Here is a 57671-nt window from a genome sequence, read left to right as displayed (position 1 = left end):
CACTGCCGTCCTTGATCTTGAGCGTCGAGTCGCCGATCAATTGCTTGATTTCCTTTGCCGCCGACGCCGAGCGCTGCGCCAGATTGCGAACCTCGGCCGCAACCACGGCGAACCCCCGGCCCTGTTCGCCCGCGCGTGCCGCCTCGACTGCGGCATTCAGCGCCAGAATGTTGGTTTGAAACGCAATGCCTTCGATCACGCATCACGATGCCGACGATCTCGCCGGAGCTATTGGAGATCGCGTCCATGGTTGCGATGACCTGGCTCACGACCTGTCCTCCACGCGACGCAATCCTGGACGCGCCAATGGCGAGTTCGCTGGCGTTGTGCGCGTTGTCGGCGTTTTGCCTCACTGTGGCGGTCAATTGCTCCATGCTGGCTGCAGCCTGCTGAAGAGATGCGGCCTGTTGTTCGGTACGCGCCGACAGGTCCAGATTGCCGCTCGCGATCGCTTGCGCGTCGAGCACGATCGCCTGAGTGCTGAGGCGCACTTTCTGGACAGTTTGGACAAGGCTGTGTTGCATGCCCTTCAGCGCGTTGAGCAAATATCCCATTTCATTGTCGCGCTGCACGGTGACCGTGCTGGTGAGGTCGCCCGCGGCAATTCGGCCGAAATAGTCGACTGCCGTGTTGATCGGCCGCACAATCGCCCCGGCAAGCACTCGCTGGGCAAACACGCCAAGACAGAGCGCTACCAAACCTGTTGCGCCGAGCGCCCACAGCATGGTGTGGAAGTGCGCGTCGGCAGCGTCGAATCGCGCCCGCTGACGCTGGACCTGGTACTCCTCGAGTGCCGTGAGCGCGCCTTGATAGTCGGCGAACAACGAGGCCGATGCTTCACGCTGGGTGCCGAGAAAGTCGACGAGGTTCTCTTCATCGAGCTGTTTCAGGGCGAGTTGAAATACCTGCTTCAGTAGCTGGTCGCGCTTTACCTGCAGCGCGTCGAGTAGTGGCTTCTCTGCATCGTCCAGCTTGTGTAGACCGCGGTACGCGTCCAGTTCGCGATTGCTCTCAGCCAGAAGCGCATGCAGCCGTCTGACCTCCTGGGCGGCGGGCTTGCCCGCGCTGACCAGTTTCTCCACTTCACCGAAGCCGCCGCGTAGCAACAATAAGCGCTCCGAACTGGTTTTCAGATGCAATAGCGATGCGGTGTCGTCGCGATACATCTCGCGCAGCGCAGTGTTGCTGCTGTACAAGCCGGCAATGCCCGCGACGATGACCAGGATCAGCAGCAGCGTGTAGCTGGCGATCGTTGCGGCGAGACCGCCGCGAATGGTGATTTTTTTGAGCATGAGTATGCGCATGCGCCCAGCGACACAGGTGTACCGCACTGTGCAACTGGCCTGCTTCCTCCGGATGATAGAAATCGACAGATGAAGGGTGTGGCACGGGAACAGGCCGACTCACATGATTACGGCAAACGAGCCGCCCCGGCTTTTCGATCATGCCACATGAATCTAGTGAATTCCGACACGTGAAAATCTGACGCCATGCAGATCGACGCGTCCGGCCAGTTGCCGCGGTGCCTCGACGTACTAGCGTGCTCTGGTCGCGAGCTTGGGCGCGTGGAAGGCCCGCCGGTACAGGGGGCAGCGGGCTACGTACACTCGAGTGGGAGTAGAATTCCCGCCGGGAAGCACTATTTGCCAGTTGATTGACTATCAAAGCCCTGTTTTTACAGAGCGTTATATTCTGGATTGTCGCCTGGTCGTTCTCGTATTCGGGAGAATGCTGGATGAACTCGTGGCGCTTCGGTTTGGCGCAACTAAAGCTGGCGACGGATATAGCGGCTACATCGTTTTGAGCACCGTTTTTAGGATTCACCCATGGAAATTAAAGTCAACTTTCTCGATAAGCTACGTCTTGAAGCCAAGTTCGATGACTTCACGGTAGTGGCCGACCAGCCTATCCGTTATAAGGGCGACGGTTCGGCGCCAGGTCCCTTCGATTATTTTCTGGCCTCATCGGCCTTGTGCGCAGCTTACTTTGTGAAGTTGTACTGCGTAAATCGCAATATTCCTACTGAAAATATCCGTCTGTCGCAGAACAATATTGTCGATCCGGAAAATCGCTACCAACAGATCTTCAAGATTCAGGTTGAGTTGCCGGCAGATATCTCGGAAGCAGACCGCCGGGGTATTTTGCGCTTTATCGATCGGTGTACGGTGAAAAAGGTGGTGCAAGCCGGACCCGAGTTTGTCATTGAAGAGGTCGAAAACCTGGATGCCGATGCTCAGTCGTTGCTGATGGTGAAGCCGGCTTCCGACGCCAGCACCTATATTGCGGGCAAGGATCTGCCGTTGGAGCAAACCATCGCCAATATGTCGGCCATTCTGGCGGGCTTGGGCATGAAGATTGAAATCGCTTCGTGGCGCAACATTGTTCCCAATGTGTGGTCGCTGCATATCCGCGATGCGCATTCGCCGATGTGTTTTACCAATGGCAAGGGCGCGACCAAAGAAAGCGCGTTGGCGTCGGCGTTGGGAGAGTTTATCGAACGCCTGAATTGCAACCATTTCTATGGCGGCGCGTTTTGGGGCGAAGACATCGCCAATGCGGCGTTTGTCCATTACCCGAACGAACGCTGGTTCAAGCCTGGCCGTAAGGACGCGCTGCCCGCTGAAATTCTGGATGCGTACTGCCTGGAAATTTATAATCCCGATGGCGAGTTGCGTGGCTCGCATCTGTACGACACCAACTCCGGCAATGTGCAGCGCGGTATCTGTTCGTTGCCGTTTGTGCGGCAGTCGGACGGCGAAGTGGTGTATTTTCCGTCCAACCTGATCGAAAACCTGTACGTCAGCAATGGCATGAGTGCTGGTAATACGCTGGCCGAAGCGCAGGTGCAATGTCTGTCCGAAATTTTCGAACGGGCGGTAAAGCGGGAAATCCTGGAAGGTGAAATCGCATTGCCTGATGTGCCGCACGAAGTGCTGGCGAAATACCCCGGCATTCTGGCCGGGATTCAGGGCTTGGAAGAGCAGGGCTTTCCGGTGCTGGTAAAGGATGCGTCGCTGGGTGGGACCTACCCGGTGATGTGCGTCACGTTGATGAACCCGCGGACAGGCGGTGTCTTTGCCTCGTTCGGCGCGCACCCAAGCTTTGAGGTGGCGCTGGAACGGAGTCTGACGGAATTGCTGCAGGGGCGCAGTTTTGAAGGCCTGAACGATTTACCTCAGCCCACCTTCGTCAGTAACGCGGTGACTGAGCCCAATAACTTTGTTGAGCACTTCATTGATTCCAGCGGTGTAGTGTCGTGGCGCTTTTTCAGCGCCAAAGCGAATTTCGAGTTTGCCGAGTGGGATTTTTCTGGCCAGGGTGAAAACTCCAATGCCGAGGAAGCCGCAACGTTGTTCGGAATTCTCGAAGAGATGGGCAAAGAGGCTTACATGGCGGTGTATGACCAGCTCGGCGCCGTAGCCTGCCGGATTTTAGTGCCCGGTTATTCGGAAGTTTACCCGGTAGAGGATTTGATCTGGGATAACACAAACAAGGCGCTGTTGTTCCGTTCCGATATTTTGAACTTGCATCGCCTGGACGATGCCGCCCTGGCCGCAATGCTTGAGCGCCTGGATAACAGTGAACTGGATGAGCACTCCGATATTGCCACCTTGATCGGCATCGAGTTCGACGAGAATACGGACTGGGGGCAGCTAACCGTTCTCGAGTTGAAGCTGCTGACTCATCTCGCCTTGCAGCAATTTGAGGCGGCGCAAGAACTGGTGGGAGCCTTCCTGCAGTACAACGACAACACGGTCGAGCGCGGCTTGTTTTACCAGGCCTTGAATGTGGTGCTGGAGGTGCTGCTCGATGACGATCTGGAGCTGGACGACTACGCGGTCAACTTCCGCCGGATGTTTGGCAATGCCCGGATGGACGCGGTAATGGGCTCAGTGGACGGCAGCGTGCGCTTCTATGGGCTCACGCCGACGAGTATGAAGCTGGAGGGGCTCGATAGGCACCACCGCCTGATCGACAGTTACAAGAAACTGCATAAGGCGCGGGCCGATGTGGCGGCTACGGCGAGGTAGGGCTGCCTCGCAGTTAGGAAAGACATCAATGGGGTGCAACAAAAATTGCACCTCGACTGCGCGCAGGTGACTGGAGGGGTTAGGAAGGCTTGGGGGCATTTCGGTGGCGACGCGTCTCGCGGTGTCGTGCATCTGGCGAGCTAGAAGCCGCAGCTTGCTGGACACGCGAGATCGACCTCGCGATGTCCATCAGGCTGGGAACACGCCTGTCGACAGGTACCGATCGCCCCGATCACAAACAACAAACACGATCGTTGCATTCTCGACTTCCCGAGCGATACGCATCGCGACGGCACATGCTCCACCCGCCGAAATCCCGCAAAAAATCCCCTCGATCGCGGCAAGGCGGCGGGCTGCCGCCTCGGCTGTCGCCTGACTCACCGATTCGGTCCGATCGATCCGCGCAGGTTCGAAGAATGCCGGCAGGTATCCGTCGGACCATTTGCGTATGCCCGGAATCCTCGAACCCTCTTCCGGTTGCACGCCAACGATCTGAACCGTGGAATTCTGTTCCTTCAGAAACCGGCTGACGCCCATGATGGTTCCGGTCGTCCCCATGGCCGAAACGAAATGGGTGACGCGCCCCTGCGTTTCACGCCAGATCTCAGGACCGGTGCCTTCGTAATGTGCGAGCGGGTTGTCGGGATTGGAGAACTGATCGAGAACGACACCCCGACCCTCCCGTTCCATCTGCGCAGCAATGTCCCGCGCGCACTCCATGCCCCCGTTGGCCGGCGTCAGGATTATTTCGGCGCCATACGCAGCCATGCTGCGGCACCGCTCCAGGGAAACATCCTCCGGCATGAGCAGCACCATCCGGTAGCCGCGCAACGCGGCCACCATGGCAAGTGCGATACCGGTGTTGCCACTGGTCGCTTCGATCAGCACGTCGCCGGGTCGTATGCGTCCGCGATGCTCCGCATTCCTGATCATTGACAGCGCCGCGCGATCCTTGACCGAGCCTGCGGGATTGTTACCCTCCAGCTTGCCGAGAATGACGTTATTGCGTGCCCGGATCGTTTCATCTGGAAGACGAACGAGTTCGATGAGCGAGGTGTCGCCAATGGCGGCTTCAATGGTTTTGTAGGTCATTTTCCATGAGTACTGGTGCGATGTGAAAACAAGGGCTGTCGGTTCGACTGGCGACGCGCTTTCCCCGATGTCTTATGCGCGTGCGGTGAATGTCTCTGGCGGCTCGGGAGCATCCGCGTCTTCCGGGCTCATGGCGGCCGGTACCGCGCACGAAACCCGCTCCAGGGTCGCTGCTCATGAGCGACAGACTCTCGAGAGAGGTCAGCTCGCATCTAAACTACAATGTATCACGATATGATGTATGTGTGCTTTAGGCCGGCAAACCGGAATGGCGGCCCATCTCCAATCGAAGAGGTATCCGATGGCTATCGATACGACGTCGTTTGCTACGCCACTGACCCGGCTGCTGGGCTGCCGATATCCGGTCATCTCGGCGGGAATGGGCGGTCCGGCACGTGCCGGCCTTGCAGCGGCCGTTTCCCAGGCCGGCGGATTTGGCTTGCTGGGGATGGTGCGCGAGTCGCCCGAGTTGATCTCCCGAGAGATTGCTGCGGTGCGGGCCGTTACGGATCAGCCGTTCGGCGTCAATCTGATTCCGTCGGCCACGGAACCCGAACTCCTGGTAGCAGAACTCAATGCCCGTCTCGACGCTCGTGTTCCCGCGATGTGCTTTTTCTGGGAAGTCGTACCCGAGGTAGTCGCACGAGCGAAAGATGCAGGCGTGTTGGTGCTCTATCAGGTTGGCTCACTCGAGGACGCGCTCGCCGCCGAACAGGCGGGGGCCGATATCGTGATTGCCCAGGGCATTGAAGCCGGCGGCCACGTGCGGGCGCACACGGGGATTCTGACGTTACTCCCCGAAATCGTCAGGCATGTGCGCATCCCGGTAGTCGCGTCGGGCGGGTTCGCGACAGGCGCAGGTCTCGTGGCGGCGCTTGCGTTCGGCGCAGCAGGAATTCACTGCGGCACGCTTTTTCTCGCCACCCATGAGTCGTTCGCGCATGACTATCACAAGCAACGCATTCTTGCCGCGCGGGCGGGTGATACGGTCTATACTGATCTGTTCGCGATCAACTGGCCACCTCACTCTCCCGTGCGCGTCCTGGCAAACAGTGTGACCGGGAAAGCCGGCGATCAACTGTTCGGGCACGACGCCGACAGGCTGCCGCGCGATGTGATCGCCTACGACGAAGGGCGGCCGATCTACCGGTTCAGCACCGATTCACCACTGCGCAGCACGGTCGGCGATCTTGAGCAGATGGCGCTCTTTGCCGGCGAATCGGCCGCGCTCATCGATCAGATCGCGAGCGCCGCGGAAGTCATTGAGCGGCTATTGAATGAGGCAGCGGATGCCTCATCGCGGATCGCGCCATTATGCGTGCGCACCTGATTTGCAACCTTGGGATGGCGCGCCCGTGAGCGCCTTGTGCAGGGTGTAGGAGCAGATCTGCCGTCCGTCGCACTGACGCGCCACGTTGCGGGTCACGGCGGTTCGCGGCGTTTCGCAGTTCGTGCCATAGGTACCCGAAATGATCCTGATTGCCCGCGCTTGCGCGCTCGAGTTTACCGCTACGGCGAGAATACCCGCCATCGCCCAGCCATAGCGAAAGGCGCCGACCAGAAGGAGCGATTTATATCGCCGGTGCGCCATGACCGTGCTCATCTTCGCCGGCTACCCGCGCCAGGACGTTGGCGACTACCCGGTCACAGCGGGCACCGCCGAACTCGAATACGTCGCGTTCGGCGAGATCGATCTCGTGCGCCAATGATTCGCGCAGCAGACTCCTTGCGCGGAAATGCCGGCTGCGCACTGTGGCCTCCGGGATGCCGAGACATTGTGCGGTCTCCTCGACGCTCATTTCCTCGACCGAACGCAGCACGAACACAACGCGAAAGATCTCCGGAAGGTCATCGAGCTTGCGCTCGAGCAGGGCTCGCAGTTCGGCGCGCGCTAACACCTTGTCTGGGGAATCGGAGTCTTGCGCGATCATGGCATCGATATCGACATGGGTGTTCGCGTCCACCATCGGAATCACGTTCTGACGGCGTGCTTCCCGGCGCAGGCGTCCATAGCATTCGTTGAGTACCAGCCGGGTCAGCCAGGTGAGCAGCGTGGCGTCGCCACGAAACCGGCCGATCGATCGATAGGCTGACAGATACGCCGCCTGCAGTGCGTCTTCTGCTTCCGTTCCGTCACGCAACGTGGCACGCGCCAGACGATACAAGCGCCGATTGTACTGGCGCATCAGCAATTCGAACGCCAATCGATCTCCCGCGACGATGCGGCGGACTGCCTCGCGTTCGTTTTCCGCGGGAAACGTCGAATGTGCTGCAACGATGTCCGTCATGACTGCCTCGCCAGGTCGCCCTCACTCATTGCTCGTTCCTCACTGCACGATCAGTGTGCCACGCATCGTGGTGTGGAGCGTGCACAGGTACGGATAGCTGCCGGCCTGGCGCGCCACGTAACTCCACGATGCGTTCGGCTCAATTTCGTGTGAATCGAACGCTGCAGGCGTAGCGGTCGCCGTATGGGGAAACAGATCCTTGTTTACCCACATCACACGATCTCCGCGGTGCACCGTTAGTATCGGCGGATAGAAGCGCATCTGCTCGATGACAATCACGTACGTTTTGGCCGCGGCCTCGGAAACGCCGGCCAGCCACATCGGCATGACCGCAATGAAAGTGAAGGCAAGGACAAAACCGCCGGCATGCAGCACACCCCGGCGCTGTCCGGCCGCGCAAAGTGTCCGGTTATCCACCGCTCTTGCCCAGTTCCGTCTGCAGATGCTTCGCGTGATCAAGATGCGCGACAAACGCCGGACGCACGCTGACGAGAAGCGCCTTCAGTTCGGCATTCTGCGCACCCGGAATCAATGTCTTGTCCAGCGCGTCGAGAACGCTTTCGTGATAGGTCACCTCGTGGCCGATATACGCCCGGTCGAACTCCGCGCCCTTGAGTGTTTTCAGATTGGCGAGGTTCGCATCGCCGCCCTGTTTGAGACTCTGGCTCGTCGCATTGGCTTCCGGCGTGACGCCCAGCTTGTGCACAAGGTCGGTGGCGGCTTTGTTGACGCCGCTGTGATCAGTGACCATACGTTGCGCGAACGCTTTGACATCCTTCGATTTCGTTTTCGATTCCGCGAGCCTGCCTGCGTCGATATCCACCTGATTGGCGGTCACGACGATGGCCGCGATCTGAGGATCGGTGGGGCCGGCGCTCTGTGCCCAGCACGCGAGGCTGGTCAACGCGAGTGCGCTGGTGAGTACGCCGAACCGTGCTGCGCTGACTATCTTCATGTCGTGTCTCCTAAGCAACGATGGCAGGTCCGGGTCGATCCGCACGCGATCCGCGGTCGATCCGATCCTGAATACGGTATTGGATGTCACGTATGCAGACCGCGTTCCCGTTTCAGTTTGCGTTCCCGGATGCGGCCCGCGATGCGAGTTTCTTTGACACGGTTGCTGAACAGCCTTGAGGAATGCGACATGGCTTCGCAACGTGGGGACGATATTGTCCAGGGAATGGGTGCTGAATCAGCGGAAAAGGCGGGGGAGGAAGCGAAAGAACGCTTCATCATGGTTATATTTCATTGCGATATAAAAATCCGCCAGGAGTTGCCGCAACCCGGAAAAACCGGGCTGGCCACGGATTTGGCCTCGTCCTTCGCATGGGCCAGGTTGGCCCTGCTGATGGTATTCGCAGCTTGATTGGATCATGTCGTGATATAAAATAAAGGCAGAATGCCGACATCATTTGGGGGCTGTAGACACCGTATTGCGGCGCGAGTTGATGCCGGTTGCTTGCAAAACAACATGCTGAAGGACGCCGGGATGAAACAATGGATTGCACGGCACTTGTTCGCAGCGGCTCTCGTCGCGTGCAGCATCTGCGAGCCGACGTGGGCAGGCGCGCATTCGGGCGCCCAACCACAAGATATTGGCTCAAGGTGGTGCGCAGAGCCGAACGGCTGCGAGCCGGTCGGGACGAGAAGGGGCACGCCGGCCAGTGGAACGGGTACGCCTTATTTCGCTGATATTCCGATGACGGTTGTCGGTGCGTACGGCCGTACGACGCTCGATATGCTATCGAGCGGACCCTTCATGCTGGTGAAGTGGCCAAATGGCTGCTGCCCGGAAAGCAGACGATGGCACAGGGGTGACACGCGTCGTAACCCGACCGGCGACGACCGGCATGTGATCTTTCTCTGGCCTGCACTGTAGACGATCCATTGGCAAACGAACCATCCGAATGACCGGATGAAGTATCGCCCGGTTGCCGACGCTTGCCGCACCGCTGGCGAGGGGAGCCGTCGGTAACCAGCCAAACGACTACGCTCGCGGCCGCGCGCTGACGCGGAGCGTTTGCATACGTCCCGGCGACGCAAGGAAAGACCGATTCGTAATTCGTGGTCATTCGTCAATTTACATCATGTTATGATATGTATGGATTTCGGGCGCGATAGATCTTCAGCTGTCAGGCAAGGGGAATCATGAGCGAGCACAAAGGCGATTTCGCAACAGATGTCCGGCTTCTGCGTATCAGTGCCATCGCGGCGGTCGGTGGCGCGTTAAGCACGGTGGCCGCCGATTTTCTGCTGCACCTTATCCGCCTCTTCACGAACATCTTCTTCTTCCAGACGATATCCACCGCGAATCATTCGCCGTCGCAAAACGCGCTCGGACTATTCGTTATTGCGGCTCCCGTGATCGGTGGTCTGGCGGTGGGATTGATTGCCCGGTTCGGTTCTGAGCAGATTCGCGGCCATGGCATACCCGAGGCCATTGAAGCGATTCTGTTCGGCAAGAGCAAGATGTCGCCGAAAGTGGCGATCCTCAAGCCGCTCGCCTCGGCGATCGCCATCGGCAGCGGCGGACCGTTCGGCGCGGAAGGCCCGATCATCATGACGGGCGGAGCGATCGGCTCGCTCGTTGCTCAATATTTCCATCTGTCGAGTGCTGAAAGAAAGGCGCTTCTGGTGGCGGGTGCGGTAGCCGGCATGACCGCGGTGTTCGGCACGCCGGTTGCCGCTGTGCTGCTCGCCATCGAACTTTTGTTATTCGAACTGCGGCCTCGCAGCCTATTGCCGGTTGCGATCGCGTGTGCCGTGGCTGGTTTCACGCGGCCACTGCTGTTGGGGAGCGGGCCTCTGTTTCCGTTGCATACCTTGCCGCTCGGTCCGGTCGGTATCGTGTCGTCGGCCATCGCGGGATTGGTTACCGGTATGTTGTCCTGGGGGTTGTCCACGGGCCTTTACAAGGTGGAGGATCTGTTCGGCAGGTTGCCGATCCATTGGATGTGGTGGCCCGCATTGGGCGCAGTCGCGGTCGGTATCGGCGGATATTTTCAGCCGCGTACGCTGGGTGTCGGATACGACGTCATCGGAGACTTACTGCAAAACCACCTTGCTGTGCGCGTTGTGATTGCGATCGTCCTCGTCAAAGCCATCATATGGGTTATTGCGTTGGCCTCGGGCACATCCGGTGGCGTACTGGCTCCTTTGCTGATGATGGGGGCGGGCGTGGGCGCCGTTGCCGCTCCGTACATGCCTGGCGGCGAGCCTGCCGTCTGGCCGCTCATCTTCATGGCCGCGGCGCTTGGCGGCATGATGCGCGCGCCCGTGATGGCCGCGGTGTTTGCATTCGAACTGACGGGCGACGCCAACGCTTTGCTTCCCTTGCTGGCGGCCGCCGCAGTGGCCTATGGTTTTACGGTCCTTTTCATGCGTCGCTCGATTTTGACCGAGAAGGTTGCCCGTCGTGGCTATCACATCTACCGCGAATACAGCATCGATCCACTCGAAAGACATTATGTCGACGAGGTTATGACCCGCGCCATCGAAACGATCGAAGCGAAAACGACGGTTGCCGAAGTACTCCGGGATTATTTCGGGGCAGGGCAGAAGTATCGTGCGTATCCAGTTGTCGACTCCGGAATCCTGGTGGGCATGGCAGACCGGACGCTGCTAGATCAGGTTCCCCTCGAAAAGGCCGATGTACCGCTTGGCACGCTTTTCGTGCAAGGGCGACCCGAAATTGCGCTGCCGCGTGAGACTTGTAGAAGCGTGGCCGCACGCCTCGCCATAACTGGGCTCGACCGTGTTCCCGTGGTCGAAGATGAGAAGACGTATCGCCTCCTCGGCATCGTATCGCGGCACGACCTGGTCAAGCCATCGATGTCGGTGTTCGCCGAAGAGCACGAACTCGAGCAATTCCGCCGCGTGTGGATTCCGCTAAGCACGCGCCTCGCACCGACCAGCAAGCGGGAAGATACGTTGGAGAAGCATGTTGATGTGGAGCGGTGAAAAACAACAGCACAATGGAGAGACAGATGCCTCAGGACGGAAAAGTAACCCGGTGGCTAAGTGAGGTTCGCGCGCGCATGAGCAGGTCCGCGCATAGCAGGCCATGGGAGAGACAGCCATACGATACGGAATGGTCTGAATACCGAAAACTGTCTGCCGTTTTGAAATCGGTTGCGGCGAAAGTGCTGGTGGAGCGCGACAGGCACCTGCGCGACGTGCCGTACGAATACTACGCAATGGGACTGGATCCGCGAATGGTCTATTCATGCGCCTACTTCGAGAACGGCGATGAAGATCTTGCAACTGCGCAACTGAAAAAAATCGATCGCGTCCTGACGAAAATCGGACTCGAGCCGGGGCACAGTCTGCTGGATGTCGATTGCGGATGGGGGGCCTTGGTGATTCGGGCTGCTGAGAAGTTCGGCGCGCGTTGCGTCGGCATTACCCAGTCGAAGCATCAGTTTGATTGGGCTAACGAATGCATCAAGGCAGCGGGCCTTGCCGAGCGCGTCGAGATTCGTTTGCAAGCCTATCCCGATGTCAAAGGCCGGTTCGACCGGATCACGAGCCTGGGCATGTTCGAGTTCGACAGTCGCGGCGATCTTCTGGATTACTTTGCAATCTTGCAGGAGCATCTTGCAACAGACGGCGTGCTCGTCAGCCACGGAATCATGTCGGCGGGATCCGGCAGCGGCGAGTTCGGCTCCGACGGAGGCGAGTTTGCCGGCCGATATGTGTTTCCGGACGACGAACTGCCCGATCTTGGCTATGCGTTGAATGCAATGCGGGAAGGCGGACTGGAGGTATCGGACATTCAGAATCTGCGTCGGCATTGTGTCAGGACGCTGCGTTTATGGGAGGAGAACCTCAAGGCAAAATCGATGGCGTTGCGGCAACACGCCGATGATCGGAGCTTTCAGACGTGGCGTGACTATCTGAGTGGCTGGGCCACGGCACTCGAGCATGATGACGTGGCGATTTACGAAATAGTCGGACGTAAGGTGGGCACGCACGCCAGTGCGCTACCGTGGCCTGGCGCCGTGGGTTGATCGTCCGGTGACTTGCTTGCGCGCTCAACCGCCGTGCTGCGAGTTATTAGACTTGCCGTTACACACAATATTTATAGCTTCCCTTTGCTAATAAGGGATCAGTTTTTCTAGTGTCGCGACGGGCCGATTCGAAGACGAGCGAAGATGCCGACAAAAGGACATGAGACACGCGGATCGCGGGTAGCAATTGCGCCCCATTCATGGACTGACCGGGCCGCCAGCTGTGCCGGCTGCCATGCGGTGCGAGGCAGCTTGCAGCAGGCATGTCGACGAATACGCCTGAGCACCTGCTCGACTGGTCGTGACGGGGTTCATCTTTCTGATTGTGAGCGGCATAGAGGTACTCGTGATGCGCGTACAGGTTGCACGACCGAACTCACATCTAGGGCACGCGCGAGTTGTCCGGCGCAGGCCCACGGGCGGTTTGTTTCGGGGAGGGCTCATCGGCCGTGTCTTCCGCGCCGACCACGCCGGTGTTAGCACCTTGCTGAACGACGGCAGTTGCGATATTGCGTTTGGCGTGACCAAACCACTCGAACAGAGGGTTGAGCGGCCACCTGCTGACAAAATTTCACTCAGCCTACAAGACCTTCTTCACATCCAGGTTCACCACCTCGAGCTGATAGTCGTTCAGCGTGGGAATCTCGATGTACGGAGTAAAAAATGGTCTTCCCAAGGCGATCGTATCGCCCGCCTTGATGAGGTGATTCTCGCCTTTGTTCTCCCGCACGAATAACTCGAACCGCCTGGTGAGACCCTCACGTTTCGGAAAGCAGCCACCCCTCACCGACAGCGATTTTCCGACGACCTCGGTAATGGCACTCTCAATACAACCTCTGCCATTGTCAGCGGGATTGCGACCTACATCCGATACTGGCCAGGGTGACGTCGGTATCTCGATCATAGCGGGTGACCCAGCGGTTCCAGGTCAGCCGGCCGGGCTCGTGTTCCGTGGTGCAATATGCACCTGAAACCGAAATCAGTCCGGAAAAGTGATGTTCTCCCGACCCCCTTGAAACATTGTTGTCGTAGCCGTTCCAGGCATAGTAGACGTTCGCGCCAATGCCGAGGGGCAGGGTGTTGTTGAAGAAAACACGTGTCGCCGAAAGCTGAACTGTGAGGTCGCCTCGGGTCTGTCGCAGACTGGTCGGGAGACAGCCACCTTCACTCAGTTCCTGACTGCAACGGCAACGCCATTGGTTGTGAAGATAACGGCGGCGGCCTCGGCCAATTCGGCGTCGGTGCTTTGCACTGGTGTCGCCCCCAGGTTCGCTTGCTTGCGCTTTGTCCGCAGCAGTGGCCAGAAAAGTTGCATCACCCCTGTTTCTACCGGCATTCCCACGGGTACACCATAGGCGTCCTGACGGCAGTGTCGTTGTCCCTGGGCCGTACCATGCAGGAAGTCCCAGATGCAGAGAATGTTCCCATAGTTGGACGATGCGTTGCCATAGCGGCCGATGCCATGATGAGCGTGATGAAAGTCCTGTAGGACCACCACCTTTTCGACGACGTCGAGCAGCAGGCGTCCCGCCGCGTAGCGCCGCAACCAGAGATCCCAGCGATAGCCCGTATGTTGCAATAGCGTCACGACGCCCTTGAAGCCGAACGCCACTGCCGAGGCCGTGCCGGCGCCTGCATAGATCAGCCAAGGCGCCATCCAGACCGCCGGAATGAGGAAGTAGTAGAACGTGTTCTCGCGCGATGCCATCAGGACGTTCAGATAGATCGGCGTGTGGTGCGGTTTATGCGGACGCCACTGGACCGGCCAATGGATATGCGCTTGCCGTCCGCGCTGAAGGTGGTGTTCCAGAGCGACGGTACCGACTGCGCATGCTTTGGCGGAACAACGGTTTCGCCCGCGTGGTCGAGCGTGGTGTTGTCGGTGAACTCCACGACGTCCGCGCGCGTGCCGTGCGAGCCGCGCGAAAAATAGGTCGTCGCGACGACACTCGTCTTGTGGTCGGGCGAGACGGCGAAGCCCGGCAAGAAGCATGATGCCGTTCGGCGCTTCGCGTGCGGGCTCTCGCATCGTCGCAGTCGGCGAGCACGGCCTCGTTCTGCTCTCCGACGACAACGGCCACGCGTGGCGGCAGGCAAAGCATGTGCCGATCGACGCGACGCTCTCTTCGGTCACGTTTTCCGGAGCGTTGCGCGGATGGGCGGTCGGCCAGTGGGGAACCATACTCGCGACCGACGACGGCGGAGAAACCTGGCGCGAGCAGCGGCTGGACACCTCGACCGACCAGCCGCTGTTCTCGGTCGCCTTCACCGACGAGCGGAACGGCTTTGCCGTGGGTTTGTGGTCATTGCTGCTCGTGACGCACGACGGCGGCCTGACATGGACGAGGACAAAGCTGCCGAAACCGCCAAGCGGTGCGAAGCCGGACCTGAACCTTTACTGCGTGTTCGGCGATCGCGGCGGTGCCGTCTATATCGCGGCCGAGCAGGGCTCCGTGATCAGGTCGACTGACGGCGGCGCGAACTGGACTTATCTGGAGACAGGCGGCAAAGGTTCGCTCTGGGCGGGAACGGCGACGTCCAGCGGCCGCATCGTGGTCGGCGGCCTGCTCGGCAGCCTGTTCGAGAGTACCGATGGCGGCGCGACATGGTCCCCATTGCATTCGGGGACGAGCAGCTCGATCACCGGGATCGTCGGGGCCGGGGATGGATTGCTGGCCGTTGGCCTCGACGGCGTGATGCTGCGCGCGCGCCCGGGTTCGACGCAGTTTGAGGCCGTTCAGCGCGCCGATCGCGCGGCGCTGACTGCGGCCGTGATCGATAACGAAGGGAGGCCTGTCCTGTTTTCGAAGGAAGGGATACTCGAGCAGCAGTAAGCGCTGCATGTCCGGCTCTCGTGCGGACCGGCTGAGCCACCCCGCACGAAAAGGAAGGGGCGGCCAACCATGGACGTTCCCTACACTCCCTGACGAACCGTCTCGATTCGACATCAACGGGATTCGAGCGAGAGCCTGCGGAACGCCTGAAAACGAGGAACCTTCAATGGAATATCAGTATTTGCTGCTTGATGTCACCGACAAGGTAGCGACGGTCACCATCAACCGCCCCGACAAAGTCAATGCGCTTGCGCCCGGCGTCCTCGAGGAAATCACTTCCGTCTTCACGCGCCTCGGCGAACGGGAGGACGTCAGCGTGGTCGTCCTGACGGGCGGTGAACGATATTTCTCGGCAGGATTCGATCTCAACGAAATCCGCAAGCTGGAGAAAGTTTCGAACGAAGCGTACACGGCGCTTTTTCATCGCGCCTACCGGGCGATCCTTTTCTGTTCGCAGCCGGTCATCGCTGCAGTGGGCGGTCCGGCCATCGCGGGCGGCTTCGATCTGACCATGATGTGCGACATCCGTTACGCGTCCACCCGCGCGAAGTTCGGTCAGCGCGAAGTGATGCTGGCGTTGACGCCGGCGCTCGATCCGCTGTGGCGAATCATCGGGCTCGGCCGCGCGAAGGAAGTCGCACTGACCGGCCGTATCTACGACGCGGCAGAAGCAGAACGGATTGGCTATGTCAGTCGTGTGTATCCGGAAGGCGAGTTGCTCTTGTCGGTGAGTGCGATTGCGGCAGAGATGGCCGGCTGCGACCGCATGTGCCTGCTCGAAACGAAGCGTCTTTCCAATCAGTTGCTCAATCTCGACCTCGACGGTGCAATGCGGACTCAGGAGTGGCTTTTTCGCAGCTATATCGGCTCGGACGAGAATCATCGGCGCATCGACGCGCTGCAGGCTCGCCTTGCAGCCGACCGGCGCAAATAATCGGCGTCGCCCACCCTAAACCGAAAACACAGGAGAACGACGCGATGAACGTGCTGATCGTATTCGCCCACAACGAGTCTCAATCGTTTAACGCATCCATGAAGACCCTCGCCGTCGAGGAATTTCAGGCGCAAGGGCATGAGGTGACGGTATCGGATCTCTACGCCATGCAATGGAACCCCGTTGCGGACCGCGATGACTTCGGCAGCCGCGCCAACGCGGATTACCTCGTCTATGCGCTGGAGCAACGGCACGGCTACGCGAAGAAAACCCTGGCGCCCGACATCCAGGCCGAACTGGAGAAACTGGACTGGGCCGATCTGGTGATCTTCAACTTCCCGGTCTACTGGTTCTCCATGCCGGCCATTCTCAAAGGCTGGGTCGACCGGGTCCTCATCTCCGGCCATTGCTATGGGGGCATGCGGTTCTACGACCGTGGCGGACTGAAAGGCAAAAAGACGATGCTGGCCATGACCATCGGCGGCCAGCAGCACATGCTGTCCGAGGGCGGTATTCACGGAGAGCTGGAAGACATGCTCCGGCCGATCCTGCGCGGTACGTTGGCCTATACGGGCATGACCGTGCTGCCGCCGTTCGTTGCCTGGCATGTTCCCTATATCAAGCCCGAGCAGCGCACTGAAATGCTGGAGCAGTATCGCCAGCGACTCCGGCAGATCGAGAGCCTTGAGCCGCTGCAGTTTCCGTCAATGGACGATTTCGACGACATGCTGCGACCCAAGGCGGCGCTTGGCGAACCCCATTGAAAAGGAAGCCGCCATGTCATTGATTCTTTCGCGCCGCGACCTGAACTTCCTGCTGTACGAATGGCTCGACGTCGAGAAGCTAACGACGGCCGCACGCTATGCGGACCATTCGCGCGAGACCTTCGACGCCGCGCTGGACACCTGCGAAAAGATCGCCACCGATCTCTTCGCCACGCACAACAAGAAGAACGACGAGCAGGAACCGCATTTCGACGGCGAGACCGTGCACGTTATTCCCGAGGTCGGGCGCGCGCTCGCCGCCTTTGGCGAAGCCGGCCTGATGGCCGCCGGACAGGACTACGAGCTTGGCGGCATGCAACTGCCGATGGTGCTCGAGAAAGCGGGCTTTGCCTGGTTCAACGCGGCGAACATCGGCACGACGACATTCCCGTTCCTCACGATCGGCAACGCGAATCTACTGCTGACCTACGGCACGCGCAAGCAGATCGACACGTTCGTGCGGCCGGAAATGGAGGGCCGCTTCTTCGGCACGATGTGCCTGTCCGAGCCGCAGGCGGGCTCGTCGCTCTCGGACATCACGACGCGCGCCGAGTACGAGGCAGACTCGTCGCTTGGTGCGCAGTACCGTCTGCGCGGCAACAAGATGTGGATCTCCGGCGGCGAGCATGAGCTGTCAGAGAACATCGTACACCTCGTGCTTGCGAAGATCCCAGGCCCGGACGGCAAGCTGGTGCCGGGCGTGAAGGGCATTTCGCTCTTCATCGTCCCGAAGTACCTCGTCGGTGAGGATGGTTCGCGCGGTGAGCACAACGACGTGGTTCTCGCGGGTCTGAACCACAAGATGGGCTATCGTGGCGTCACGAATTGCCTGCTGAATTTCGGCGAGGGTGTGAAGTATCGGCCGGACGGCGAGGCGGGCGCGATCGGCTATCTGGTGGGCGAGGCCGGCCAGGGGCTCACCTACATGTTCCACATGATGAACGAGTCGCGCATCGGGGTGGGGCTCGGTGCGGCGGCGCTTGGTTACACCGGCTATCTGCATGCGCTCGACTATGCGCGCAACCGTCCGCAAGGACGTGCCACGGGACCAGGCGGCAAGGACCCGGCGAGCCCGCAGGGCAGGCTGGTGGAACACGCGGACATCCGCCGCATGCTGCTGGCGCAGAAGAGCTACGCGGAGGGTGGGCTCGCGCTCAATCTGTACTGCGCGAAGCTCGTCGACGAAGCACGCGCGGCCGAGGCCGAGGACGACAACCAGGCAGCACAGGCATACTCGCTGCTGCTCGACATCCTGACGCCGATCGCCAAGAGCTGGCCGTCGCAATGGTGTCTCGAAGCGAACAACCTCGCCATTCAGGTGCATGGCGGCTATGGCTACACGCGCGAGTACAACGTCGAGCAGTTCTACCGCGATAACCGCCTGAATCCGATCCACGAAGGCACGCACGGCATCCAGGCGCTGGACCTGCTCGGCCGCAAGGTCACGATGAAGGACGGCAGGGCGTTGCGGATGCTCGTCGACCGGATGCGGGCGAGCGCCGCAAACGCGAAGGCAACCGGCGACACGGCGCTCGTGGAATACGGCGCGAGGCTCGATGAGATGGTGACGCGGCTCGTGCAGGTGACCGACGCACTATGGGCCGCCGACGATCCCGCGCTGACGCTCGCCAACGCCTCGGTCTATCTGGAGGCGTTCGGCCACGTGGTGGTGGCGTGGATATGGATCGAGCAGGCGCTCGTGGCGCAGGCCGCGCTCGCCAACTCGGACGACGAAAGCGATAAGGCGTTCTATCGCGGCAAGCTTGCCGCAGCAACGTATTTCTATCGATGGGAATTGCCGCGTGTTGGTCCGCAACTGAACCTGCTCGCCTCGCTGGATCGCACCGCGCTCGATATGCGGGACGTGTGGTTCTGAAGAACGGCATTGCACCGGAAAGCGGTCGCGGTTTACCTGATGCGCCGCTGCATTCGAGGATGCAGCGGCGCACGCGAAGGGGAGGCCGGAGAATCGAACTTCGCAGGCGCGGGCGGCTTCCTTCCCACCCGCCATTTCCCGCACGAAGCGTTACCTCAATGGCGAGATTCGCGTTCCCACTCGTCTTCGTCCATCGCAAGCCGGAAGCCAAGATGCGACATGCCATTCATTGGGTCCGTGCCGCGGCGCGCACTGGTTCGATAGCTGATGCAGTAGGTTTCGCTGCACAGGAACGAGCCGCCGCGCGTCACGCGCTCGGGTGCCGTGGCGGTCGGACCATTGTCCGGGTCGTAGCTCGATGGAGGTCCGGAAGGATTGCTAACGACACGTCCGGACGCCGCCTCGATGCGAAACGCGTCCGCGCGATACCAATCGGCGACCCATTGCCAGACGTTGCCGGCCATGTCATAGAGACCATAGCCATTCGGCGCGAAGCGGCCCACGGCCGTCGTGCCCACCTGAACCTTCTCGTGGCTGCCACGATTTTCGGTGACGGGGAACGGGCGAGCCGCGTCGTCCCAGGTGTTCGCCATCTTTTTGCCGGCTGGCGCGAATTCCTTGCCCCAGGCATAGTCGACCTGTTCGAGGCCGCCGCGCGCTGCGTATTCCCATTCCGCTTCGGTCGGTAGCCGCTTGTGCGCCCAGCGCGCATAAGCGCGCGCATCTTCATAGGACACCTGCACGACCGGATGATTCTCCTTGCCGGCGATACTGCTGCCTGGTCCCGTCGGATGCCGCCAGTTCGCGCCAGGCACGAATTTCCACCAGCGCGAGTAGTCGTTCAGCGCGACAGGCGCGTCCGTGCCGGTGAAGACGAGGGCGCCGGGGACGAGCGTGGCGTCGTCGGGGCGCGGCGTGCCGGGCGGCAGTTGAACTGCCAGATCTTCCCAGCGCGGCTTGCGCTCGGCCGTCGTCACATAGCCCGTGGCGGCGACGAAACGGGCAAATTGCGCGTTGGTGACGTCGTGGCGGTCGATCCAGTAGCCGTGGATCTTGACTTCGTGCGCGGGCCGTTCGTTGGGCAGCGCGCGCGGGTGCTCGCTGCCCATCATGAATTCGCCGGCCGGAATCCACACCATGTCCTTCGGGCCGGCCGCGCCGTCGCCCACCGTGAGCGGGACGGGGCCCTTGAAATGCTCATAGGCGGCGATGGTGGTGCCGGTCATGACGAGCGCGACTGCGACTGCGACCAGGCTCGCCTTGTACCAATGCTTGTTTGCTGACTTCATTGCTGTTTCCAAATGCCAAAAGCGCCGACGTCGGGCTGGACGTCGGCGCGTTTCAAGCCTACTTCAGCGAGGCCTGGGTTCTGGGTGGGTACTTCTTGAGCACCTGCTGATAGCGGGCATACTCCATCACGAGCGGCACGCTGGCTGGGATATGGCGGATCGCGATCGACTCCTCTTCCTTCGGGTCGGTGTAGAGGTTGAAGACCAGTACGGTCCATGCATCGCCGACCATCCCCGCGAAGCCGCCGTTGTAGCCCTTCTGGGTCACGGCGTCCGGAAGCTGGAACTTCTTCATCAGCTTGAACTCGTCGACGCGCACAGCGGAAAGCTCATCGTTCCAGAAGTAGAAGACGCTGCGCCGGTTGGAGACGCCCTTGTCGGCGAGCAGGAACGAGGTCTGGTCGACGCCGTCGAGGTACGTCGTCGGCGGCACGAGCTGCGAGAGACCCGCACCCGGCGTGCCGGCCAGGGCAACCGACGTGTTGAACAGGTCCGCGAAATCGAACAGACCGTCCGAGCGGCGCGGCTCGACCATGCCCTTCCAGTAGACGAAGAACGGCTGGCGCACGGCGCCTTCCCAGGTCGAGCCCTTGCCGCCGCGGAACATCGAGCGCGCAGCCGGCTGGACTTCCTGCTCGGGGCCGTTATCCGACGTGAAGAACACGATCGTATTGTCCAGTTCGCCGTTCGCCTGCAGCGTGTCGATCAGCTTCCTGAACATGTCGTTAACCTGAACGATGCAGTCGCCGTAGTTCGTGCGCGCCGCCGAGCGTCCCCTGTAGTAGTCGTTCGGATAGTTGTCGAAGTGGCAGGCGCGCGGCGCGTAGTACAGGAAGAACGGCTTGGTGGCGTTCTTCTGGCGGTTGAGGAAGCCGACGGTGTAGTCGAGCCACTTCGTGTCGAGGTCCTTGATGGTGTCGGTGTTGATCTCGTACAGGCTTTCGATCGGGCCGCCCTTCACGGCGTGCACGTCGCTCTTGTTGAACGGCAGATTCAGGATGTAGCGATAGCGCTGCGGGCTCAGCGCGATTTCCGGGTTGTATTGCGGGTCGCGCCACTCGGTGTACATGTCGGAGACCGAGAGGAAGCCGCGGAAGTCGTCAAAGCCGACGTTCTGCGGCTGCGAACCCGTGTTCTCGCCAATGTGCCACTTGCCAACCGCCTGGGTCGTGTACCCGGCGCGCGAGAGCAGCTCCGGCAACGTGGTCAGCCCTTCGAGGCCGCCTGGCTGGCCGTACATCGGCGGGATCTGGATGCCGTGGTGGGCCGGGTTCTGCCCGGTCATGATGGTCGCGCGGGTCGGCGAGCAGCTCGGCTGCGAGTAGGCCGAGCTCAGGATCAGACTCTGGTTCGCGATGCGGTCGATGTCGGGCGTGGCGTTGCCCACGGCCTCGCCGCCGCCGTTGAAGCCGAAGTCGCTATAACCGACGTCGTCGAGCAGGAAAACCACGATGTTGGGGCGCTTGCCGGTCTTCTTCTGCAGGGCTTCGAGCTTGCGGACGGCATCCTGCTCCTGATCCGCGTGCGGGATGACCGGCTCCATGTTGTCCGCAAGCTTGACCGTGCGGGACGCCAGATAATTGTTGGGCTGGTCGTAGCCGGCCATGCCCTGTTCCCTCGTGGGTTCGGTGATCGTCTGCGCGCTCGTGGCGTGCGAGATGGCCAGCGTCGCTCCTGCTGCGAGGAGCAAGGCTGGGATGATGTGTTTCATGGCGTCTCCTGCCGTTGCGGTAAAGGCCGGTGACTGGCTGGCGAACGGAGCGGGCGCCGACAGAAGCCATGCCACCACGCGGGTCACCGCCGCAGTCGATCCGGGAAATCACGGATACCTGTGGTGTCGTCCACCGGGCCCACTTGGCCCGGGAGGCGACTCAGATTTCAAAATAACAGCGTATGGCGCGTCGAATCACCCCTCGTTAATAGGGGGCTGCGTCGAATGCGCGTCAGCCCAGCTGGCGCGAGATGATGAGTTTCTGGATGTGGCTCGTGCCTTCGTAGATCTTGCAGACGCGCACGTCGCGCAGATAGCGCTCCACCGGGAAGTCGCACAGATAGCCGTAGCCTCCGTGAATCTGGAGCGCGCTCGAGCAGACCTTCTCGGCCATCTCGCTCGCAAAGAGCTTGGCGATCGACGCTTCCTTCATGCAGTCCGCGCCGGTGTCGCGCAGCCGCGCGGCGTGCAGGCAGTACTGGAACGCCACGTCGACCTGCGCGGCCATGTCGGCCAGATCGAACGCAACGCCCTGGATCTGTGCGATCGGCGCGCCATAGGCCTCGCGCTCGTTGGCATATTTCACCGCCGCGTCGAGCGCGCCGCGGGCCGCGCCCGCAGCGATGAAAGCGATGCCGATGCGGCCATCCGATAAACCGCCCATCACCGTCCGGTAGCCACCACCCTCAGCGCCAAGCCGTTGTTCGACGGGCACGCGACAGTTCTCGAGCGCGATCTGCGCCGTGTGGGCCGTGTGCTGACCGAGCTTGTCCTCGACGCGCGTCGTGGCGTAGCCGGGCTGCGAAGGATCGACGATGAACGTCGTGGCGCCGCGCTTGCCGGCGGCCTTGTCGGTGATGGCGAATACCACGCCCACGCCGGCCTCGCTGCCGTTCGAGATGAACTGCTTCGCGCCGTTGATGACGTAATGATCGCCGTCGCGTACCGCACTCGTGCGCAGTGCCGCCGTGTCCGAGCCTGCATGTGCTTCGGAGAGCAGGAACGCGCCGATCGATTCGCCGCTCGCCATCGCGGGCAGGAAGCGCTGCTTCTGTTCCTCGGTGCCGTGTTCCGCGATGCACATCGCCGTGAAGTTGTGGACGTGCAGGATCGTGGCGAGGCCCGCGTCGTGAGCGGCGAACTCGTGCTGTGCCAGGCAGAAGTCGAGCACGCCCGCGCCCGTGCCGCCATAGGCTTCGGGCACCAGCATGCCGAGAAAACCGAGTTCGGCCAGCGCCTTGATTTCGGCGTGCGGCCATGCGGACTCGCGGTCGCGCTGGGCGGCCGTCGGCGCGACGATCTCGTTCGCGACGCGGCGCGCCGAGTCGCGAATCATGATCTGTTGCTCGCTGAGGAACAGGCTGGAGAGGTCTTTACTCATGGATTGTCATCCTTGTGTTGGGTCGAGGCGGGCAGGGCGAGCGACGCTCAGCGCGCGTCCCAGTCGCGCAGAACGTCCTGCGTGTGTTCGCCGCGCTGCGGGATCCGGCGCGGGCCGGGCAGCGGCGTGGCCGAGAAGCGCGGGGCGGGGTTGGCCTGCAGGACGCCGCTTTCGCGGGTGTAGACCTCGCGTGCCCGCATGTGTGGATGCAGTGCGGCCTCGTCGGGACTAAGCACCGGCGCGAAGCAGGCATCGCTGCCTTCCAGCAACGCGCACCACGCGTCGCGGGTTTGGGTCGCGAAGAGATCGGCGAAGCGGCGGCGCAGGTCGGGCCATGCGCTGGCGTCGTAGGCCTTGTCGAAAGCCGGGTCGTCGGCGAAGCCGAGCTTTTCGCGCAGCAGGCGATAGAACTTCGGTTCGAGTGAGCCGACCGAGATCATGCCGCCATCGGCGCAGCGATAGGTGTTGTACCAGTGAGGACCGTCGAGCAGGCTCTGGCCGCGCGCCGCCGTGAACTTGCCGGATGCCTGGAGCGCATGCAGCAAGGTCATCATGTGCGCGCTGCCGTCGACGATGGCGGCGTCCACCACTTGCCCCTCACCGGTCGCGCGTGCGTGCATGATGCCCGCGAGCAGCCCCACGGCGAGATAGAGTGCGCCGCCGCCGATGTCGCCGACGAGGCTCGGCGGCGTGATGGGCGGCTCGCCAGGCTGGCCCGAATACCAAAGTGCGCCGGACAGCGCGATGTAGTTCAGGTCGTGCCCTGCGGCATGCGCGAGCGGGCCGGTTTGTCCCCAGCCGGTCATGCGGCCATAGACGAGCTGTGGGTTGTGTTGCAGGCACACGTCCGGGCCGAGGCTGAGGCGTTCCATCACGCCGGGCCGCATGCCTTCGATCAGCGCGTCGCATTGTTCGACCAGTTGCAGCACGGTCTGGACACCCTCGGGCGTTTTCAGATCGACCGCCACCGAACGCTTGCCGCGATTCGGGATGTCGTGATTGCCGAGATCGACCCGGTCGGCGTCGGGTTCGACGCGGTCGACCACCACCACGTCCGCGCCCAGATCGGCGAGTAACATGCCGCAAAACGGCCCCGGTCCGATGCCTGCAATTTCGAGCACGCGCACGCCGGTGAGCGGGCCTTGCCTGTCTGGCGCCATGGTCTGCCTCATCATCGTTGAATGCGACCAATGATAGAGAGCGCGCGGCGCGCAGACACCCCCTCGGAAGGAAAGGGGGCGGCGGGCGGCGGCGTCCGCAGGTGGCGCGGCGCGCCCCCTATTCAAGGCAGGGGCGGAGCGCCTCGTGTGCGCACGCGGTGTAAAGGGCCGTGCAAAGGGCGATGTAACGGACGGCGGCTCACGTTCCGCCGCACACGGTCATTTGATGTAGCCGTGCTCGCGCGCCCACGTCATGGCGTCGTAACGCGAGGAGACGCCGAGCTTGGTGAGGATGTTGCGCACGTTCCATTTCGTAGTCCCGACCGAAATGTTCAGGGTCAGGGCGATGCGTTTGTTGGACATGGCCTGCGAGATCAGCAGCAGGATTTCGCGTTCGCGTGGCGTGAGGTTGACGCCTTCGCGCGCGAGCGTCTGCGCGCCATGTCTGGCCTTACGGGTGGGCGGCGAAGGGTTTGCGGCGTCACCGGGCTTCAGCAGCGTGTCGAGTAACGCCGCGGCCTGCGGGGAGAGTGCCGCCTCGTTGCGTAGCGTGGCGAGGCGCGGCGCGGCCGGTTCGCCGTCGTCGATGAACGTGCGCACGAGTCCGAGCGTCGCGCCTGTGTTCAATGCATCGACGAGACACTGCCGGGCTGCCGCCGCCTGCTCGATGTCCTCATAGGCGGCTGCCGCCAGCAGGTTCACGCGGACGAGCAGTCGTTCGCGGCCGGCTGCCAGCGCGAAGGCGCGTGCCTGCTGGAGGGCGTTGAGCGCCTCGGACGTGTTGCAGTTCACGAGCGCGAGGCGGGCACGCGCGATCGCCGTGATCGCCCGCGTCTCGTTGGCCGGGGCCGGCTCGGCTGGGCCTTCGCTTTCGCCCGCTGTGGCGAGCGCGTCGAGTTGCGTCATCACGCCTTGCGCCCGCACATGATCCCCGTCGCCGAGCAGGATATGCACGGCCTCGCCCAGCATGAAGGCGGCGGGCCGAGGCAGGCCGAGCGCCCGGAAATGCGCGGCCTGCCGCTGCAGGAAGGCGAGGGCCGCCGCCGAACCCTGATCGATGCGGTCGAGCTGGGCATGGACGAGCGATGCCTGCACCATGACGTCGGGCCAGGAGGCGCGCAGCAGGTTCGTCCGGTTGGCGAGGACGTCGCGCGCGTCGGCGATACGGTCCATTTCGTAGTACGCGTCGCCGAGCATGGCGGCGCACAGATCCGCACAGACCGAGTGCCTTCCGTAGGTCGTCTCGGCCTGCTGGAGCAGCGCCGCGCCACGGCGCGCCGTTTCGCGGACCTGACCTTGCTTCAGGTAGGTTGCGGGCAGCGTGGCCTCAAACATCAGCGCGATCTCGCTGCCCTGATCGTCGCTCTGCACGGCGTGCTCCTCGTGCAGCCGCAGGGCTTCGCGAACGCGGCCCACGTGCGCGAAGGCGGTCACGAGCGCCCCAATGTAGACGTATTTCAACGTCCGGTTCGAGGGCCACGACTCTTGCGGGCGCTCCAGCAAACCGACGACGTGCTGGCCATCGTCACGCTGCGTCGCGATGGTCGCTTCCGCCAGCGCGAGCTGGATCTCCATGCCGGGCAGGCGGGACGCGTTGCTGCGCCACAACTGGTCGAGCCAGCGCTGTGCCTGCGCTGGCCGCGCGGTCAGCGCATAGGTCAGGCAGCCGAGAAAGGAGAGCCGCGGATGCTCGACGAGCGTGTCCTCGGGCAGATGGTCGAGCAATTGGGCCATCGCGCCGACGGCGCTGAAACGCCAGTCGGGCGGCATGGCGCTTTCGACGGTCCGCACGGCGAGCGCGAGGTCGCCGGTGAGCTTCGCATGACGCACGGCGTCAACGAGCATCTGCTGGCTCGCGAACCACGCGCTCGCGCTGCGGTGCAGCGCCTGAACGATGTCGCCGCCACGCGCGGCGAGCCGGTTGCCGAGGAACTCGCCGAGCAGCGGATGAAAGCGGTACCACGGCGTGCGATCGTCGGTTTCGACGCGCTGGATCAACAGGAATTCCTCTTCTGCGCGCTTCACGAGATCGGCGGCTTGCGTCTGCCCCGTGACGTGAGCGGCCAGCGCCGCGCTGAAGCGCCGCAGCGGCGCGAGCATTTCGAGGAACGCGATGATGTCCGCCGGCACTTGCGCGATCACGTCCTCGGCAAGGTAGTTCTGCAGATCGCCCGAGCGGCGCAAAAACACCGGCAACTGGCTACGCGCGGCCGGGCGATTGCGCAGCATGATCGCGATGAGCTGCAGGCTCGCCGGCCAGCCGCGCGTGACGTCCTGGATCAACTGGAGCTCATCGGTCGTCAGCTTGATCGTCGCAAGATTCTGCTCGAAGAACGCCTGGGTCTCATCGAGGCTGAACGGCAGGTCTTCGAAACCGGCCTCGGCGAGCTGGCCGTACACGCGCAGACGGCTGAGCGAGAGTGGCGGCGTGGTGCGCGACGCAATCACGATGTGCAGATTGGCGGGGCTATGGGTGACGAGCTTGCGCATCAGCTCGTGTGCCCACGGGTCGTCGACATGATGGTAGTCGTCGATGAAAAGATAGATGTCCTTCGCAACCCGCTCGGCGAGCGCGATGATCGTCGCCGCGACAGGCTCGACCGGACACGCCCGGTCGTCGTGTTCGGCGATGGGCATGTCCTTGGGCGCGATGCCGAGGCACGCGAGCGCGCCGAGCAGATCGCGGCAGAACACAGCCCTGCGCCGGTCGTCCGCCGCGAGCGCGAGCCAGGCGACTTCCGCGCCGGTCTTCATCAGTTCCTGGCGCCATTGCACGAGCAGGATGGTCTTGCCGAAGCCCGCGCTGCCTGTGATGAGCGTGAGCGCGCAATGCCGCGCCTCGTTGCGCAGGCGCTCGATGAGCCGCTTGCGCACGATATGGCGGGGGCCGATGCGCGGCGGCGCGAACTTCGCCGGCAGGTTGGATTCGTCGGGTTGTGGTGTCTGGAACGTCAACGTCATGGCTTGGCTTGCCGCGGGCGGCACGCGCTCTGGATGGACCGGGCGGCAGGTGAGACCGGTTGCGCGTGCGAAGGTCTCGTCGCGTCCGGCAGGGCGGCAGTCGTGCGCCAGGCGCCACCGATACCGGGCATCTCGTCGGTTTCGATGCTAGCACGCACGACCTGCCGGAGACCCCCCTCTTATCGGGTGTGGCGTCGCGCCCCCCCGCAAATGAAGGGGAATTTGCACGGCTCGCTCCCTATCGTTGCAACGTACGCATGGCGCGCTTCACGGCGCCGGGGACGCCGCACCGGCTGGATGCGCGGGCTCTGTCCCTGGCGCCGCGGCGGCGTTGTGTGAATCATCCGCAGCAGACGATTTTTCGCCAGGACTGGCATGGATTGAGGAGCAATAGATGAGCGTCACGTTTGAACTGAAGGGCCCGGTAGGCTGGATCACGCTTGCACGTCCGGAAGCCATGAACGCGCTGTCGCGCGAGATGGTGGAAGGCATCACCGCGAAGCTCGTGGAATGGAAGGACAACCCGCAGGTGCGCGTCGTCGCCCTGACGGGCACGGGCCGCGCGTTCAGCGCCGGCGCCGACCTGAAGACGGCCGGCGCGCCCGCGCAACCAGGCGAGAAGGACTTTCTCGACAAGATTATCGAGCTGTTCGACACGATGCGCGCGTTTCCGCGACCGGTCATCGCGGCGGTCAACGGTCTCGCGCTCGCGGGCGGCCTTGAGGCCGTGATGACCTGCGACTTCGTGATCGCGGCGGAAAGCGCGCGCTTCGGCGATGCCCACTCGAATTTCGGCGTGTTCCCGGGTGGCGGCGGTGCCGCCGTGCTGCCGCGCAAGATTCCCGTGAACATCGCGAAGTATCTGCTGTTCACGGGCGATTCGGTGTCGGCGCAGAAGATGGAGCAGTACGGCCTCGTCGCGGAAGTGGTCGCCGATGCTGAGCTGCTCGACCGCGTGCAGGCAATCGGCGAGAGGCTCGCGGCGAAGAGCCCGCTCGTGCTCTCGAAGATGAAGCTCGTCGCCGACGAATCGGCCGACAAGCCGGTCGCCGACGCGCTGCGCCACGAAGTGCTTGAGTTGCGCAATCACCAGCGTTCATACGACATTCAGGAAGGGCTGCGCGCGTTCGTCGAGAAGCGCAAGCCGGAATTCAAGGGCTACTGATCCCGGCGGCATCGCACGGGCTCGTTCGAATTTTGAGGAAATCATGGAAAACATCTATATCGTCGGCGTGAGCATGACGCCGTTTGGCCGTCACATGGACAAGAGCGTCAAGCAGCTCACCGCATGGGCGGTCGAGGACGTGCTCAAGGACGCCGCCTGCGAGCGCAAGTGGGTAGAGGCCGCGTTCTTCGGCAACACGGCGCAAGGCCACTTCGACGGCCAGCACATGATTCGCGGTCAGGTGGCGCTTTTGCCGATCGGCCTCGGCGGCATTCCGATTTACAACATCGAGGGCGCGTGCGCGTCGTCGAGCGCGGCGTTCAATCTCGCCGTAATGCAACTGCGCGCGGGCGCGGCCGACGTGGTGCTGGCCGTGGGCGCCGAAAAGATGTACTCGGACGACAAGGCCAAGATGTTCTCGTGCTTTGAATCGGCCTGGGACGTCGAGACGCTCGACGAGAACAAGAGCTGCCTCGCCGGCATGGGCAAAGACATCGTGCCGCCGCCCGGCTCGCAGTCCGACAAGCCGTACAGCCCGTTCATGGACGTCTATGCGGCGCTCGGCCGCGCGTTCATGTCGCGCTTTGGCGTGACGCAGCGCCAGATCGCGGCGGTCGCGGCGAAGAATCACAACCACTCGGTGCATAACGAGCGCTCGCAATACCGTAAGCCGATGACGATCGACGAAGTGCTGGCCGCGCCGCCCATCACCTACCCGATGACGCTGCCGATGTGCTCGCCGATCTCGGACGGCGCCGCCGCCGCGATCCTCTGTACGGAAAGCGCGCTGAAGAAGTACGGGTTCGACCGCAGCCGCGCGGTCAAGGTCATGGCGAGCGTGCTGCGCTCGGGCTCCGCGCGCGCGGCCGACGACTATGAGAACGCCTGTACGCCGCAAGCCGCGAAGGACGCGTTCGAGCAGGCCGGCATCAGCCCGTCCGAAATCAACGTTGCCGAGCTGCACGACGCCACCGCGATCGGCGAACTCATCACGTTCGAAGGGCTCGGCCTGCGCGAGCCGGGCATGAGCGGCATCCTCGCCGAGCGCGGCGAGACGTCGCTTGGCGGCTCGATCGTGGTCAACCCGTCGGGCGGCCTTGAATCAAAGGGCCATCCGATCGGCGCGACCGGGCTCGGCCAGATCTTCGAGCTGGTCGAGCAGCTGCGCGGCAATTGCGGCCCACGTCAGGTCGAAGGTGCGCGCTTTGCGATTCAGGGCAATGGCGGCGGCCTCTGGCGAGTGGAAGAGGCGCTCGAGCACATTGCCATTCTCGGCAAGGCTTAACGGCGGAAAGCATATGGCCGGCCAGCGCGGCCGGCCTGGAGTCAAGCTATGGTTGAAGTCAATTGGGAGGAGCGTGTCGCGATCCTCACGATGAAGGGCGCGTCGCCGTGGAATGTCATGGATCGGGCGATGCTCGAGCAGCTCGGCGCGGCGCTTCGTGAAGTTGTCGCGCAGGGCGCTCGTGCGCTCGTGCTGACTGGCGCGGGGCGCGTGTTCTCGGCGGGCGGCGACGTGAACACGTTTCACGCGCTCGCGCAGGAGGGAGAGGACGTGCTGTCGAGCACCATCGGCGCGCTCATGGAGGACCTCGGCAACCCGATCGCCCACTTCATCGCCGAGTCGCCGGTGCCGGTTATCAGCGCCGTCAACGGCCCATGCGCGGGCGGCGCGCTTGGCTATGCGCTGGCCGCGGATATCGTGCTGTGCGCGCGCTCGGCGTACTTCCTCGTGCCGCAGGTCACGCAACTGGGCGTCGTACCGGATCTCGGCATCAACTGGGTGATCGCGCGTGCGCTTGGACGCCCGCGCGCGCTCGGCATGGCGTTGCTCGGGGACCGCATCAGCGGCGAGCAGGCGGAAGCCTGGGGCCTCGCATGGCGCTGTCTCGACGACGCGGAGTTGATGCCGAAGGCGCTCGCGATTGCTGGCAAGCTGGCGGCGTTGCCGACCGAGGCGGTGGTCGAGTGTCGTCGCCTCGTCGACGGCGCGGGCCAGGTTTCGATGAAGCAGTCGCTCGCCGACGAGCGCGAAGTGCAGCGCGGTCTCGTTCGCTCGACGTTCTTTCGCGACGCCTGCGCGCGTTTCGCGGCGAAGTAGTGCGGCGGTGCATCGGCCAGGCCGGTGCGCCGGCCGGCCGACCCCGCCAACAGAAAGGGGCGGGGTGGCCGCGGGCCGCCCTAAGCTCCCAGAGCGGACCATCCGGGTCCGCCATGAAAGGGACGATAGGGAGAAGACATGAAACCGTATTTTCGCTCGCTGTGCGCTGCGGCGCTATCGACCATGGCGGCCGTTGCGCTGCCATCGGCGGCACAGACTGCCGCCGGATCGCAGGCCGTTGCCGTGACGGTGGACAACTTCGTGCGTGCCGAAACCGACACGTACTTCGCGGCGCTCGCGAAGCAGGGCGCCTTGGGCAAGTTCCATCACTACCGCGAGCTGATGCCGATCGACCGGCAAGCCGTCGTGCGCGCGAACCGGGACACCCTTTATTCCGTGGGCGTGTTCGATCTCGACGCCGGACCGCTGACGATCACGCTGCCGGACGCGGGTTCACGCTTCCGCTCGATCGCCGCCATCAGCGAGGACGAATACGTGCCCTTCGTCGCTTATGGCAAGGGGCCTTACACCTTCACCCGCCAGCAGGTCGGCACGCGTTACGTGATGATCGGTGTGCGGACGTTGGCCGATGTGCGGAATCCGGCGGACGTGCAGGCCGTTCATGCGCTGCAGGACGGCATCGCATGGCAACAGGCGTCAACGGGCCGCTTCGAGGTGCCCGACTGGGACAGCGCCTCGCAAAAACGCGTGCGCGACGCGCTTGTCCAATTGGGCGCCACGCTGGCCGACCTGAACCGCACGTTTGGCATGCCGGGCGACGTTTCGCCCTTGCGTCACCTGATTGGCGCGGCCATGGCCTGGGGCGGCAATCCGGACAAGGACGCGGTCTACGTCAACGTGACGCCTGGCCGCAATGACGGCGGCACGGTCTATCGTCTGAGCGTGGCGAACGTGCCGGTGGACGGTTTCTGGTCGATCAGTGTCTACAACGGGAAGGGTTACTTCGAGCCGAACGCCCAGGCGGCCTACACGATCAACAACGTTCTGGCGAAGAAGGACGCGGACGGTGCCGTGACCGTGCAGTTCGGCGGCTGTGACGGCGGCGTGCCCAATTGCCTGCCGGTCACGCCCGGCTGGAATTACATGGTCCGCCTGTATCGGCCGCGTGCCGGGATACTGGACGGCCGCTGGAAGTTTCCCGAGGCGCAGGCGGTCGCTCAGGCGACCCGGTGAGCCGCCGCTCGTCGGCCATCCGAACACAGGGAGGAAATCAATCATGCGGACTACACAGCAACTCTTCAGTCTCGAGGGGCGGACTGCGCTCGTTACGGGAAGCTCGCGCGGACTCGGCTTGCAGATTGCCGAGGCGCTCGGCGAGCAGGGCGCGCGCGTCATGCTGTCGGCGCGCAAGACCGACGAACTCGACGAGGCGGCTCGCCACCTCCATTCGCGCGGCATCGACGCTGCGTGGATTGCAACGGACGGCGCGTGCGAAACGCACATCGCGCGTCTCGCCGACGAGACGCTTGCCGCGTTCGGGCACATCGACATCCTCGTGAACAACGCGGGAGCGACATGGGGCGCGCCAGCCGAAGACTATCCGCTCGCCGCCTGGGACAAGGTCATGAACCTGAACATCCGTGGACTCTTCCTTCTCACGCAGCGCATCGGCAAGCAGTCGATGATCCCGCGCCGATACGGCCGCGTCGTCAACGTGGCGTCGATCGCCGGGCTCGCCGGGAATGCGCCAGGTACGATGGAGACGATTGCTTACAACACGTCCAAAGGCGCCGTCGTCAATTTCACGCGCACGCTGGCGGGCGAATGGGGCAGGCACGGCATCACCGTGAATGCGCTCGCGCCCGGTTTTTTTCCTTCGAAGATGACGCAGGGCTCGCTCGAACGGATCGGCGTCGAGAACATGTGCGCCGGCGTGCCGCTCAACCGGCTCGGCGACGACGAAGATCTGAAGGGCGCCGCCGTGCTTTTTGCGAGCGACGCGGGCAAGCACATCACCGGGCAGATACTCGCGGTGGACGGCGGCGTGAGCGCAGTGTGACCGCGCCTTCGCTCGCCTGAAAAGGCACGTTACGCAGACACGAGGCCGTAGCCTGCAACGTCACCTTGCCGGGGAACACGGACATCCTTGCCGCGTTCCCCGTACACGTCAATGAACCCTCTCTTGCCGTTGCACCGACGCTCAGAGATTGCGCGAGATGATGAGCTTCTGGATGTGGCTTGTGCCCTCGTAGATCTTCGTCACGCGCACGTCGCGGTAGTAGCGCTCGACCGGGAAGTCGCTCAGATAACCATAGCCGCCGTGGATCTGCAGGGCGTCCGAGCAGACCTTCTCGGCCATTTCGCTCGCGAAGAGCTTGGCCATCGATGCTTCCTTCGTGCACGGCAGGCCGGCCGTGTGAAGGCGCGCCGCGTGAAGCACGAACTGATGCGCGATCTCCACCTGGGTCGCCATGTCGGCGAGGTCGAAAGCGACGCCTTGCAGCTCGATGATCGGCGCGCCGTAGGCTTCGCGTTCCTTCGCATAGCGCACGGCAGCGTCGAGCGCGGCGCGGGCCGTGCCGACGGCGATGGCCGCGATCGCGATGCGGCCTTCCGACATGCCGCGCAGCATCTGCCTGTACGCGCTGCCTTCGTCACCGATCAGGTTGGCCGTCGGCACGCGGCAGTCGATCAGCTGGATCTGCGCGAGGTGCGCGGAGCGCTGGCCGAGCTTGTCCTCGACGCGCGCGACATGGTAGCCGGGCTCGGACGTGTCGATGATGAACATGCTCGCGCCCTTCTTGCCCGACGCCTGGTCGGTAATGGCGAGCGCTACGGCGACACCGGCCTTGTTGCCGTTGGAGATGAACTGCTTGTTGCCGTTCAGCACGTAATGATCGCCGTCGCGCTTCGCCGAAGTGCGGAACGCAGCGGTGTCCGATCCCGCCTGCGGCTCCGAAAAGAGGCCGGCGCCAAAACTCTCGCCCGTGACCATGCGCGGCAGGAAGCGTTTCTTTTGTTCTTCACTGCCCAACTCGGCGATCAGGCCCGCGATGGTGTTGTGAACGTGCACGACGGTGGCGAATCCCGCATCGGCGGCGGCGAACTCTTCGAGGGCGAGGCTGTACTCGACGAAGCTCGCGCCCGATCCGCCGTGCTCCGCGGGCACCAGCATGCCGAGGAAGCCGAGCTTCGCGACGGCGTCGAGCTCGCCGGTCGGCCATGCGTGAGTGCGGTCGCGCTCGGCGGCCGTCGGGGCAACGATTTCGGTGGCGACGGTGCGCGCCGAGTCGCGGATCATCACTTCCTGTTCGCTCAGGAACGCTGTGGATACGTCGGTCATGGGTTCTCTCTCCTGGTTGGACGTGCGCGGTGACGCGCGCCACGGCATGGCGTTGCGACAGGGGCCGGACGTGCGCGCGGCGCGCACGCGGTCCCGGGTGCCTGCTCGCACTATGAACGGTGCGGGCGGGCGTCGCTCCCCTACATTGGAGGGGGGCGAGGGAGCGGTCTCTGCATTCGCGGCCGACTTGCCCCCCATCTGGAAGGGGGCGGCTGTCCGTGACGGCGTCATATGCTCGGTTCACAACCTGGGATGTACTGCGGTGCGCGTCGCCCGGCGGGCAGTCGCCCTCGTCGAGCACGCTGGTTGCGCGTGCCGTGCGACGAGGGTGCGTGGCACGTCCGCGGTACAGGTTCATTCTTTTGATCGAGACATTGGAGAGACTTTCATGAGCATCCGTTTTGACGGCAAGGTTGCACTGATCACCGGCGCAGGCGCGGGTCTTGGCCGCGCGCATGCGCTGGCATTCGCCGCACGCGGCGCGAAGGTAGTGATCAACGATTTCGGCGGCGGCCGGGACGGCACGGGTAGCTCGACGTCGGCCGCGCAGGCCGTGGTCGACGAAATCCGCAAGGCGGGCGGCACAGCGATCGCGAACGGCGCGAACGTTGCCGACGCGGCGCAGGTCCAGGCGATGGTCGATCAGACGATGGCCGAGTTCGGACGCATCGACATCCTCGTGAACAACGCGGGCATTCTGCGCGACAAGAGCTTCACCAAGTCGACGCCCGAGGACTTCAAGCTGGTACTCGACGTTCACCTGATGGGCTCGATCAACTGCTCGAAGGCGGTGTGGGACGTCATGCGCGCGCAGGAATACGGCCGCATCCTGATGACGACCTCGGCAGCGGGCCTCTACGGCAACTTCGGCCAGGCGAACTATGGTGCGGCCAAGATGGCGCTCGTCGGCCTGATGAACGTGCTGAGCGTGGAAGGCCGCAAGAACAACATCAAGGTCAACACGATTGCGCCGGTCGCGGCGACCCGCATGACCGAAGACGTGCTGCCCCCCGAGGCGCTGGCGCGCATCCAGCCGGAGCGCGTCACGCCGGGCGTGCTGTATCTGTGCAGCGAACAGGCGCCGACCAAGGTGATCCTCGCGGCGGGCGGCGGCACGTTCTCGAGCGCGACGGTCATGGAGACCGCGCCGGTCCATCTCCCGGACGCCGAACTGACGCCGGAAGGCGTGGCCGCGCGCTTCGGCCAGATCGCCGACTGGAGCACGGCACGCGCCTACAAGGAAGTGACGGAGCAGGTGCAGGTGTTCCTCGCGCCGGTTGCGGGCTAAACCTTCGCTCAGGTCTGCAAGACTCGCGCACGGCGTCCGCATGGACGCCGTGTGCATTTTCAGGGTGGAGGAATTCGATGAAACTGGACTTTGCCAACGTCATGTCACACCTCGCGGTGCGGTTCGCGGACCGCGAGGCGCTCGTCAACGTCGAGCGCGGGCGGCGCTATACGTTCCGCGAGCTTCATCTGTTGACCAACCGCATCGTCAACATGATGCGCGAGCGGCTGGACCTGCGCCGCGATGACGTTTATCTTTGCCTGCTCGAAAACGACAATCTGTCGTTGCTGCACGCGTGGACCGCGCTCAAGGGCGAGGCATCCGCGGCCTGGACCAACTTCCGCGATTCGATCGACGAACATCGCTCGCAGGTCGATTTCATCCGTCCGAAGGTGGTGTTCATCGAGAACACCTTGCTCGAGCGCTATTTCGACTGGCTGCACGAGCGCGGCATTCAGGTGGTGTGCATGGATCCGCCGGCCGCGCCGCGCGAAGGGCTCACGTTTTTCTGGGACCTGCTCGAAGGCGTGCGCGACGACAAGCCGGGGGTAACGAGCGATGCGTTTTCCGACCCGCTCGTGTACCGCTTCACGGGCGGCACGACTGGCGCGAGCAAGTGCGCGCAGTACACGATGGACAACTGGCTCGCGAGCCGCGACTCGCTGTATGTGGAGTTCGAGCAGGTCTATTCGGAGGAGACGCGCTATCTCCACATGGCGCCCATCAGCCACGGCTCCGGCCTCGCGATGCTGCCGACGCTGTTTCGCGGCGGCTGCACAATCACGCAGAACCTGCCGGAAATCAGGCAATGGTGCCGCAACATCGAGGCCGAGCGCGTCACGACCACGCTGCTGCTCCCTACGCTCGTCTACCGGCTACTCGAGCTGCCCGAAGCCACGCGGCACGATCTTTCGAGCTTGCGCACGCTGGTCTATGGCGGCTCGCCGATGAGCCCTTCAAAGCTCGCGCTCGCTCAGGGGCGCTTCGGCAACGTGTTCATTCAGCAGTACGGATCGACCGAATGCCTGCAGGCCATCTCAACGCTCACGAAGGCCGATCATCTGCGGCCCGGCGAGCGCCACCTGGCGTCGGCGGGCCGTCCGTCGCCGGGTATGGACCTGAAGATCATGGATGAGCGAGGCACCGAGCTCGCGCCCGGCGAGACCGGCGAAATCTGGCTGCGCTCGCGTGCGACGATTTCCGGCTATTTCGGCAATCCGGCCGCGAGCGCGTCGGAATTCGAGGACGGCTACTGGAAATCGGGCGATCTCGGCCACGTCGACGACGAAGGGTATCTCTACATCGTCGATCGCAAGAAGGACATGATCATTACGGGCGGCTTCAACGTCTATGCCGTGGAGGTGGAGGCGGCGCTGAGCTCGCATCCGGCGGTGGAGAATGCGGCCGTGGTCGGGGTGCCGCATGAAGAATGGGGCGAGGCAGTGCACGCGGAGGTTGTCTTGCGCGCCGGTGCCGAGGTGTCGGACGAGGCGCTCATCGAGCACGTGAAAGGGCGGCTCGGTCGCTTCAAGGCGCCGAAATCGATCGCGTTCGTGCAGTCGCTGCCACTTAGCACGGTCGGGAAAGTTCTGCGGCGCGCGGTGCGGGAGAAATACTGGAAGGGGGTCTCGCGGCGCGTTTCGTAGCGGATGCGGCAGGTGGTGTTCATCGAGCCGCTTTCACGGCGAGGTCGTGGGGCGGCTTTTGGGGGTTCATCGCCTGTTTGCGGGCAGCGTATAGCGGCCGGTCGTGGTGGCGGACCGAAGGCGCGGGCTTCGACCGCGGATGTTGGTTGACGGGGCCCGTTGTTCGCCGTTATCGTGCATGAGCCCTTTCGAGGGAGATGGCAGGGCATGCATCCGGCATCTGCCGGCAAGACCGACGGCCCGAACGAGGGAGGCGCGCTTCCATGAAAAAGGCGATTCTTTTAGCACTTCTTCTGACCTGCAACGTGATGCTGGCCAGAGGCGAAACGCAATCGGTTCAGGATCGGGTAGTGGTCGGCCGCGCCGCACAGGCGGTCATCTGGGGCATGCCCGCCGTCAACACCGAGCTGATGCTTCAGGCCGCGCTGAAAGCGGGCGCGAGAGAGAATGAGATCGTCTACTGGTCGCACCCGGTGGACTGGCGTAACCAGACCCTCACTCCCAATCCGGATGCGATCTACCTGATGCCTTTCTTCAATACGAAGCAAGGCCCGGTCGTGCTGGAGGTTCCACCGGCTGGGCAGGACGGATCGATCACCGGCAACATCGACGACCTGTGGCAGATGCCGCTCGAAGACGCCGGCCCTTCCGGCGCGGACAAGGGTGCGGGCGGCAAGTACCTGATTCTTCCTCCGGCCTGGCGCGGCCAAGTTCCACCCGGCTACATCGTGCTCCGCTCGCCGACGTACAGCGGCTACGCGTTGATCCGCTCGACCTTGCGCAGTCACAGCGATGCCGACGTCGCGAAAGCCGTCGCCTATGGCAAGCGGCTCAAGCTGTATGCGCTCGCGGAAACAGCGAAACCGCGGCCGACCCGGTTTACGGATGCGGTGGACACCCTTTTCGATTCGACCATTCCTTACGACATCCGCTATTTCGAATCGCTCGATCGTATCGTTCAGAGTGAGCCCTGGCTCGAGCGGGACAAGGCGATGATCGATCAGCTGAAGACGCTTGGCATCGAGAAGGGAAAGCCGTTTGCGCCGGATGACAGTACCCGTGCCAGGCTCGGCGAGGGCGCTCGCGACGCGCAGGAATGGATCGAGTATCGATCGGAAAATGCATACGAGCCGTACTTTCCTGGCGCGCGCTGGGTGGTGCCTGCGGCGGCGGAACTGGTGCAGGACGCGTCGAAGGGCTATGGCGAGCCGGACATCTATCCGGTCGACGCGCGCGCGATCGTCTATTCGATGGGCTATGTCGGCATCAAGCGCCTCGGCGCGGGGCAGTTCTACCTGATGTCGTGGCAGGACAGGGATGGCGGTGCGCTAGACGGCGGGAACCGCTATCGGCTCACGGTTCCGCCCGGCGTGCCGGTCAACCAGTATTGGTCGGTGACGGCCTACAGCCGCATCACGCATGCATTGATCAAGGACGTGCCTCGCGCCAGCCGCTCGTCACAGGTGCCGGACATGGAAAGAAACGCGGATGGTTCGGTGGATATTTACTTTGGACCGGAACCGCCTGCCGCTCACGAAAAGAACTGGGTGCCGACGAAGCGAGCAGAGCGGTTCGAACTCCTGTTTCGTCTGTACGGCCCGACGGAGCCTTTGTTCAAGAAGACATGGAGGCTGTCCGATCTCGAGAAGGTCACCGCGCAGTGAGCGCAGCGCGGTCACGAGGACCGCACTGCGCATTTCACGCGTTCACGCCGCCGCTCAGCCGATACGGCGCGCTTGATCCTTCCAGTACTTCTCGCGCACGTGACGGCGCAGCACCTTGCCGACCGGGCTCAACGGCAGCGCCTCGACGAAGCTGATGCTCTTCGGCGCCTTGAAGCGGCCTAGCAGACCCTTGACGTGCTCGATCAACTCCTCGGCGCTCACATTGACGCCGGCCCGCACGAGCACCTCGGCGTGCACGGTCTCGCCCCACTCAACATGCGGCACGCCGACCACGGCGGCATTTTCCACCGCCGGGTGCGAGCTTAACGCCGCTTCCACTTCCACGGCGTAGACGTTGAAGCCACCCGTGATGATCATGTCTTTCTTGCGATCGACGATGAAAAGGTAGCCGCCGTCGTCGAGATAGCCGAGATCGCCGGACTTCCAGAAACCGTTGGAAAATTCCGCCGCCGTGCCCTCGGGATTATTGAAGTAGGCAGCGATCGTGCCACGGCAACGCACCCAGATCTCGCCGGTCTGGCCCTGGGGCACTTCGTTATCGTTGTCGTCCACGACCTTGACCTCGATACCCGTGCCGACCTGACCCGCCGACGCGAGGCGGCCCGTCGCGACACCGGTCAGATGATCGGCCTTCGACAGGATCCCGACCATCTGCAGGCACTCGGTTGCGCCGTAGATCTGCGTGAAGACGTTGCCGAAACGCTCCTGTGCGAGCTTGAGCTTCGCGGGGCTCATCGGCGAGCCGCCGTAAAAGATCGTCGTGAGCGAAGACAGGTCGTATCCGGCAATCTCCTTCACTTCGAGCAGACGGTAGATCAGCGTCGGCACGAGCAGCGCGTTGGTGATCTTCTCCGTCTGGACATTGAGGCTCCACTGGCGAAGGTCCGGGAGGTTCTGCGTGACGTTGCAGCCGCCGCGAAAAAACGTCGACAGGATGCTGAAGCCGGAGGCGTGGCTGATCGGCGCCATGTGCAGATTGCGCGTGCGCTCGTCGAAGTACTGCTCGTTCTCGAAGTACGACGCGTCGCGCATGGCCATCCAGTTGTCGATGGTGTATTGCGCGCACTTGCTCCTGCCCGTCGTGCCGCCGGTGAAGCGGTAGATGAGCACGTCATTGGTCGCGTCGCTCTCGACGTCGGGGTTGGCCTCGCTGCTGCCTTCCACGAGGGCCCAGAAGTCGTGGAGACCGTCGCGCGGCACGGCGGGCGGGTCCATGCAGACCACCGTGATGCCGCGTTGCGTCAGGAGGTCGAAATAACGTTCCAGCAGCGTGTTTTCGATGAACACCACCTTCGGCTTGATGAAGTCCATCTGCCAGCAGTGTTCCTCGAGCGAGTCGCGGAAGTTGGTGTATACGGCGCCCGCCTCGCCCTTGAGCGCCGTCCACGTGTGCAGCAGCGACATGTTGTCGTTTTCGAGCAGACACATATAGGCATCGCCACGGCGCAGGTTCAGGCGTTCGCGCATCATGTTGGCGATCCGGTTGGTCAACAGATGCAGCTCGCGGAACGTATAACGCCGCTGGCGTTCGATGTTGACGAGCGCCTCATTGTTCGCGTACTGCAGCGCGGTATAGCCGAGGATCCGCGCAAAATTCATTTTCATCCCATGTCTCCGGTTCTTTTCGCTGCTGGGCTGCCCGGATGCGCGTTGCACCCGGGCCGTCCAGCCTCGAGCTGATCGTATGCATCTGCGTAGGGCGTCGCTCCCTCCTTTTCGGGGGGCACAACATCGCGCGGGTGGCGGCGCAAGAGCCGCCTGCGGGCAAGGTGACGTGGCGCGCGGCGGGCGGAGGCTCGTGCATGGCACATTGTCTCACTCCAGCCCTGACGGGCGCTCGCGCAACCCGCGCGGTTCAGACGGCCCGATACCAGGCTACGCCGTCGTTCTCGTCGACCGCCGCGAGTCCGCGGGTCAGGAGGTAATTCAGGTGGGCGATGCTTTCTCCCGTGGCGAGTCCGTAAGTCGACGCGTCGCCGGGCTCGATGGCGCGGCCGAACAGCGTGCTGAATGTGTCGACCGCGCGTCTGGGCTCGGTCAGCGAGTCGTGCAATCGCTCGATCACGCGCCGCTGGGACGCCGCGAGGCGCGCAAGGCGTGCGTGCAGGCCGGTGAACGGCTCGTTGTGCGCGGGCAGCACAAGGACGTCGTCGGGCACGCGCTCGCGGATGGCGTCGAGCGAGGCGAGCCACTCGGCCAGCGGATCGGCGTCGGGCTCGCTTGGCAACACCGATACGTTGGACGAAATACGCGGCAGCACCTGGTCGCCCGAGATGAAGAGCTTGAGCGCCGGGCAGTACAGGCACGCATGCTCGGGCGTGTGGCCCGCGCCGACGACGACCTCCCAGTCGTGGCCGCAGATCGCGATGATGTCCCGGTCGCGGATGCGCCGATAGCCGGCGGGTAGCGGAAAAATGAGCCGCCCGAAAGTGCCGAAGCGCTTGCGGTACGTGTCGAGCGTGGCATCGTCCCAGCCGGCGCGGCGGTAGAACGCGATGGCTTCGTCCGGCGCGGGATGCCCGGTGTCGCCTGCGAGCATGCGGCACTGCAGGTATTCGGTTCGCGTCATCCACAGGCGGCGGCCGTGGCGGCGTGTGAGCCAGCCGGCCATGCCGACGTGGTCGGGGTGCAGGTGCGTGACGATGACGCGCGTCACCCCTTTGGCGAGCGGTCCGTCGAGCAGCGCGTGCCAAGCGTCGACGGTGTCCTCGTTGCCGAGCCCGGTGTCGATCAGTGTGTGGCCGTCCGCTTCTTCGAGCGCCCAGACGTTGATATGCGTGAGCGTCGAGGGCAGCGCGAGGCGCATCCAGCGCACCCCTGGCGCGATTTCGCGCGCCTCGCCGCGTTCCGGCGGCGCGCCGCAGGGATAGGCGAGGCCTGCGTCCCGGTGGTTCGCATCAGTCATTGCTGCTGTCCCTTGGCTGGAGTCATTCGAGCCTGCACGTTGCAGGCAGATTCGACTTGTATCGCGGATCGCCGCGGGCCCGCCCCCTCCATTCCGAGGGGGCGGCAGCGGCGTTGCCCGCGCGCCGGGCAAGACGCCCCCGCCTTCAGGACAGGGGCGGCGCATCGCTGTGCCTGCTTAAATCGAGGTCCACCTTCGTCTGGCGGATACGCGCGCGTGCGAACCGCAAACGCTCGCCGGATCAACTTGCGGCACAGGGGGCCTCGCACGCTTGCACGGCGGGCCGTCCGCGACCGCGCACACTGAGCAGGAGTACACGATGAGCTATAGCGCGCCCATCAAGGACATGTTGTTCGTCATGAAGGAACTGGCGGGTCTCGACGATGTGGGCCGTCTACCGGGCTTCGAGGAGGCCACGCCTGAGACCGCGCAAGCGGTGCTGGAGGAAGCCGGCAAGCTGGCCAGCCAGGTCTGGGCGCCCCTGAACGTCGTGGGCGACCGGCAGCCCGCGCAGTGGAGCGAAGGCCGCGTCAGCGCGACGCCGGGCTTCAGGGAGGCGTTTCGCCAGTTCGTCGAGGGTGGCTGGCAGGGCCTCACGCACCCCGTCGAATATGGCGGCCAGGGGTTGCCCAAGCTCGTCAGCGCGCCGTGCCTCGAAATGCAGAAGGCCGCCAACCTGTCGCTCGCGACGTGCCCGTCGCTCACCGACGGCGCGATCGAGGCACTGCTGATGGCCGGCAGCGACGAACAGAAAACGCGCTATCTGCCACGCCTCATCTCGGGCGAATGGTCCGGCACGATGAACCTCACGGAGCCGCAGGCCGGCTCCGATCTCGGCTTGCTGCGCACGCGCGCCGAACGCGAGGCGGACGGCACGTACCGCATCTTTGGCACGAAGATATTCATCTCGTGGGGCGAGCACGACATGAGCGGCAACATCGTGCATCTGGTGCTCGCGCGCACGCCCGATGCGCCCGAAGGCGTGAAGGGCATCTCGCTCTTTCTCGTGCCGAAGTATCTCGTCAACGAGGACGGCTCGCCCGGCGCGCGCAACGACGTGCAGTGCGTCTCGATCGAACACAAGATGGGGCTCAAGGGCAGCCCGACCGCGGTACTGCAATACGGCGACGAGGGCGGCGCGATCGGCGAGCTGATCGGCGAAGAGAATCGCGGGCTCGAGTACATGTTCGTCATGATGATTTCGGCGCGTTTCGCCGTGGGCATGCAGGGCATTGCGGTGGCCGAGCGTGCGTATCAGAAGGCGCGCGAGTATGCGAAGGAGCGCGTGCAGAGCCGCCCGGTGGACGGCTCGGCGCAGCAGTCGGTGACGATCATCCATCATCCGGACGTGCGCCGCATGCTCGGCACGATGCGCGCGCTGATCGAGGCGTCGCGCGCGGTGGCCTACGTCGCGGCGGCGCATGCCGACCACGCGCATCATCATCCTGACGCGTCCATGCGCGCCAAACATGACGCGCTCTACGAGTTCATGGTGCCGATCGTGAAGGGCTGGAGCACGGAGATGTCGGTGGAGGTGGCGAGCCTCGGCGTGCAGATCCATGGCGGCATGGGCTTCATCGAGGAAACCGGCGCCGCGCAGTTCTACCGTGATGCGCGCATCCTGCCGATCTACGAAGGCACGACGGCGATCCAGGGCAACGACCTGATCGGCCGCAAGACCGTGCGCGACGGCGGCGCGGTGGCGATGTGCCTCATCGGCGAGATCGGCCAGGCCGTACAGGCGCTGGAGGCGAGCCCGGCGTTTGCGGCCAGCGCGGCGTTCAAGGCGATGCACCGGCATCTCGCGGCGGCGAACCAGTCGTTTGCCAATGCGGTGGCGTTCATGGTCGACAATGCCAAACGGGATCCGAACGCTGCGTATATGGGCTCCGTACCGTACCTCAGGCTCGTCGGCATCGTGCTGGGTGGGTGGCAAATGGCGCGAGCGCTGATCGCCTCGCAGCGTTTGATGCAGGACGATCCGGCATTTCATGGTGCAAAGATCGGCACTGCGCACCATTACGCGACGCACATCCTGCCGCAGGCCGGCGCTCTCGAAACCACGATCGTCAGCGCGCGGGGCGGCGAAGGCGTCTTAACGTTGGGCGAGGAACAGTTCTGATCCGTGAGCGGACGGGCCAATGAAAAACGGGGCCGCGCGGCCCCGTTTTTTCGACAAGCTGTCCGCGCGGCCAGCACAAGACCGCGCGGGCGGACGCTCAAAGCACCTCGAAAAGCGCCGCCGCCCCTTGTCCGCCGCCGATGCACATCGTCACGACGACGTGCCTGACCCCGCGGCGCTTGCCTTCGATCAACGCGTGCCCGACGAGTCGCGCGCCCGAGACGCCGAACGGATGCCCGACCGCAATCGCGCCGCCGTTCACGTTCAGGCGGTCCATCGGAATGCCGAGCTTGTCGGCGCAATAGAGCACCTGCACCGCGAAGGCCTCGTTCAGCTCCCACAGGCCGATATCGCCCACCTTGAGCCCTGCCTTGTCGAGCAGCTTCGGGATCGCGAACACGGGGCCGATGCCCATCTCGTCGGGCTCGCAGCCCACGACGCTGAAGCCGATGAACCGGCCGAGCGGCTTAAGCCCTTTCGCGGCCGCGGCACGCGCGCTCATCACGACCGACGCCGAGGCGCCGTCCGAAAACTGCGACGCGTTACCCGCCGTGATGACACCGCCTGGCAGCGCGGAACGGATCTTCGCGACGCCTTCGGGTGTGGTGTCGCCGCGAATGCCTTCGTCGGCCGTGACGGTCACACGCTTCGTGACGATCTGGCCAGTCGCAGAATCGGTCACGCCCGCGAGCACTTCAATCGGCACGATCTCGTCGTCGAATCGCCCGGCTGCCTGCGCGGCCGCCGCGCGCTGCTGGCTGCGCGCGCCGTACTCGTCCTGGCGTTCGCGCGAAATGTCGTAGCGGCGCGCGACGTTCTCGGCGGTCTGCAGCATGCTCCAGTAGATCTCGGGCTTGTGCTCCACGAGCCACGGGTCGTTCGCGAACTGCTGGTTCATCTGGCGCTGCGTCCACGAGATGCTCTCGACGCCACCCGCCACGAAGATGTCGCCTTCCCCGGCGATCACGCGTTGAGCCGCCATCGCGATCGTCTGGAGTCCGGACGAGCAGAAGCGGTTGACGGTAGCGCCAGGCACAGTGACGGGGCAGCCCGCGCGCAGCGCGATCTGGCGTGCGATGTTGCCGCCGGTGGCGCCTTCGGGATTCGCACAGCCGATCAGCACGTCCTCGACTTCGCCGGGTTCGATGCCCGCGCGCGCGATGGCGTGCTCGACCACGTGGCCGCCGAGCGTCGCGCCGTGGGTCATGTTGAAGGCGCCTTTCCAGCTCTTCGCGAGACCGGTGCGCGCCGTGGAGACGATGACTGCTTCATTCATGATGACATTCCTTCAGTGTTGTGCCGTGCGGCGCGCTTAGTCGTTGAAGCCGTTGCCTTGTTCGGCGAGCCGCACGAGGCGGGGCGCGGCCTCCCATGCGTGACCCTGATAGCCGTGCGCGTAGCGGCGCATCGCACGCACGACGTTGTAGAGGCCCACCTGGTCCGCGTAGAGCATCGGGCCGCCGCGAAAGCGCGGAAAGCCATAGCCGCTCAGATAAACCATGTCGATGTCCGATGCCTTCGACGCGATGCCTTCGTCGAGGATCAGGGCGCCTTCGTTGACCAGCGCGAACACCAGCCGCTCGACGATCTCCTCGTCGGAGATCTTGCGGCGTGTGATGCCGAGATCCTTCGAGTGCTGCACGATCATCTCGTTGACCCAGGCGCTCGGGTAGGCCTTGCGATCGCCAGGCTTGTAGTCGTACCAGCCCGCACCGACCTTCTGCCCGAAGCGGCCGTTCTCGCAGAGCAGGTCACCGGTCTTCGAGTAATTGAACTCCGGCCGCTCGACGGCGCGGCGCTTGCGAATCGCCCAGCTGATGTCGTTGCCGGCCATGTCGATCATGCGGAACGGCCCCATCGCGAAGCCGAACTTTTCGATTGCGCGATCCACCTGCTCCGGCAGCGCACCTTCGTCGAGCAGGAAGCCCGCCTGGCGGCTGTACTGCTCGATCATGCGGTTGCCGATGAAGCCGTCGCACACACCCGAGACCACCGCCGTCTTGCGGATCTTCTTCGCGAGTTGCATGACGCTCGCGAGCACATCCTTCCCGGTCTTCGCGCCGCGCACCACCTCGAGCAGCTTCATGACGTTGGCCGGGCTGAAGAAGTGCATGCCGATCACATCTTCGGGGCGCCGCGTGAAGGCGGCGATGAGGTCGACGTCGAGTGTCGACGTGTTCGAGGCGAGGATCGCGCCGGGCTGCATCACCTCGTCGAGCGCGCGGAATACGGTCTCTTTCACGCCGAGGTCTTCGAACACCGCTTCGACGACGAGGTCGGCGTGCCCGATCTCGTGATATGAGCCCGTGGTCGAAAGCAGCGCCATTCGGCGCTCGACGTCTTCCTGTGTGAGCTTGCCTTTCTTCGCGCTGTTCTCGTAGTTGCGGCGGATCGTGGCGACGCCGCGCTCCAGCGCTTCGGCCTTCGTTTCGAGCAGTGTGACTGGCAGGCCAGCGTCCAGGAAATTCATGGCGATACCGCTGCCCATCGTCCCCGCGCCGACGATGGCGACACGCTCGATCTTGCGCGTCGGTGTGTCGGCGGACACGTCGGGGATGCGGCTCGCCGCGCGCTCGCCGAGGAACGCGTGACGCAGTGCACGCGCTTGCGGCGTGCCGAGCAGATACGCGAAGTGATCGCGCTCCTGCGCGAGTCCCCGATCGAACGGCGCGAGCGAAGCGGCCACAGCCTCGACGCAGCGCAGCGGCGCGGGAAACGGACCCGCCCGCGCGGCGACCGTCTGGTGCGCGACACCGAGATAGCCCTCGGCATTCTCGTGGCGCACCTTCAGGTCGCGCAGGCGCGGGTGCGGGCAGGGTGCCGTAGCGGCCACCTTGGCGAAGGCGATGGCATTACCGCGCACGTCCTCTTCGACGATCTCATCGAAGAGCCGTGTGCCAGCGAACCTGCCGGCGAGCACCGGCGCGCCGGAGAGGATCAGGTTGAGCGCCGGTTCGAGGCCGATCGCGCGCGGCAGGCGTTGCGTGCCGCCCGCGCCCGGCAGCAAGCCGAGATTCACTTCGGGCAGCGCGATCTGCGCCGTGGACGAAGCGAGGCGATAGTGGCAGCCGAGTGCGAGTTCGAGCCCGCCGCCCATCGCGGTGGCGTGAATTGCCGCGACCACGGGCTTGGCCGATGCCTCGATGGTGGCGATCACCGTGGAGAGGCTCGGCTCCTGCAAGGCTTTCGGCGTGCCGAATTCACGAATGTCGGCGCCGCCCGAGAACGCGTTGCCCGTGCCTGTGATGACGATTGCCTTCACGGCATCGTCCGCGAGGGCGCGCGCCAAGCCTTCGACGATGCCGGTGCGCGTGACCAGCCCGAGGCCGTTCACTGGGGGATGGTCGAGCGTGATGACAGCTACGCCGTCATGAGCTTGATAGTGCGCCGTCATGCTGGGTTCCTTTGAGTCTTGAGCCGTTGCGCCTGTGCTGTGCGAGGAGGCGCTCCACGCGTGGCAGGCGCCAGCCCGTTTCGAGGGTGAATGCCAGCCATCATGGTGCGGACGTCGCGCGTTCTCCCCTCCCTTTACAGGGAGGCGGCCCTGCCTGCCTGGTTACCCCAACAACGTTTACCCATCCCCTCCTTTTTTACAGGGGAGGGAGGGGGGGGAGTGCTGGCAATTTACGCCATGGCTGCCCGGTATCGACCGTGCCGGGCAGTACGTACCGGCAGTCCGCGAACCCGCTCGCGGGCGCGGCAGTGGAGGCTGGCGTTCAGGGAAATCGCTGACGATGAAGACGAAGACAAAAGTGAAGACGAAGACAAAAGGAGACCGATAGATGGATCGCAAGCGCCGCAAAAACAGTAGGGCCATGACCCTGCCGCGTCTTACCGTGCTGGCCAGCCTGATCGCGGCCGTGATGCCGTTGCATGCCTACGCGTTCAAGATCGACACGGGTTCGTCCGACTGGGACGTGAGTTGGGACAACACCTTCAGCTACAACCTGGGAATGCGCGCCCAGGGCGTCAACCCGATGATCGGCAACAACCCGAACTTCGACGACGGCGACTACAAGTTCAGCCACGCAGGCGACATCGTCACCAACCGTGCCTCGATCCTCTCCGAGTTCACGGCGGCCTATCAGGGCTATGTGGGTTTTCGGCTCTCCGGTTCCGCGTGGAAAGACTTCGCGTATGGCAGCGGCGATAACACGAACCCGGGGATCTACGCGCCGGGCATTACCTATCAGTCGGTCCGCGCTTACCCGAACGGCGTCTACGGCTCCTACACGGACCGCTACTACGTGCAGGGCGCGCAGCTGCTCGACGGCTTCGCGTTCTACAACTCGCAGGTCGGGGGTCACGCTGTCTATCTGAAGGCGGGTCAGTTCACCGAGTATTGGGGCAACTCGCTGCTGTCGCCGACGCAGGGCATCTCATACGCGCAGGGCGCCACCGACGGCATCAAGGCGTACAACACGCCAGGCACGCAGACAAAGGAACTGTTGCTGCCGCGTCCGCAGATCAGCCTGACGGCCCAGGTTACGCCTGAAGTGTCCGTGTCCGGCCAGTATGAGCTCGGCTGGACCTACAATCGTCTGCCGACCGGCGGCACGTACATCGAGGCAGCCGACTTCATCGCCCAAGGGCCGTCCGGGCTCTTTCTCACGGCACTGCCGGGGGCGGTGCGTCCGCTCTTCGGGCTGCCCCCCAGCAGTGCGCCGTTCGCCTATCAGGTGCCGCAGGGCAACTCCATCACGCCGCCGCAGGTCGACAATAACTTCGGCATCAAGCTCAACTGGACGCCGCAATTCATCGATGGCGCGATGGGTTTCTATTTCCGGCGTCTCGACGAAACCCAGCCTTGGGTGCTCGCCGACTGGAAAACCATTCCGGCGCTCAAGACGGCGTTGCCGACCGATTACCACCTCGCCTATAACCGTGGCGCGCAACTGTTGGGCTATAGCTTCGACACGACGATCGGCAGCGTGGCTACGGGCTTCGAAGCTTCGTACCGTCACAACACCGCGCTGAATACGGCGCTCAGCCCGGCCATCGCGAACCAGACCGAGGGCGCGAAGGGCAACGTCATCAACCTCGTGACGAACGCGATCGTGCCGCTGTCGCGCTCGCCGCTCTGGGACACGGGCACGCTCACGGCGGAGATCGGGTACACGCACCTGCTCTCCGTCACGCAGAACGCGCAACTCTTCAACGGCGTGGGCTATGCGTCATGCCCGAGCAACAACAAGTGGAACGGCTGCTCGACGAAGGACTACGCCGGCTTTGGCGTCGTGTTCCAGCCGCAATGGCTGCAGGTATTCCCCGGGGTCGACCTGAGCATGCCGACCTCGGTGACGGGCGGCATCTGGGGCACCAACCCGATCAATCCTGGCTCGGCGGCCGGCGCCCAGGGCTCCTTCACCTACTCGATCGGCGTGCAGGCGTTGATCCGCCAGCGCGCAACGATCACGCTGTCGTATATCGGCTATCACTCGCACGTGAACGGGACGTCGACGACGCCGGGCGGTCTGCCTTATGACAGCGCGGGCAATGGCCTGTACGACCTGAACGACCGTCCGTGGGTGTCGCTGACCTTGCAGTCGTCGTTCTGAGACATCCCAAACATACAGGAGACAAACGCATGAAAACTCTGCTTCATCTGGCCGCGGCAGGCCTCGTGACGCTGCACGCAGCCGGTGCGTGGGCAGCAGTATCCGCAGACGAGGCCAAACAGCTCGGCACCACGCTGACAGCGTTCGGCGCCGACAAGGCAGGTAGCGCCGATGGCGCCATTCCGGCGTACACGGGCGGGCTCACTACGCCGCCGGCCGACTATGTGCCGAACAGCGGCAAGTGGCCTGACCCGTTCAAGGGCGAAAAGCCGCTCTTCAGCGTGACGGCCGCGAACATGGGCCAGTACGCGGATCAGCTGACACCCGGCGTGCAGGCGCTGCTCAGGCGCTTCCCCGACTATCGCGTGGATGTGTATCCGACGCACCGTTCGGTATCCTACCCACAGTGGGTGCTCGACAACACGGTGAAGAATGCGACGAGTGCGCATCTCGCTGGGAAGGTCGAAGGCGACGGCGTGGGTGGGGCGTTCGGGGGCATTCCTTTCCCGATCCCGAAGAACGGTTACGAGGTGATGTGGAACGCGCTCCTGAACTACCAGCGCACGCAGTACTCGGCGACCAACGTGGGCGCGTATCTCGTCGACACGTCGGGCGGGCGCACGGCACTCCCCGTATTGAACTTCGTCGAATACCGGCCGTTCTACGACCCGAAAAATGCAGGCACGAAAGCAGACTGGCCCTATGACCGTCTGTGGGTGCAACTCCAGACGCCGCCGACTTCGGCGGGCCAGAGTGTGCTGGTCGATTACTCGATCAACTACTCGGACAACGACCAGGTGAGCTGGGCGTACTTTCCGGCGCAACGGCGCACGCGCATGGCGCCTGACTACAAGTACGACACGCCCGCCGCGAGCTATGGCGGCGTGACGTTCTGGGACGAGGCGTCTATCTTCCGTGGACGCATGGACCGGTTCGACTTCAAGCTCATCGGCAAGAAGGAGATGCTGGTCCCGTATAACAACTATCGCCTCTCGCAACTGCCGGTGGACGACGTGTTCGGGCCGAAGCATGTCAAGTCGGACGCGGTGCGTTGGGAGCGCCATCGCGTGTGGGTTGTCGAGGCCACGCTGAAGGCGGACGCGCGTCACGCGTATTCGAAGCGCACGTTCTACATCGACGAGGATAGCTGGAACTTCGTCGAGACCGATGGCTTCGGCCACGACGGCAAACTCTGGCGCGTGGGCCTCGACTACCACTTCCCGCTCTATGACGGCGGTGGCGTGTACGCGGTGACGCTCGGCTTCTATGACCTCGAGAAGGGCAACTACTTCCTGTCCTATACGACGGGGGAAAACGGTTCACCGCTTCTGCGCGTGTCCGACAAGCTCGACAAGCCGAATCTTTTCACGCCTGCGGGCATCGCGGGCACGGGCTTGCGCTGAAGGCGCGCTGAACAGGAAGAGCAGGGCCTGGTCGCTTCGGTACGCGTGCGCATGGAACTGGCGCGGGGTCCGGAGCGACGGCCCGACACTGGACGTTAGAGGAAGAAGGGGTTTCAGATGAATCATGCAAGCGCCGCGCGCGCGGCGCTGGTGCTGGCGGCGCTGCTCGCCGCCGGCTGGGCAGCGCACGCAGTCGCGGAACCGGACGCTCCCGCATCGGCAGTGGCCCGGAAAGACCCTTTCGTCGATCCGCTGGACGCGCCCACCATCATGCACGTGGGGGTGGCGGGGCGGCCCCTCATGACGGTCGCGCGCGCCGGAACCCGTCTTGTCGCGGTTGGCATGCGCGGCTTGATCATCGTTTCGGATGACGAAGGAAGAAACTGGTCGCAGGTCGTGTCTCCGGTTCGCAGCGACCTCGTCGCGCTGAGCTTCCCGACCGCGCAGGACGGCTGGGCGGTCGGACACGACGGCGTGGTCCTGCATACCGCGGACGGCGGCAGGACCTGGGGCCACCAGTTCGACGGCCGCATGGCGGCGGCTTCGCTCGTCAATACCGACAAGGCCAAAATCGCGGCCGGCGACACCGCAGCGCAGCCGTACCTCGACCAGTTGCTGCTCAACTACAAGGCGGGGCCGTCCTTGCCGCTTCTGAGCGTCTGGTTCAGCGACGCCCTGCACGGCATGGCAGTCGGGCCCTTCGGGACCGCCATCGCGACGGATGACGGCGGCAAGACCTGGATGCCGATGCTCGAGCGCATCGACAATCCGCAATTCCTGCATCTGAATGCGGTTCGCGGCGTGGCGGGCGGCGTATTCATCGCAGGCGAGAAAGGTACGGTCTTCCGCCTCGATCCGGCAAGCGGGAAGTTTGCGCGGGTCGAAACAGGCTATGGCGGCAGCTTCTTCGGCATCGCCGGAGACGAGCGCGCGCTGTTCGCACACGGTCTGCGCGGCACGATCTATCGCAGCACGGATCGGGGCGCGAGTTGGGCGCCCTTGAAGAGTCCGCTGCACGGTGCGGTCACGAGTGCGGCGCCGATCGAATCGCGTCATGCCGTCATCTTCGTTTCGTCGAGCGGCGAGGCGACGCTCTACGACGAAGCAACCGATACCTTCCATCCAGTGAAGACTGGCCGTCCCGCTGCTTTCACCGGCGTTCTGGCGCCGGGAGACGATGCGCTCGTGCTGACCTCGCTGCAAGGCGCAAGCCTCGCGTCCGCGCCCTAACGAATGCTGGACCTGCAAAAAGAGTACCGATATGAATCCCCATTCCGAACGTGGCGAAGCGATGCCCGTCGTGCGCGCGAGAGCGGAGTTCGAGGCGAAGTCCGGATCACGGCTCGAGCGTCTGATCTTCAACCACCGGCTATGGATCGTGGCCGTATGTGTCGTGCTAACCGCGCTGCTGGCCTTCCAGGCGGTGAAGTCGAACGTGAGCGCATCCTACGAGCGGATGATGCCGCAGTCGAGCCCCTTCATCCGCAACTACCTCGACAACGTCGACTCGCTGCGCTCGCTCGGCAATTCGGTGCGTGTGGTCGTCGAGACCCGCAATGGCAACATTTACGACCCGAAGTACCTCAAGGCGCTGCGCGACGTCAACGACCGGATCTACCTGCTGCCCGGCGTCGACCGTGCCTTCGTCAAGTCGCTGTGGATGCCGGTGGTGCGCTGGACCGAGGTAACGGAGGCGGGCTTTCAGGGCGGCCCTGTCATGCCAGACGACTATGACGGTTCGGCCGTGAGTCTCGCGAAGCTGCGGCAGAACGTGGCGCGCGCGGGCATTGTTGGATCGCTCGTCGGCGACGACCTGCGCTCGAGCACGATTTTCGTGCCGCTGCTCGATCGGTATGCGGAAACCGGTAAGCCGTTCGACGCGCGTGCGCTGCACGACTCACTCGATCAGATTCGCCACGACTATGCACACGACGGCATTGACATTCATGTGATCGGCTTCGCCGAGCTGGTCGGCGATCTGATCCAGGGGCTGCTGCAGGTCGCACTGTATTTCGCCGCGGCGACCGCGATCGCGACAGCCGTCATCTACGGCTACACGCGCTGCGTGCGCAGCACCGCGCTGGTGATCGGCTGCTCGCTCGCCGCCGTTGTCTGGCAGCTCGGCATCGTTCATCTCGTCGGTGTCGATCTCGATCCGTACTCGATCCTCGTGCCGTTCCTGATCTTCGCCATCGGCGTATCGCACGGCGCGCAGAAGATGAACGGCATCATGCAGGACATCGGCCGCGGTACCGATCGCTACGTCGCCGCGCGCTACACGTTCCGCCGTCTTTTCCTCGCAGGATTGACGGCGCTGCTGGCGGACGCCGTCGGCTTCGCGGTGCTGATGCTGATCGACATTCCAGTGATTCGCGGGCTGGCGGTGGCGGCGAGCGTCGGCGTGGCCGTGCTGATCTTCACGAACCTCGTGTTCCTGCCCGTCATGCTCTCGTATACGGGCGTGAGCGAGGCAGCGGCGGCGCGCAGCCTGCGCGCGGGCGAGCGGCATCCGCTTGCCACGCTGCTTGTGCCGTTCACGCGGCGCGTGCCGGCGACCATCGCTGTGCTGGTGGCGGGCGCGCTGACGGCGGGCGGCCTGCTGGTCGCCGCCCACCTCAAGATCGGCGATCTCGATCCGGGTGCGCCCGAGCTGCGTGCCAATTCGCGCTACAACCGCGACAACGCGTACGTTACGAGCCACTACGGTCTGTCCACCGATCAATTCGCTGTGATCGTCAGGACACAGCCGGGCGGCGTCAACGACTACAGGACGCTGATGGAGATGGACAACCTCGAGCAGGTTCTGCGCGATGTGAAGGGTGTACAGACCACGATCTCGATCAGCGGCGCGAGCCGTCGCAACACGGCGGCCGGTTTCGAAGGCGATCCGCGCTGGATGACGATCAGCCGCGACCCGTTCGTCTCCACGGACGCGGTGAACAACGCGTACGTCGCGAATCCGGAACTCGTGAATGGCGCGCGTTCGGTGGCGCCGGTGATCGCGTTCCTTGCCGACCACAAGGCGGAGACGCTCACGGAGGTGGTGAACGCGGTCCAGAGCTTTGCCGCGCAGCACGACACCGCGAAGCTGCAGTTCCTGCCCGCGGCGGGCAGCGCGGGTATCGAGGCGGCGACGAACATCGCGGTCGAAAAAGCCAACAGGACGATGCTGCTGCTCGTCTATGCCGCCGTGGTCGCGCTTTGCTTCGTGACGTTCAGGAACTGGCGCGCCGTGGTCGTGGCGGTCGTGCCGCTCGTCATCACGTCGATTCTCTGCGAGGCGCTGATGGTGTCTCTCGGCATCGGCGTGAAGGTGGCGACGCTGCCGGTGACGGCGCTCGGCGTCGGCATTGGCGTGGACTACGCGCTCTATCTGGTGAGCGTGCAACTCGCGCTGCAACGGCAGGGCGCGACGCTCGAAGCGGCCTATCGCGAGGCGCTGGGATTCACCGGCAAGGTGATCGCGCTGATCGGCGTGACGCTCGCGGCCGCTGTCGTGACCTGGGCATGGTCGCCGATCAGGTTCCAGGCCGACATGGGTATTCTGCTGACGTTTATGTTCGTCTGGAACATGGTGGGGGCGCTGGTGCTGATTCCCGCGCTTTCGCACTTCCTCCTGCAACCCCGAAGCGCGAAACGGACCTGCGTCCGAGCCATGGCGAAATAAGGTGCGCCGCGCGCGGCGCGGCTTCTCCACACGGCGCCGGTCATTGCCTCACGAGGCGTGTGCGGCGCTGATTCCTTTTCGCAGACGGGTGTCAGCATGCACCGGCCCCCCCCAAATTAGGCGGGGGGCAATCCTTGCCGATTCCCCTATTCTGAAACCGTGCCGATTTCTGACGGTGAGTCGTCCGCAGTGGATTGGGGATGCCTCGACGCAATTGCGTGCAGTCGCACGCCGCGCGATATCGACAGCCGATTGAGCCGCGGGCGGCGAGCACGAACCATTCGATGTGAGGAATAAAACGTGAAACTGGAGAGCAAGGTAGCCATCGTGACCGGCGCGGCGTCGGGCCTCGGGCTTGCGACCTGCAGGGCGTTGACGGACGCGGGCGTGCGCGTGGTGGGCTTCGACCTGGACCAGGGCAAGCTCGATGCGGCGCTCGGCGCCGGAATCGACGGTATCGCCGTCGACGTGTCGAGCGAGGCGAGTGTGAAAGCGGGTGTCGATGCAGTGGTCGCCGCATATGGCGCGGTGCATGTCGCGGTCAACTGTGCAGGCATTCTCGGTCCGTGCAAGACGATCTCGAAGGGCGAGCTATTCCCGACCGGCTTGTGGAACCGCGTGCTTGGCGTGAATCTGACCGGGACGTTCAATGTCATTCGCTACGCCGCGCTCGCGATGAGCGCGAACGAGCCCGAAGAGACGGGCGAGCGAGGCGTCATCGTCAATACAGCGTCGGGCGCGGCGCGCCAGGGGCAGATGGGGCAGGCCGCCTATAGCGCGAGCAAGGCGGGCGTGATCGGCATGACGTTGCCGATCGCGCGCGATCTCGCCGCGCACGGCATCCGCGTCGTGTCCATCGCGCCGGGCCTGTTCGAGTCGGGTATGTCCGTGGGTATGCCGCAAAAGGTTTCGGACGGCCTGATCGAAAAGATGCTGTTCCCGCGCCGCATGGGCAAGGCGGCCGAATTCGCGGCGCTCGTGCAGCACGTGATCGGCAACGCATATCTGAACGCCATGACGCTAGATATCGATTGCGGTACGCGCTAGGCGCTAGGTGCACAACAACATGAAGCGGTTAAGGAGGAAGTCGTGAAAGTTCTGGTGGCAGTCAAGCGTGTCGTGGATGCGAATGTGAAGGTCGGTGCGAAATCGGATGGCACGGGCGTCGACATTGCCAACGTGAAGATGTCGCTGAATCCGTTCGACGAAATCGCGGTTGAAGAAGCGGTGCGGTTGAGGGAGGCGTGCGTGGCTGGCGAGGTTATCGCCGTTTCTTGCGGCGTCGCGCAGTCGCAGGAAACGCTGCGCACGGCGCTGGCGATCGGTGCGGACCGCGCGATCCTGATCGAGTCGAACGAAGAGTTGCAGCCGCTGGCGGTGGCCAAGCTGTTGAAGGCGCTGGTCGACAAGGAACAGCCTTCGCTCGTGATTCTCGGCAAGCAGGCGATCGACGACGATTCGAACCAGACCGGTCAGATGCTGGCTGCGCTCGCGAATCTGCCGCAAGCCACGTTCGCCTCGAAGGTTGTTGTGGCTGACGGCAAGGCGACCGTGTCGCGCGAAGTGGATGGCGGTGCTGAAACGCTGTCGCTGAGCTTGCCCGCTGTGATCACGACCGATCTGCGCCTGAACGAGCCGCGCTACGTGACGCTGCCGAACATCATGAAGGCGAAGAAAAAGCCGCTGGAAGTCGTCAAGCCGGAAGACCTGGGCGTTGATGTGACGCCGCGCCTGAAGACGCTGAAGGTTGTCGAGCCACCGAAGCGCTCCGCCGGCGTGAAGGTGCCGGACGTGAAGACGCTGGTCGAGAAGCTTAAGTCCGAGGCCAAAGTGCTGTAGTCAGAACCCGAGAGATAAAGGTGTCGTAGTCAGAACCTGAGAGACAAAGCGTCGTAGTCGGACCTGAGAGATAAAAGCGTCGTAGTCGGACCTGAGAGATAAAAGCGTCGTAGTCAGACCTGAGAGATAAGAGCGTCGTAGTCGGACCTGAGAGATAAAAGCGTCGTAGTCAGACCTGAGAGATAAAAGTGTCGTAGTCAGACCCTGAGAGATAAAAGTGTTGAAGTCAGACCCTGAGAGATGAAGATGACAAATCTGGTAATTGCAGAAATCGACGCCCCGCCGACCGCAGGAGGCCCACGTGGAGAGGGTACCCCCTTGGTGGGCAGCGCGTCGATCAAGGTCGCGACCTTGAACACGATTGCAGCGGCGCAAAAGATTGGCGGTGATATTCACGTTCTGGTCGCAGGCCACAACGCGCAAGCGGTTGCTGACGAGGCAGCGAAGATTGCCGGTGTTAGCAGGGTGTTACTGGCCGACGCGCCGCAGCTCGAAGCGGGCCTCGCCGAAAACGTCGAAGCGACGGTTCTCACGATCGCGAAGCATTACTCGCACATCCTGGCGCCCTCGACAGCGGCGGGCAAGAACGTCGCGCCGCGCGTCGCCGCGAAGCTGGACGTCGCGCAGATCAGCGACATCACCGCAGTGCGGAGCGCGGACACATTCGAGCGTCCGATCTATGCAGGTAGCGTGATTGCGACCGTGCAGTCGACCGATCCGATCAAGGTCATCACGGTCCGCACGACGGCTTTCGATGCGGTCGCAATTGAAGGCGGCAGCGCAGCGATCGAGAAGATCGAGGCCGCAGCCGATAGGGGCCTCTCGCAGTTCGTGAGCCGTGAAGTAACGAAGCTCGACCGTCCGGAACTGACCTGCGCACGAGTCATCGTCTCGGGCGGCCGTGGCCTTGGCAGCGGCGAGAACTACACCTCGGTTCTCGAGCCGCTCGCGGACAAGCTGAACGCGGCACTGGGCGCGTCGCGCGCGGCAGTCGATGCGGGCTACGTGCCGAACGACTACCAGGTGGGGCAGACCGGCAAGATCGTCGCGCCGCAGTTGTATATCGCGGTCGGCATCTCCGGCGCGATCCAGCATCTGGCCGGCATGAAGGACTCGAAGGTCATCGTCGCGATCAATAAGGACGAGGACGCACCGATTTTCAGCGTAGCCGACTACGGCCTCGTGGGCGACCTGTTCACGGTCGTGCCGGAGTTCGCGGACGCGGTTTGAGGATGTGCCGGTGCGCCGGCAACGGAAGTGCGGATTAGCAGGAGAGGTTGATGAGTGCCCGGGAAAGATCGCTGCGCAATGTCGTCGAATCGTGGCTCGGTTCGGAGCCCGAGAACCGGCTTCGAATAACGCGTGTCAGCCGTTCGCGCTGGAAGTTGTGGCGCTATGTATGCGTCGAGTCGGCTCGCGGGGATGGCGAGATGGCGCTCGTCTTCTTCCGCCACGACGACGGTTCGTGGTGTGTTTTTCCGCCCGCACCGATGCGCCCGGCAATGGGCATGGTATTCGAAACCGATGCGTCGCTGCGGTGCGCATAGGCACCGGCCTGGCAACAGTAACCCGTCGCCTCGCGTGGCGTTCAATTGGACGAATGGAGACGTACAGTAGTGTGCATTTCGACTGTGACTGAAGATGACTTCGCGCCGGTG

General features: G+C 63.6%; 42 protein-coding genes and 2 pseudogenes (1 of these 44 running past the window's edge). 26 read left to right on the top strand and 18 right to left on the bottom strand.

Features of this window, described 5'->3' with window-relative positions; all coding sequences use genetic code 11:
- Positions 1-1292: pseudogene (locus tag PQR67_RS22980) on the bottom strand (methyl-accepting chemotaxis protein); it reaches 281 nt to the left of the window's first position.
- Between the two features lie 534 nt (positions 1293-1826).
- Here PQR67_RS22980 and PQR67_RS22975 point away from each other — a divergent pair.
- Entirely contained in the window at positions 1827-4031 is a 2205-nt protein-coding gene (locus PQR67_RS22975; protein ID WP_408464365.1) for an OsmC domain/YcaO domain-containing protein, read from the top strand.
- A gap of 189 nt (positions 4032-4220) precedes the next feature.
- Here the strand turns inward: PQR67_RS22975 and cysM are convergent, their stop codons facing one another.
- The gene (cysM, locus tag PQR67_RS22970) at positions 4221-5123 is read right to left on the bottom strand and encodes a cysteine synthase CysM (RefSeq protein ID WP_408464363.1); all 903 of its coding nucleotides are present in this window, start codon (positions 5121-5123) and stop codon (positions 4221-4223) included.
- A gap of 301 nt (positions 5124-5424) precedes the next feature.
- Here cysM and PQR67_RS22965 point away from each other — a divergent pair, with 301 nt between their 5' ends.
- Positions 5425-6453 carry an NAD(P)H-dependent flavin oxidoreductase gene (locus PQR67_RS22965; protein WP_408464361.1) on the top strand — a complete coding sequence of 343 codons (1029 nt, stop codon included), beginning with the start codon at positions 5425-5427 and terminating at the stop codon, positions 6451-6453.
- Between the two features lie 241 nt (positions 6454-6694).
- Here PQR67_RS22965 and PQR67_RS22960 read toward each other — a convergent pair whose 3' ends face one another.
- From PQR67_RS22960 to PQR67_RS22950, 3 genes are all read right to left on the bottom strand, one after another.
- Positions 6695-7411 carry an RNA polymerase sigma factor gene (locus PQR67_RS22960; RefSeq protein ID WP_408464359.1) on the bottom strand — a complete coding sequence of 239 codons (717 nt, stop codon included), beginning with the start codon at positions 7409-7411 and terminating at the stop codon, positions 6695-6697.
- A 39-nt stretch (positions 7412-7450) separates the two neighbouring features.
- Positions 7451-7747, bottom strand: coding sequence for a cupredoxin domain-containing protein (locus PQR67_RS22955; protein WP_408464518.1), 297 nt, complete (start codon positions 7745-7747; stop codon positions 7451-7453).
- A 73-nt stretch (positions 7748-7820) separates the two neighbouring features.
- Complete coding sequence (locus PQR67_RS22950; protein ID WP_408464357.1) at positions 7821-8366, bottom strand: DUF4142 domain-containing protein; 546 nt, start codon at positions 8364-8366, stop codon at positions 7821-7823.
- Between the two features lie 189 nt (positions 8367-8555).
- Here PQR67_RS22950 and PQR67_RS22945 point away from each other — a divergent pair, with 189 nt between their 5' ends.
- The 3 genes from PQR67_RS22945 (at position 8556) to PQR67_RS22935 (ending at position 12420) form a co-directional block, all read left to right on the top strand.
- Entirely contained in the window at positions 8556-8777 is a 222-nt protein-coding gene (locus tag PQR67_RS22945; protein ID WP_408464355.1) for a hypothetical protein, read from the top strand.
- 782 nt (positions 8778-9559) lie between these two features.
- A complete protein-coding gene (locus PQR67_RS22940) occupies positions 9560-11371 on the top strand; it encodes a chloride channel protein (protein ID WP_408464353.1) in 1812 nt (603 codons plus the stop codon).
- 26 nt (positions 11372-11397) lie between these two features.
- Positions 11398-12420 (top strand): class I SAM-dependent methyltransferase, encoded by a 1023-nt coding sequence (locus PQR67_RS22935; protein WP_408464351.1) that lies wholly within the window; start codon positions 11398-11400, stop codon positions 12418-12420.
- Between the two features lie 580 nt (positions 12421-13000).
- Here the strand turns inward: PQR67_RS22935 and PQR67_RS22930 are convergent.
- From PQR67_RS22930 to PQR67_RS22920, 3 genes and pseudogenes are all read right to left on the bottom strand, one after another.
- On the bottom strand, positions 13001-13150 hold the full coding sequence (locus PQR67_RS22930) for a hypothetical protein (protein ID WP_408464526.1): 150 nt from the start codon (positions 13148-13150) through the stop codon (positions 13001-13003).
- A gap of 438 nt (positions 13151-13588) precedes the next feature.
- The gene (locus PQR67_RS22925; protein ID WP_408464516.1) at positions 13589-14140 is read right to left on the bottom strand and encodes a sterol desaturase family protein; all 552 of its coding nucleotides are present in this window, start codon (positions 14138-14140) and stop codon (positions 13589-13591) included.
- 47 nt (positions 14141-14187) lie between these two features.
- Positions 14188-14409 (bottom strand): annotated as a pseudogene (locus PQR67_RS22920) (amine dehydrogenase large subunit); the annotation flags it as partial.
- A 2-nt stretch (positions 14410-14411) separates the two neighbouring features.
- On the opposite strand from PQR67_RS22920, the gene PQR67_RS22915 reads away from it, so the two are divergent.
- The 4 genes from PQR67_RS22915 to PQR67_RS22900 all read left to right on the top strand — a co-directional run bounded on the left by PQR67_RS22915 (position 14412) and on the right by PQR67_RS22900 (position 18828).
- Entirely contained in the window at positions 14412-15254 is an 843-nt protein-coding gene (locus PQR67_RS22915) for a WD40/YVTN/BNR-like repeat-containing protein (protein WP_408464349.1), read from the top strand.
- Between the two features lie 166 nt (positions 15255-15420).
- Positions 15421-16188, top strand: a complete 768-nt coding sequence (locus PQR67_RS22910; RefSeq protein WP_408464347.1) for an enoyl-CoA hydratase/isomerase family protein — start codon at positions 15421-15423, stop codon at positions 16186-16188.
- Positions 16189-16232: 44 nt separating this feature from the next.
- A complete protein-coding gene (locus tag PQR67_RS22905; RefSeq protein WP_408464345.1) occupies positions 16233-16952 on the top strand; it encodes an NAD(P)H-dependent oxidoreductase in 720 nt (239 codons plus the stop codon).
- Positions 16953-16965: 13 nt separating this feature from the next.
- A complete protein-coding gene (locus PQR67_RS22900; RefSeq protein ID WP_408464343.1) occupies positions 16966-18828 on the top strand; it encodes an acyl-CoA dehydrogenase in 1863 nt (620 codons plus the stop codon).
- 155 nt (positions 18829-18983) lie between these two features.
- Here PQR67_RS22900 and PQR67_RS22895 read toward each other — a convergent pair whose 3' ends face one another.
- From PQR67_RS22895 to PQR67_RS22875, 5 genes are all read right to left on the bottom strand, one after another.
- Complete coding sequence (locus PQR67_RS22895; protein WP_408464341.1) at positions 18984-20117, bottom strand: formylglycine-generating enzyme family protein; 1134 nt, start codon at positions 20115-20117, stop codon at positions 18984-18986.
- 58 nt (positions 20118-20175) lie between these two features.
- Positions 20176-21828 (bottom strand): sulfatase-like hydrolase/transferase, encoded by a 1653-nt coding sequence (locus PQR67_RS22890; protein ID WP_408464339.1) that lies wholly within the window; start codon positions 21826-21828, stop codon positions 20176-20178.
- 232 nt (positions 21829-22060) lie between these two features.
- Positions 22061-23209 (bottom strand): acyl-CoA dehydrogenase family protein, encoded by a 1149-nt coding sequence (locus PQR67_RS22885; protein ID WP_408464337.1) that lies wholly within the window; start codon positions 23207-23209, stop codon positions 22061-22063.
- A 47-nt stretch (positions 23210-23256) separates the two neighbouring features.
- Complete coding sequence (locus tag PQR67_RS22880; protein WP_408464335.1) at positions 23257-24369, bottom strand: CaiB/BaiF CoA transferase family protein; 1113 nt, start codon at positions 24367-24369, stop codon at positions 23257-23259.
- A 219-nt stretch (positions 24370-24588) separates the two neighbouring features.
- Positions 24589-27330, bottom strand: a complete 2742-nt coding sequence (locus PQR67_RS22875) for a winged helix-turn-helix domain-containing protein (RefSeq protein WP_408464333.1) — start codon at positions 27328-27330, stop codon at positions 24589-24591.
- Between the two features lie 394 nt (positions 27331-27724).
- Between PQR67_RS22875 and PQR67_RS22870 the strand changes: the two genes are divergently transcribed.
- The 5 genes from PQR67_RS22870 (at position 27725) to PQR67_RS22850 (ending at position 32616) form a co-directional block, all read left to right on the top strand.
- Positions 27725-28495, top strand: a complete 771-nt coding sequence (locus tag PQR67_RS22870) for an enoyl-CoA hydratase/isomerase family protein (protein ID WP_408464331.1) — start codon at positions 27725-27727, stop codon at positions 28493-28495.
- 43 nt (positions 28496-28538) lie between these two features.
- Positions 28539-29780 (top strand): thiolase family protein, encoded by a 1242-nt coding sequence (locus PQR67_RS22865; RefSeq protein ID WP_408464329.1) that lies wholly within the window; start codon positions 28539-28541, stop codon positions 29778-29780.
- 48 nt (positions 29781-29828) lie between these two features.
- Positions 29829-30596, top strand: coding sequence for an enoyl-CoA hydratase/isomerase family protein (locus PQR67_RS22860; protein ID WP_408464327.1), 768 nt, complete (start codon positions 29829-29831; stop codon positions 30594-30596).
- Positions 30597-30734: 138 nt separating this feature from the next.
- A complete protein-coding gene (locus PQR67_RS22855) occupies positions 30735-31790 on the top strand; it encodes a DUF1254 domain-containing protein (protein WP_408464325.1) in 1056 nt (351 codons plus the stop codon).
- Positions 31791-31833: 43 nt separating this feature from the next.
- Positions 31834-32616: an SDR family oxidoreductase gene (locus PQR67_RS22850; protein ID WP_408464323.1), complete on the top strand. Its 783-nt coding sequence runs from the start codon at positions 31834-31836 to the stop codon at positions 32614-32616.
- 141 nt (positions 32617-32757) lie between these two features.
- Here the strand turns inward: PQR67_RS22850 and PQR67_RS22845 are convergent, their stop codons facing one another.
- Positions 32758-33900, bottom strand: a complete 1143-nt coding sequence (locus PQR67_RS22845; RefSeq protein WP_408464514.1) for an acyl-CoA dehydrogenase family protein — start codon at positions 33898-33900, stop codon at positions 32758-32760.
- 388 nt (positions 33901-34288) lie between these two features.
- On the opposite strand from PQR67_RS22845, the gene PQR67_RS22840 reads away from it, so the two are divergent.
- The 3 genes from PQR67_RS22840 (at position 34289) to PQR67_RS22830 (ending at position 38498) form a co-directional block, all read left to right on the top strand.
- Positions 34289-35188, top strand: a complete 900-nt coding sequence (locus PQR67_RS22840; RefSeq protein ID WP_408464321.1) for an SDR family oxidoreductase — start codon at positions 34289-34291, stop codon at positions 35186-35188.
- Between the two features lie 77 nt (positions 35189-35265).
- Positions 35266-36834 (top strand): class I adenylate-forming enzyme family protein, encoded by a 1569-nt coding sequence (locus PQR67_RS22835; RefSeq protein WP_408464319.1) that lies wholly within the window; start codon positions 35266-35268, stop codon positions 36832-36834.
- Between the two features lie 263 nt (positions 36835-37097).
- Positions 37098-38498 carry a DUF1254 domain-containing protein gene (locus PQR67_RS22830; RefSeq protein ID WP_408464317.1) on the top strand — a complete coding sequence of 467 codons (1401 nt, stop codon included), beginning with the start codon at positions 37098-37100 and terminating at the stop codon, positions 38496-38498.
- Positions 38499-38552: 54 nt separating this feature from the next.
- Here PQR67_RS22830 and PQR67_RS22825 read toward each other — a convergent pair whose 3' ends face one another.
- On the bottom strand, positions 38553-40124 hold the full coding sequence (locus tag PQR67_RS22825; protein ID WP_408464315.1) for an AMP-binding protein: 1572 nt from the start codon (positions 40122-40124) through the stop codon (positions 38553-38555).
- A gap of 250 nt (positions 40125-40374) precedes the next feature.
- The gene (locus PQR67_RS22820) at positions 40375-41424 is read right to left on the bottom strand and encodes an MBL fold metallo-hydrolase (RefSeq protein WP_408464313.1); all 1050 of its coding nucleotides are present in this window, start codon (positions 41422-41424) and stop codon (positions 40375-40377) included.
- A 319-nt stretch (positions 41425-41743) separates the two neighbouring features.
- On the opposite strand from PQR67_RS22820, the gene PQR67_RS22815 reads away from it, so the two are divergent.
- The gene (locus PQR67_RS22815) at positions 41744-43546 is read left to right on the top strand and encodes an acyl-CoA dehydrogenase (protein ID WP_408464311.1); all 1803 of its coding nucleotides are present in this window, start codon (positions 41744-41746) and stop codon (positions 43544-43546) included.
- A gap of 97 nt (positions 43547-43643) precedes the next feature.
- Here PQR67_RS22815 and PQR67_RS22810 read toward each other — a convergent pair whose 3' ends face one another.
- Positions 43644-44822 (bottom strand): acetyl-CoA C-acyltransferase, encoded by a 1179-nt coding sequence (locus tag PQR67_RS22810; protein WP_408464309.1) that lies wholly within the window; start codon positions 44820-44822, stop codon positions 43644-43646.
- 36 nt (positions 44823-44858) lie between these two features.
- Entirely contained in the window at positions 44859-46940 is a 2082-nt protein-coding gene (locus PQR67_RS22805; protein ID WP_408464307.1) for a 3-hydroxyacyl-CoA dehydrogenase NAD-binding domain-containing protein, read from the bottom strand.
- A 388-nt stretch (positions 46941-47328) separates the two neighbouring features.
- Between PQR67_RS22805 and PQR67_RS22800 the strand changes: the two genes are divergently transcribed.
- The 8 genes from PQR67_RS22800 (at position 47329) to PQR67_RS22765 (ending at position 57560) form a co-directional block, all read left to right on the top strand.
- Positions 47329-49104 carry a DUF1302 domain-containing protein gene (locus tag PQR67_RS22800; RefSeq protein WP_408464305.1) on the top strand — a complete coding sequence of 592 codons (1776 nt, stop codon included), beginning with the start codon at positions 47329-47331 and terminating at the stop codon, positions 49102-49104.
- A 29-nt stretch (positions 49105-49133) separates the two neighbouring features.
- A complete protein-coding gene (locus tag PQR67_RS22795; protein WP_408464303.1) occupies positions 49134-50507 on the top strand; it encodes a DUF1329 domain-containing protein in 1374 nt (457 codons plus the stop codon).
- A 117-nt stretch (positions 50508-50624) separates the two neighbouring features.
- Positions 50625-51737, top strand: coding sequence for a YCF48-related protein (locus tag PQR67_RS22790; protein WP_408464301.1), 1113 nt, complete (start codon positions 50625-50627; stop codon positions 51735-51737).
- Between the two features lie 31 nt (positions 51738-51768).
- On the top strand, positions 51769-54174 hold the full coding sequence (locus PQR67_RS22785) for an efflux RND transporter permease subunit (RefSeq protein WP_408464299.1): 2406 nt from the start codon (positions 51769-51771) through the stop codon (positions 54172-54174).
- 300 nt (positions 54175-54474) lie between these two features.
- Positions 54475-55221, top strand: a complete 747-nt coding sequence (locus PQR67_RS22780; RefSeq protein ID WP_408464297.1) for an SDR family NAD(P)-dependent oxidoreductase — start codon at positions 54475-54477, stop codon at positions 55219-55221.
- A gap of 42 nt (positions 55222-55263) precedes the next feature.
- On the top strand, positions 55264-56013 hold the full coding sequence (locus PQR67_RS22775) for an electron transfer flavoprotein subunit beta/FixA family protein (RefSeq protein ID WP_408464295.1): 750 nt from the start codon (positions 55264-55266) through the stop codon (positions 56011-56013).
- 246 nt (positions 56014-56259) lie between these two features.
- Positions 56260-57243 carry an electron transfer flavoprotein subunit alpha/FixB family protein gene (locus tag PQR67_RS22770; protein ID WP_408464293.1) on the top strand — a complete coding sequence of 328 codons (984 nt, stop codon included), beginning with the start codon at positions 56260-56262 and terminating at the stop codon, positions 57241-57243.
- A 50-nt stretch (positions 57244-57293) separates the two neighbouring features.
- A complete protein-coding gene (locus PQR67_RS22765) occupies positions 57294-57560 on the top strand; it encodes a hypothetical protein (RefSeq protein ID WP_408464291.1) in 267 nt (88 codons plus the stop codon).
- Positions 57561-57671: the final 111 nt, after the last annotated feature.

It is taken from the genome of Paraburkholderia fungorum, from assembly GCF_046026025.1.
In the GTDB taxonomy this organism is placed as follows: domain Bacteria; phylum Pseudomonadota; class Gammaproteobacteria; order Burkholderiales; family Burkholderiaceae; genus Paraburkholderia; species Paraburkholderia fungorum_E.
This window is presented reverse-complemented; position numbering and strand designations above follow the sequence as displayed.

Bases quoted from the DNA above. Each gene is read 5' to 3' on its own strand.
- PQR67_RS22975 (WP_408464365.1), top strand. From the start codon at position 1,827: ATGGAAATTAAAGTCAACTTTCTCGATAAGCTACGTCTTGAAGCCAAG.
- cysM (WP_408464363.1), bottom strand. From the start codon at position 5,123: ATGACCTACAAAACCATTGAAGCCGCCATTGGCGACACCTCGCTCATC.
- PQR67_RS22965 (WP_408464361.1), top strand. From the start codon at position 5,425: ATGGCTATCGATACGACGTCGTTTGCTACGCCACTGACCCGGCTGCTG.
- PQR67_RS22960 (WP_408464359.1), bottom strand. From the start codon at position 7,411: ATGACGGACATCGTTGCAGCACATTCGACGTTTCCCGCGGAAAACGAA.
- PQR67_RS22950 (WP_408464357.1), bottom strand. From the start codon at position 8,366: ATGAAGATAGTCAGCGCAGCACGGTTCGGCGTACTCACCAGCGCACTC.
- PQR67_RS22945 (WP_408464355.1), top strand. From the start codon at position 8,556: ATGGCTTCGCAACGTGGGGACGATATTGTCCAGGGAATGGGTGCTGAA.
- PQR67_RS22940 (WP_408464353.1), top strand. From the start codon at position 9,560: ATGAGCGAGCACAAAGGCGATTTCGCAACAGATGTCCGGCTTCTGCGT.
- PQR67_RS22935 (WP_408464351.1), top strand. From the start codon at position 11,398: ATGCCTCAGGACGGAAAAGTAACCCGGTGGCTAAGTGAGGTTCGCGCG.
- PQR67_RS22915 (WP_408464349.1), top strand. From the start codon at position 14,412: ATGATGCCGTTCGGCGCTTCGCGTGCGGGCTCTCGCATCGTCGCAGTC.
- PQR67_RS22910 (WP_408464347.1), top strand. From the start codon at position 15,421: ATGGAATATCAGTATTTGCTGCTTGATGTCACCGACAAGGTAGCGACG.
- PQR67_RS22905 (WP_408464345.1), top strand. From the start codon at position 16,233: ATGAACGTGCTGATCGTATTCGCCCACAACGAGTCTCAATCGTTTAAC.
- PQR67_RS22900 (WP_408464343.1), top strand. From the start codon at position 16,966: ATGTCATTGATTCTTTCGCGCCGCGACCTGAACTTCCTGCTGTACGAA.
- PQR67_RS22895 (WP_408464341.1), bottom strand. From the start codon at position 20,117: ATGAAGTCAGCAAACAAGCATTGGTACAAGGCGAGCCTGGTCGCAGTC.
- PQR67_RS22890 (WP_408464339.1), bottom strand. From the start codon at position 21,828: ATGAAACACATCATCCCAGCCTTGCTCCTCGCAGCAGGAGCGACGCTG.
- PQR67_RS22885 (WP_408464337.1), bottom strand. From the start codon at position 23,209: ATGAGTAAAGACCTCTCCAGCCTGTTCCTCAGCGAGCAACAGATCATG.
- PQR67_RS22880 (WP_408464335.1), bottom strand. From the start codon at position 24,369: ATGGCGCCAGACAGGCAAGGCCCGCTCACCGGCGTGCGCGTGCTCGAA.
- PQR67_RS22875 (WP_408464333.1), bottom strand. From the start codon at position 27,330: ATGACGTTGACGTTCCAGACACCACAACCCGACGAATCCAACCTGCCG.
- PQR67_RS22870 (WP_408464331.1), top strand. From the start codon at position 27,725: ATGAGCGTCACGTTTGAACTGAAGGGCCCGGTAGGCTGGATCACGCTT.
- PQR67_RS22865 (WP_408464329.1), top strand. From the start codon at position 28,539: ATGGAAAACATCTATATCGTCGGCGTGAGCATGACGCCGTTTGGCCGT.
- PQR67_RS22860 (WP_408464327.1), top strand. From the start codon at position 29,829: ATGGTTGAAGTCAATTGGGAGGAGCGTGTCGCGATCCTCACGATGAAG.
- PQR67_RS22855 (WP_408464325.1), top strand. From the start codon at position 30,735: ATGAAACCGTATTTTCGCTCGCTGTGCGCTGCGGCGCTATCGACCATG.
- PQR67_RS22850 (WP_408464323.1), top strand. From the start codon at position 31,834: ATGCGGACTACACAGCAACTCTTCAGTCTCGAGGGGCGGACTGCGCTC.
- PQR67_RS22845 (WP_408464514.1), bottom strand. From the start codon at position 33,900: ATGACCGACGTATCCACAGCGTTCCTGAGCGAACAGGAAGTGATGATC.
- PQR67_RS22840 (WP_408464321.1), top strand. From the start codon at position 34,289: ATGAGCATCCGTTTTGACGGCAAGGTTGCACTGATCACCGGCGCAGGC.
- PQR67_RS22835 (WP_408464319.1), top strand. From the start codon at position 35,266: ATGAAACTGGACTTTGCCAACGTCATGTCACACCTCGCGGTGCGGTTC.
- PQR67_RS22830 (WP_408464317.1), top strand. From the start codon at position 37,098: ATGAAAAAGGCGATTCTTTTAGCACTTCTTCTGACCTGCAACGTGATG.
- PQR67_RS22825 (WP_408464315.1), bottom strand. From the start codon at position 40,124: ATGAAAATGAATTTTGCGCGGATCCTCGGCTATACCGCGCTGCAGTAC.
- PQR67_RS22820 (WP_408464313.1), bottom strand. From the start codon at position 41,424: ATGACTGATGCGAACCACCGGGACGCAGGCCTCGCCTATCCCTGCGGC.
- PQR67_RS22815 (WP_408464311.1), top strand. From the start codon at position 41,744: ATGAGCTATAGCGCGCCCATCAAGGACATGTTGTTCGTCATGAAGGAA.
- PQR67_RS22810 (WP_408464309.1), bottom strand. From the start codon at position 44,822: ATGAATGAAGCAGTCATCGTCTCCACGGCGCGCACCGGTCTCGCGAAG.
- PQR67_RS22805 (WP_408464307.1), bottom strand. From the start codon at position 46,940: ATGACGGCGCACTATCAAGCTCATGACGGCGTAGCTGTCATCACGCTC.
- PQR67_RS22800 (WP_408464305.1), top strand. From the start codon at position 47,329: ATGGATCGCAAGCGCCGCAAAAACAGTAGGGCCATGACCCTGCCGCGT.
- PQR67_RS22795 (WP_408464303.1), top strand. From the start codon at position 49,134: ATGAAAACTCTGCTTCATCTGGCCGCGGCAGGCCTCGTGACGCTGCAC.
- PQR67_RS22790 (WP_408464301.1), top strand. From the start codon at position 50,625: ATGAATCATGCAAGCGCCGCGCGCGCGGCGCTGGTGCTGGCGGCGCTG.
- PQR67_RS22785 (WP_408464299.1), top strand. From the start codon at position 51,769: ATGAATCCCCATTCCGAACGTGGCGAAGCGATGCCCGTCGTGCGCGCG.
- PQR67_RS22770 (WP_408464293.1), top strand. From the start codon at position 56,260: ATGACAAATCTGGTAATTGCAGAAATCGACGCCCCGCCGACCGCAGGA.
- PQR67_RS22765 (WP_408464291.1), top strand. From the start codon at position 57,294: ATGAGTGCCCGGGAAAGATCGCTGCGCAATGTCGTCGAATCGTGGCTC.